The sequence below is a fragment of the Bradyrhizobium sp. SYSU BS000235 genome, from assembly GCF_049747295.1.
Classification (GTDB): Bacteria; Pseudomonadota; Alphaproteobacteria; order Rhizobiales; family Xanthobacteraceae; genus Afipia.
On the sequence record NZ_JBMHJM010000001.1, the window covers coordinates 5180812 to 5234774 of the forward strand.

At 59.9% G+C, this 53963-nt stretch carries 62 protein-coding genes (1 of these 62 running past the window's edge); 41 read left to right on the top strand and 21 right to left on the bottom strand.

What is annotated here, in order from left to right; all coding sequences use genetic code 11:
- Positions 1 to 97 carry the 5' end (the start) of an outer membrane protein gene (locus ACP0KA_RS24395; protein ID WP_424631284.1) on the bottom strand. The gene continues 623 nt to the left of window position 1, outside the view, so the window shows 97 of its 720 coding nt (coding positions 1-97); the start codon lies at positions 95 to 97; the stop codon falls past the left edge of the window.
- Positions 98 to 574: 477 nt separating this feature from the next.
- Between ACP0KA_RS24395 and ACP0KA_RS24400 the strand changes: the two genes are divergently transcribed.
- Positions 575 to 1057, top strand: a complete 483-nt coding sequence (locus ACP0KA_RS24400; protein ID WP_424631285.1) for a single-stranded DNA-binding protein — start codon at positions 575 to 577, stop codon at positions 1055 to 1057.
- Between the two features lie 134 nt (positions 1058 to 1191).
- Here ACP0KA_RS24400 and ACP0KA_RS24405 read toward each other — a convergent pair whose 3' ends face one another.
- Both ACP0KA_RS24405 and ACP0KA_RS24410 read right to left on the bottom strand, forming a co-directional pair.
- Positions 1192 to 1536: a hypothetical protein gene (locus tag ACP0KA_RS24405; protein ID WP_424631286.1), complete on the bottom strand. Its 345-nt coding sequence runs from the start codon at positions 1534 to 1536 to the stop codon at positions 1192 to 1194.
- Positions 1537 to 1695: 159 nt separating this feature from the next.
- On the bottom strand, positions 1696 to 2322 hold the full coding sequence (locus tag ACP0KA_RS24410; protein WP_424631287.1) for a MarC family protein: 627 nt from the start codon (positions 2320 to 2322) through the stop codon (positions 1696 to 1698).
- Positions 2323 to 2567: 245 nt separating this feature from the next.
- On the opposite strand from ACP0KA_RS24410, the gene gyrA reads away from it, so the two are divergent.
- Complete coding sequence (gene gyrA / locus ACP0KA_RS24415) at positions 2568 to 5288, top strand: DNA gyrase subunit A (RefSeq protein WP_424631288.1); 2721 nt, start codon at positions 2568 to 2570, stop codon at positions 5286 to 5288.
- 30 nt (positions 5289 to 5318) lie between these two features.
- On the opposite strand, the gene ACP0KA_RS24420 is transcribed toward gyrA, so the two are convergent.
- Positions 5319 to 5579: a hypothetical protein gene (locus ACP0KA_RS24420; protein ID WP_424631289.1), complete on the bottom strand. Its 261-nt coding sequence runs from the start codon at positions 5577 to 5579 to the stop codon at positions 5319 to 5321.
- Positions 5580 to 5743: 164 nt separating this feature from the next.
- Here ACP0KA_RS24420 and coaD point away from each other — a divergent pair, with 164 nt between their 5' ends.
- The 6 genes from coaD to tgt all read left to right on the top strand — a co-directional run bounded on the left by coaD (position 5744) and on the right by tgt (position 10036).
- Complete coding sequence (coaD, locus tag ACP0KA_RS24425; RefSeq protein WP_424631290.1) at positions 5744 to 6241, top strand: pantetheine-phosphate adenylyltransferase; 498 nt, start codon at positions 5744 to 5746, stop codon at positions 6239 to 6241.
- A gap of 27 nt (positions 6242 to 6268) precedes the next feature.
- The gene (locus tag ACP0KA_RS24430) at positions 6269 to 6811 is read left to right on the top strand and encodes a peptidylprolyl isomerase (RefSeq protein WP_424631291.1); all 543 of its coding nucleotides are present in this window, start codon (positions 6269 to 6271) and stop codon (positions 6809 to 6811) included.
- A 30-nt stretch (positions 6812 to 6841) separates the two neighbouring features.
- Positions 6842 to 7294, top strand: a complete 453-nt coding sequence (locus ACP0KA_RS24435; RefSeq protein ID WP_424631292.1) for a hypothetical protein — start codon at positions 6842 to 6844, stop codon at positions 7292 to 7294.
- Positions 7267 to 7737, top strand: a complete 471-nt coding sequence (locus ACP0KA_RS24440) for a peptidylprolyl isomerase (protein WP_424631293.1) — start codon at positions 7267 to 7269, stop codon at positions 7735 to 7737. Before ACP0KA_RS24435 ends, ACP0KA_RS24440 begins: the two co-directional genes overlap by 28 nt.
- A 68-nt stretch (positions 7738 to 7805) precedes the next feature.
- Positions 7806 to 8882 (top strand): tRNA preQ1(34) S-adenosylmethionine ribosyltransferase-isomerase QueA, encoded by a 1077-nt coding sequence (gene queA / locus ACP0KA_RS24445; RefSeq protein ID WP_424631294.1) that lies wholly within the window; start codon positions 7806 to 7808, stop codon positions 8880 to 8882.
- 14 nt (positions 8883 to 8896) lie between these two features.
- Complete coding sequence (gene tgt, locus ACP0KA_RS24450; RefSeq protein ID WP_424631706.1) at positions 8897 to 10036, top strand: tRNA guanosine(34) transglycosylase Tgt; 1140 nt, start codon at positions 8897 to 8899, stop codon at positions 10034 to 10036.
- 105 nt (positions 10037 to 10141) lie between these two features.
- Here tgt and ACP0KA_RS24455 read toward each other — a convergent pair whose 3' ends face one another.
- Positions 10142 to 10360 carry a hypothetical protein gene (locus tag ACP0KA_RS24455; RefSeq protein ID WP_424631295.1) on the bottom strand — a complete coding sequence of 73 codons (219 nt, stop codon included), beginning with the start codon at positions 10358 to 10360 and terminating at the stop codon, positions 10142 to 10144.
- Between the two features lie 233 nt (positions 10361 to 10593).
- Between ACP0KA_RS24455 and cysK the strand changes: the two genes are divergently transcribed.
- Together cysK and ACP0KA_RS24465 are read left to right on the top strand one after the other, a co-directional pair.
- Complete coding sequence (gene cysK, locus ACP0KA_RS24460; RefSeq protein ID WP_424631296.1) at positions 10594 to 11571, top strand: cysteine synthase A; 978 nt, start codon at positions 10594 to 10596, stop codon at positions 11569 to 11571.
- 16 nt (positions 11572 to 11587) lie between these two features.
- Positions 11588 to 11833 (top strand): BrnA antitoxin family protein, encoded by a 246-nt coding sequence (locus ACP0KA_RS24465; protein ID WP_424631297.1) that lies wholly within the window; start codon positions 11588 to 11590, stop codon positions 11831 to 11833.
- Here ACP0KA_RS24465 and ACP0KA_RS24470 read toward each other — a convergent pair whose 3' ends face one another.
- Entirely contained in the window at positions 11834 to 12760 is a 927-nt protein-coding gene (locus tag ACP0KA_RS24470; RefSeq protein ID WP_424631298.1) for a glycine/sarcosine/betaine reductase selenoprotein B family protein, read from the bottom strand.
- A 114-nt stretch (positions 12761 to 12874) separates the two neighbouring features.
- On the opposite strand from ACP0KA_RS24470, the gene ACP0KA_RS24475 reads away from it, so the two are divergent.
- From ACP0KA_RS24475 to ACP0KA_RS24520, 10 genes are all read left to right on the top strand, one after another.
- A complete protein-coding gene (locus tag ACP0KA_RS24475; RefSeq protein ID WP_424631299.1) occupies positions 12875 to 13090 on the top strand; it encodes a hypothetical protein in 216 nt (71 codons plus the stop codon).
- Between the two features lie 510 nt (positions 13091 to 13600).
- Positions 13601 to 15349: an arylsulfatase gene (locus ACP0KA_RS24480; RefSeq protein WP_424631707.1), complete on the top strand. Its 1749-nt coding sequence runs from the start codon at positions 13601 to 13603 to the stop codon at positions 15347 to 15349.
- A 268-nt stretch (positions 15350 to 15617) separates the two neighbouring features.
- Positions 15618 to 16679, top strand: a complete 1062-nt coding sequence (locus tag ACP0KA_RS24485; protein ID WP_424631300.1) for an SDR family oxidoreductase — start codon at positions 15618 to 15620, stop codon at positions 16677 to 16679.
- A gap of 136 nt (positions 16680 to 16815) precedes the next feature.
- Positions 16816 to 17733: a LysR family transcriptional regulator gene (locus ACP0KA_RS24490; protein ID WP_424631301.1), complete on the top strand. Its 918-nt coding sequence runs from the start codon at positions 16816 to 16818 to the stop codon at positions 17731 to 17733.
- 167 nt (positions 17734 to 17900) lie between these two features.
- Positions 17901 to 18671, top strand: a complete 771-nt coding sequence (locus ACP0KA_RS24495; RefSeq protein WP_424631302.1) for an enoyl-CoA hydratase/isomerase family protein — start codon at positions 17901 to 17903, stop codon at positions 18669 to 18671.
- 107 nt (positions 18672 to 18778) lie between these two features.
- Positions 18779 to 20179, top strand: a complete 1401-nt coding sequence (locus tag ACP0KA_RS24500) for an FAD-dependent oxidoreductase (protein WP_424631303.1) — start codon at positions 18779 to 18781, stop codon at positions 20177 to 20179.
- Positions 20180 to 20296: 117 nt separating this feature from the next.
- Entirely contained in the window at positions 20297 to 20551 is a 255-nt protein-coding gene (locus tag ACP0KA_RS24505) for a DUF2171 domain-containing protein (RefSeq protein ID WP_424631304.1), read from the top strand.
- 229 nt (positions 20552 to 20780) lie between these two features.
- Positions 20781 to 22364: a tetratricopeptide repeat protein gene (locus tag ACP0KA_RS24510; protein ID WP_424631305.1), complete on the top strand. Its 1584-nt coding sequence runs from the start codon at positions 20781 to 20783 to the stop codon at positions 22362 to 22364.
- 24 nt (positions 22365 to 22388) lie between these two features.
- Positions 22389 to 22961 (top strand): hypothetical protein, encoded by a 573-nt coding sequence (locus tag ACP0KA_RS24515; RefSeq protein ID WP_424631306.1) that lies wholly within the window; start codon positions 22389 to 22391, stop codon positions 22959 to 22961.
- Between the two features lie 147 nt (positions 22962 to 23108).
- On the top strand, positions 23109 to 23303 hold the full coding sequence (locus tag ACP0KA_RS24520) for a hypothetical protein (protein WP_424631307.1): 195 nt from the start codon (positions 23109 to 23111) through the stop codon (positions 23301 to 23303).
- A 20-nt stretch (positions 23304 to 23323) separates the two neighbouring features.
- On the opposite strand, the gene ACP0KA_RS24525 is transcribed toward ACP0KA_RS24520, so the two are convergent.
- Positions 23324 to 23542 (bottom strand): hypothetical protein, encoded by a 219-nt coding sequence (locus tag ACP0KA_RS24525; RefSeq protein WP_424631308.1) that lies wholly within the window; start codon positions 23540 to 23542, stop codon positions 23324 to 23326.
- Positions 23543 to 23971: 429 nt separating this feature from the next.
- Between ACP0KA_RS24525 and ACP0KA_RS24530 the strand changes: the two genes are divergently transcribed.
- Entirely contained in the window at positions 23972 to 25297 is a 1326-nt protein-coding gene (locus ACP0KA_RS24530; RefSeq protein WP_424631309.1) for a TAXI family TRAP transporter solute-binding subunit, read from the top strand.
- Between the two features lie 98 nt (positions 25298 to 25395).
- Positions 25396 to 27327, top strand: a complete 1932-nt coding sequence (locus ACP0KA_RS24535) for an ABC transporter ATP-binding protein/permease (RefSeq protein ID WP_424631310.1) — start codon at positions 25396 to 25398, stop codon at positions 27325 to 27327.
- A 31-nt stretch (positions 27328 to 27358) separates the two neighbouring features.
- Here the strand turns inward: ACP0KA_RS24535 and ACP0KA_RS24540 are convergent, their stop codons facing one another.
- The 3 genes from ACP0KA_RS24540 to ACP0KA_RS24550 form a co-directional block, all read right to left on the bottom strand.
- A complete protein-coding gene (locus tag ACP0KA_RS24540) occupies positions 27359 to 27676 on the bottom strand; it encodes a DUF1476 domain-containing protein (protein WP_424631311.1) in 318 nt (105 codons plus the stop codon).
- A 196-nt stretch (positions 27677 to 27872) separates the two neighbouring features.
- Positions 27873 to 28685 carry an RMD1 family protein gene (locus tag ACP0KA_RS24545; RefSeq protein ID WP_424631312.1) on the bottom strand — a complete coding sequence of 271 codons (813 nt, stop codon included), beginning with the start codon at positions 28683 to 28685 and terminating at the stop codon, positions 27873 to 27875.
- 96 nt (positions 28686 to 28781) lie between these two features.
- Positions 28782 to 29000: a DUF6894 family protein gene (locus ACP0KA_RS24550; RefSeq protein WP_424631313.1), complete on the bottom strand. Its 219-nt coding sequence runs from the start codon at positions 28998 to 29000 to the stop codon at positions 28782 to 28784.
- A 300-nt stretch (positions 29001 to 29300) separates the two neighbouring features.
- Here ACP0KA_RS24550 and ACP0KA_RS24555 point away from each other — a divergent pair, with 300 nt between their 5' ends.
- The 3 genes from ACP0KA_RS24555 to ACP0KA_RS24565 all read left to right on the top strand — a co-directional run bounded on the left by ACP0KA_RS24555 (position 29301) and on the right by ACP0KA_RS24565 (position 30360).
- Positions 29301 to 29723, top strand: coding sequence for a PRC-barrel domain-containing protein (locus ACP0KA_RS24555; RefSeq protein ID WP_424631314.1), 423 nt, complete (start codon positions 29301 to 29303; stop codon positions 29721 to 29723).
- 132 nt (positions 29724 to 29855) lie between these two features.
- Positions 29856 to 30008, top strand: a complete 153-nt coding sequence (locus ACP0KA_RS24560; protein WP_424631315.1) for a hypothetical protein — start codon at positions 29856 to 29858, stop codon at positions 30006 to 30008.
- Positions 30009 to 30150: 142 nt separating this feature from the next.
- Positions 30151 to 30360, top strand: a complete 210-nt coding sequence (locus tag ACP0KA_RS24565) for a hypothetical protein (protein WP_424631316.1) — start codon at positions 30151 to 30153, stop codon at positions 30358 to 30360.
- 67 nt (positions 30361 to 30427) lie between these two features.
- On the opposite strand, the gene ACP0KA_RS24570 is transcribed toward ACP0KA_RS24565, so the two are convergent.
- The 5 genes from ACP0KA_RS24570 to ACP0KA_RS24590 all read right to left on the bottom strand — a co-directional run bounded on the left by ACP0KA_RS24570 (position 30428) and on the right by ACP0KA_RS24590 (position 31991).
- On the bottom strand, positions 30428 to 30787 hold the full coding sequence (locus ACP0KA_RS24570) for a PRC-barrel domain-containing protein (protein ID WP_424631317.1): 360 nt from the start codon (positions 30785 to 30787) through the stop codon (positions 30428 to 30430).
- A gap of 97 nt (positions 30788 to 30884) precedes the next feature.
- Complete coding sequence (locus ACP0KA_RS24575) at positions 30885 to 31223, bottom strand: hypothetical protein (RefSeq protein ID WP_424631318.1); 339 nt, start codon at positions 31221 to 31223, stop codon at positions 30885 to 30887.
- A gap of 11 nt (positions 31224 to 31234) precedes the next feature.
- On the bottom strand, positions 31235 to 31465 hold the full coding sequence (locus ACP0KA_RS24580) for a hypothetical protein (RefSeq protein ID WP_424631319.1): 231 nt from the start codon (positions 31463 to 31465) through the stop codon (positions 31235 to 31237).
- Positions 31466 to 31509: 44 nt separating this feature from the next.
- Positions 31510 to 31677 (bottom strand): hypothetical protein, encoded by a 168-nt coding sequence (locus tag ACP0KA_RS24585; RefSeq protein ID WP_424631320.1) that lies wholly within the window; start codon positions 31675 to 31677, stop codon positions 31510 to 31512.
- 50 nt (positions 31678 to 31727) lie between these two features.
- A complete protein-coding gene (locus tag ACP0KA_RS24590) occupies positions 31728 to 31991 on the bottom strand; it encodes a hypothetical protein (protein WP_424631321.1) in 264 nt (87 codons plus the stop codon).
- Positions 31992 to 32440: 449 nt separating this feature from the next.
- Here ACP0KA_RS24590 and ACP0KA_RS24595 point away from each other — a divergent pair, with 449 nt between their 5' ends.
- Complete coding sequence (locus ACP0KA_RS24595; protein ID WP_424631322.1) at positions 32441 to 33562, top strand: HPP family protein; 1122 nt, start codon at positions 32441 to 32443, stop codon at positions 33560 to 33562.
- Positions 33563 to 33629: 67 nt separating this feature from the next.
- On the opposite strand, the gene ACP0KA_RS24600 is transcribed toward ACP0KA_RS24595, so the two are convergent.
- From ACP0KA_RS24600 to ACP0KA_RS24615, 4 genes are all read right to left on the bottom strand, one after another.
- Positions 33630 to 35822 carry a molybdopterin cofactor-binding domain-containing protein gene (locus ACP0KA_RS24600; protein ID WP_424631323.1) on the bottom strand — a complete coding sequence of 731 codons (2193 nt, stop codon included), beginning with the start codon at positions 35820 to 35822 and terminating at the stop codon, positions 33630 to 33632.
- 2 nt (positions 35823 to 35824) lie between these two features.
- Positions 35825 to 36295, bottom strand: a complete 471-nt coding sequence (locus tag ACP0KA_RS24605; RefSeq protein ID WP_424631324.1) for a (2Fe-2S)-binding protein — start codon at positions 36293 to 36295, stop codon at positions 35825 to 35827.
- Between the two features lie 270 nt (positions 36296 to 36565).
- Positions 36566 to 37525 carry a S1C family serine protease gene (locus ACP0KA_RS24610; RefSeq protein WP_424631325.1) on the bottom strand — a complete coding sequence of 320 codons (960 nt, stop codon included), beginning with the start codon at positions 37523 to 37525 and terminating at the stop codon, positions 36566 to 36568.
- 226 nt (positions 37526 to 37751) lie between these two features.
- Entirely contained in the window at positions 37752 to 39386 is a 1635-nt protein-coding gene (locus ACP0KA_RS24615) for an acetolactate synthase large subunit (protein ID WP_424631326.1), read from the bottom strand.
- Between the two features lie 294 nt (positions 39387 to 39680).
- Between ACP0KA_RS24615 and ACP0KA_RS24620 the strand changes: the two genes are divergently transcribed.
- Both ACP0KA_RS24620 and ACP0KA_RS24625 read left to right on the top strand, forming a co-directional pair.
- Positions 39681 to 40280, top strand: coding sequence for a biliverdin-producing heme oxygenase (locus tag ACP0KA_RS24620; protein ID WP_424631327.1), 600 nt, complete (start codon positions 39681 to 39683; stop codon positions 40278 to 40280).
- Entirely contained in the window at positions 40277 to 42823 is a 2547-nt protein-coding gene (locus ACP0KA_RS24625) for an HWE histidine kinase domain-containing protein (protein WP_424631328.1), read from the top strand. The genes ACP0KA_RS24620 and ACP0KA_RS24625 overlap by 4 nt, the downstream gene beginning before the upstream one ends.
- A 74-nt stretch (positions 42824 to 42897) precedes the next feature.
- On the opposite strand, the gene ACP0KA_RS24630 is transcribed toward ACP0KA_RS24625, so the two are convergent.
- Both ACP0KA_RS24630 and ACP0KA_RS24635 read right to left on the bottom strand, forming a co-directional pair.
- A complete protein-coding gene (locus ACP0KA_RS24630; RefSeq protein ID WP_424631329.1) occupies positions 42898 to 43149 on the bottom strand; it encodes a hypothetical protein in 252 nt (83 codons plus the stop codon).
- A gap of 162 nt (positions 43150 to 43311) precedes the next feature.
- Positions 43312 to 44103 carry a DeoR/GlpR family DNA-binding transcription regulator gene (locus ACP0KA_RS24635; protein WP_424631330.1) on the bottom strand — a complete coding sequence of 264 codons (792 nt, stop codon included), beginning with the start codon at positions 44101 to 44103 and terminating at the stop codon, positions 43312 to 43314.
- Positions 44104 to 44401: 298 nt separating this feature from the next.
- Between ACP0KA_RS24635 and ACP0KA_RS24640 the strand changes: the two genes are divergently transcribed.
- From ACP0KA_RS24640 to ACP0KA_RS24700, 13 genes are all read left to right on the top strand, one after another.
- On the top strand, positions 44402 to 45418 hold the full coding sequence (locus ACP0KA_RS24640) for an ABC transporter ATP-binding protein (RefSeq protein ID WP_424631331.1): 1017 nt from the start codon (positions 44402 to 44404) through the stop codon (positions 45416 to 45418).
- A 37-nt stretch (positions 45419 to 45455) separates the two neighbouring features.
- Entirely contained in the window at positions 45456 to 46733 is a 1278-nt protein-coding gene (locus ACP0KA_RS24645) for an ABC transporter substrate-binding protein (protein ID WP_424631332.1), read from the top strand.
- 48 nt (positions 46734 to 46781) lie between these two features.
- Positions 46782 to 47702 (top strand): carbohydrate ABC transporter permease, encoded by a 921-nt coding sequence (locus ACP0KA_RS24650; protein ID WP_424631333.1) that lies wholly within the window; start codon positions 46782 to 46784, stop codon positions 47700 to 47702.
- Positions 47699 to 48508, top strand: a complete 810-nt coding sequence (locus ACP0KA_RS24655) for a carbohydrate ABC transporter permease (protein ID WP_424631334.1) — start codon at positions 47699 to 47701, stop codon at positions 48506 to 48508. Before ACP0KA_RS24650 ends, ACP0KA_RS24655 begins: the two co-directional genes overlap by 4 nt.
- Complete coding sequence (locus ACP0KA_RS24660) at positions 48508 to 49347, top strand: endonuclease/exonuclease/phosphatase family protein (protein WP_424631335.1); 840 nt, start codon at positions 48508 to 48510, stop codon at positions 49345 to 49347. The genes ACP0KA_RS24655 and ACP0KA_RS24660 overlap by 1 nt, the downstream gene beginning before the upstream one ends.
- 69 nt (positions 49348 to 49416) lie before the next feature.
- On the top strand, positions 49417 to 49758 hold the full coding sequence (locus ACP0KA_RS24665) for an autotransporter outer membrane beta-barrel domain-containing protein (protein WP_424631336.1): 342 nt from the start codon (positions 49417 to 49419) through the stop codon (positions 49756 to 49758).
- 216 nt (positions 49759 to 49974) lie between these two features.
- The gene (locus ACP0KA_RS24670) at positions 49975 to 51237 is read left to right on the top strand and encodes a hypothetical protein (RefSeq protein WP_424631337.1); all 1263 of its coding nucleotides are present in this window, start codon (positions 49975 to 49977) and stop codon (positions 51235 to 51237) included.
- A 6-nt stretch (positions 51238 to 51243) separates the two neighbouring features.
- Positions 51244 to 51498: a hypothetical protein gene (locus tag ACP0KA_RS24675; RefSeq protein ID WP_424631338.1), complete on the top strand. Its 255-nt coding sequence runs from the start codon at positions 51244 to 51246 to the stop codon at positions 51496 to 51498.
- Entirely contained in the window at positions 51495 to 52088 is a 594-nt protein-coding gene (locus ACP0KA_RS24680; protein ID WP_424631339.1) for a hypothetical protein, read from the top strand. Before ACP0KA_RS24675 ends, ACP0KA_RS24680 begins: the two co-directional genes overlap by 4 nt.
- Positions 52085 to 52279 (top strand): hypothetical protein, encoded by a 195-nt coding sequence (locus ACP0KA_RS24685; RefSeq protein WP_424631340.1) that lies wholly within the window; start codon positions 52085 to 52087, stop codon positions 52277 to 52279. Before ACP0KA_RS24680 ends, ACP0KA_RS24685 begins: the two co-directional genes overlap by 4 nt.
- A gap of 270 nt (positions 52280 to 52549) precedes the next feature.
- Positions 52550 to 52738 (top strand): hypothetical protein, encoded by a 189-nt coding sequence (locus ACP0KA_RS24690; RefSeq protein WP_424631708.1) that lies wholly within the window; start codon positions 52550 to 52552, stop codon positions 52736 to 52738.
- A 271-nt stretch (positions 52739 to 53009) separates the two neighbouring features.
- The gene (locus tag ACP0KA_RS24695) at positions 53010 to 53417 is read left to right on the top strand and encodes a DUF5413 family protein (RefSeq protein WP_424631341.1); all 408 of its coding nucleotides are present in this window, start codon (positions 53010 to 53012) and stop codon (positions 53415 to 53417) included.
- Positions 53418 to 53539: 122 nt separating this feature from the next.
- Positions 53540 to 53836, top strand: coding sequence for a hypothetical protein (locus tag ACP0KA_RS24700; protein WP_424631709.1), 297 nt, complete (start codon positions 53540 to 53542; stop codon positions 53834 to 53836).
- Positions 53837 to 53963 lie beyond the last annotated feature (127 nt).

Here is a 53963-nt window from a genome sequence, read left to right on the forward strand (position 1 = left end):
GAGCCTTGGTGTAGGTGCGGGCTGGCAGGTCAGCAGCGACCGCCGATGCGGTACCGAGAGCAAAAATTGCTACGGTGCCGAGCAGAAACTTCTTCATTTCAATTCTCCAGTTGTGCCTGCTTCATTTGCCTGAAGCAGTTTTTATCGAAAGCGAACGCAGTGGCATTGCGATTCCATGAAGGGAATATACCGGGTTCTTCCGAAAATGCCGTCTCCGAAAAGCAACACTCGATGAGGAAGTCATTCCTTCTAAGATAAGGAATTGTTTGGAACTTTTCGACTTCGCCTTCCACGTTTCGATCACGTTTTCGACATATTCCGGAGCCGGATTCATAAAATTGTCAGATATTCAATGGGTTCCGTTTGAGGTAAGGACTTGCAGTGGAACAAATAGAGTACATAATGTGTTGACAGGGCATCCGACTCAGCTGGATGCGGTGGATAACCGCACGGGAAGCGTCGTCGAGAGAGCCAGAACGTATAGGGTCACCCGAGAAACGGTGCGCGGCATTTAAGGCCGGCGTCCGACGGCATAAGTAGAGGCGCATTGGAGCGCCAGAGTGGAGATGTGATCATGGCGGGAAGCGTCAATAAAGTTATCCTGGTTGGCAACCTTGGCGCCGATCCTGAAATTAAGCGCACGCAGGATGGGCGGCCTATCGCCAACCTGAGCATTGCGACGTCGGAAACCTGGCGGGACCGGGCCACCGGCGAGCGTAAGGAGAAGACGGAATGGCACCGGGTGGTGATCTTCAGTGAAGGTCTCTGCAAGATCGCGGAGCAGTATTTAAAGAAGGGTGCCAAGGTTTACCTGGAAGGTCAGCTGCAGACCCGCAAGTGGCAGGACAAGGACGGCAAGGACCGCTACTCAACGGAAGTCGTTCTTCAGAACTTCAATTCGAACCTGACTATGCTCGATGGGCGCAGCGGTGGCGGCTCGTTGGGGCCTGATGACGGCGGCGGCGATTTCGGATCTTCGGGACCGCGTTCGGCACCTCCGCGCCGTGTCCCGGCTGGTGGCCGCAACGACGACATGAACGACGACATTCCGTTCTGATTTTCAGGATCGAACATGACGACGGGTGCCTCAAGCAAAGAGGCACCCGTTTTTATGTCTGGTGAGAAGGCGTGGCTTCAGGGCTGAATACGCGGCGACCTTCCGCCGGACGTTGTCTGCAAGAACGGCCTCAACTACGCCGTCTTGGTGAACATCGTCAGCATACCCTTCTCGTCAATGTTGATCGCGACAACCTGAGCCGACGTGACACCCTTGGCCTTCAGCGCCGATGAAATCGTAGGTGACGCGTCAATTGACGTTCGCAGCGACTGTAGATCCTGCTCACTCGTACGCGACACGAGCTCATCGACCTGTTTGCGGACGTCCGGCGACAAGTCCTTGACGTCCACGACCTGGACGCTGCGAATTGTCGGCTGGGATTGTGTTTGAGACTGCGCAGGAGGCTGTTTAGCAGGGGCTTGCGCCAGCGCTGGTACTCCGAGAACAAGCAATGCGCCGGTGGCTACTGTTGTCAGCATTCGCATGATCGATACCTTTCTAGATCGGGGTACGGAACACGCCTGTTATCGTCGAAAGGTGGTGAGGGCCTGAAATTGATGCGGTCATTCGATGAAACAGATGTGATCACAATGTGCACATCTTCGTCGATCTCGAGGCGCAGCCGGATGGAGCAAGCCCTAGCTTTGGCCAAATGCAGTGCGGGCTCCGTCGATCACAAACTGCACGGCCAATGCTGCGAGCACCACGCCCAGCAGGCGCGAGAGCACGACATTTCCGGTAACTCCGAGCAGCTTCGCCACGCGACCTGCGAAGGCAAAAGCGGCCGCACATAGCGCGGCTACGACAGCAATGATCGCAATCAAAGCGGTCAAGGTCACAGGATCGCTTCCTGTCCGTCCCGCCAACAGCAGCGTGGCGGTGATCGCACCCGGGCCCGCGATCAACGGAGTCGCAACCGGGAATGCGGCGATGTCGCGGACTTTTTCTTCGATGGCCTGTTCCGCTTCGCGCACTTCGCGGGCCGGGCGCGTACCCAGCACCATTTCAAAGGCGACCACGAACAGCAGAATGCCTCCCGAGATCCGGAAGGCGGGGAGGCCGATGCCAAGGCGATCGAGCAGCCAGTTCCCGATCAACGCGGTTCCCGCGAGGATGAGGGAGGCGATGACGGCTGCACGTAAGCCGACACCTTTGCGGGCCGCGTCCGGAAGTCCATGGGTCGCGGACAGGAAGGCAGGTACGATCCCGACCGGATCAACGACCACGATCAAGGTCACAAAGGCAGTCAAAGCATAGTCGAGCACAGCGATACCTGGCCGTTTCGGGAGCCGCTTTGGACGCGGCGGCGAACTATACCGCAAGACCAAGAATCACGCGTCAAACACGTATTTCATCGCTGTCGGAAAAGCCGCGTTGATGAGTGTTTTTCGCCGTCGTAACTCGCTGAAAGTGTGGCGTTTTTCTGGTCGTTTTTGTGCGCTGCTGCGATTGGCTTTAGCGCGTGAATTCGCCTATATAACAGTGACACTTCGTATTCAGGATTCGCATTTTGGCTGACCCGCAAGATCCGCCGTCCGGTCCCCCCGAGACGAACGATATCCGTCCCGTTTCCATCACGGATGAGATGAAACGCTCCTACCTCGATTACGCGATGAGCGTGATCGTGGCGCGTGCGCTGCCGGATGCGCGTGACGGCCTGAAGCCGGTTCATCGCCGCATTCTCTATGCGATGTATGAGAACGGCTTTGAGTGGAATAAGCCGTACCGCAAGTCCGCCCGAACTGTCGGCGACGTGATCGGTAAATACCATCCGCACGGCGACCAGTCGGTCTACGACGCGATGGTGCGCATGGCGCAGGACTTCTCCATGCGCGTGCCGTTGATCGACGGGCAGGGCAACTTCGGCTCCGTCGACGGCGATATGGCAGCGGCCATGCGATACACCGAAGCGCGCCTGCAAAAGGTGGCGCATTCGCTGCTCGACGACATCGACAAGGACACCGTCGATTTCCAGCCGAACTACGACAGCTCCGAGCGCGAACCGAAGGTTCTGCCGGCGAAGTTCCCGAACCTGCTGGTCAACGGCGCAGGCGGCATCGCGGTCGGCATGGCGACCAACATCCCGCCGCATAACCTTGGTGAAGTGATTGATGCCTGTATCGCGCTGATCAATGACCCGGCGCTGAGCATCGATGATCTGATCAACATCGTCCCGGGACCGGATTTCCCCACCGGCGGCATCATCCTCGGCCGTCAGGGCATACGCTCCGCCTATCATCTGGGCCGCGGCTCCATCATGATGCGCGGCAAGGTGACGATCGAGACGATCCGCAAGGACCGTGAAGCGATCGTCGTCTCTGAAATTCCATATCAGGTGAACAAGGCCAGCATGGTCGAGCGCATCGCCGAGTTGGTGCGCGAAAAGAAGATCGAAGGCATTTCGGACCTGCGCGACGAATCCGATCGCGAGGGTTATCGCGTGGTGGTCGAACTGAAGCGTGACGCGGTTCCGGATGTGGTGCTGAATCAGCTCTACAAGTTCACGCCGCTGCAGACGAGCTTCGGTGCCAATATGGTGGCGCTGGACGCCGGCCGTCCGCTGGTGATGAACCTGAAGGATCTGTTGACGATCTTCGTTACGTTCCGCGAAAACGTGGTTTCGCGACGGACCAAGTTCCTGCTCAACAAAGCGCGTGATCGCGCGCACATTTTGGTCGGTTTAGCGATTGCGGTTGCCAATATCGACGAAGTCATTCGTGTGATCCGTACGTCGCCCGATCCAGCGACCGCGCGCGATACCCTGATGTCGCGCGACTGGCCCGCCAAGGACGTCGCGACCATGATCACGCTGATCGACGATCCGCGGCACACGCTGGCCTCCGACGGCACCGCACGGCTGTCGCTGGAGCAGGCAAAGGCGATTCTCGATCTGCGCCTGCAGCGCCTTACCGCCCTGGGTCGTGAAGAAATCTCCGACGAACTCGACAAGCTTGCCGCTGAGATTGCCGACTACCTCGACATTCTGCGTTCGCGTGCGCGCATCCAGGGAATCGTCAAGGACGAGCTCACCGCTGTGAAGGATGAGTTCGCCACGCCACGCCGTACCGTCATTATCGAGCAGGAAGGCGAGGTCGAGGACGAAGACCTGATCCAGCGCGAGGATATGGTGGTGACCGTGTCGCACGCCGGCTATGTGAAGCGTGTGCCGCTCTCCACCTATCGCTCGCAGAAGCGCGGCGGCAAGGGCCGCTCCGGCATGCAGACGCGCGACGAGGATTTCGTCAGCCGCCTGTTCGTCGCTTCGACCCACACGCCGGTGCTGTTCTTCTCGTCACGTGGCCAGGTCTACAAGGAAAAGGTCTGGCGTCTGCCAGTAGCCGCCCCGAATTCGCGCGGCAAGGCGTTGATCAACATCCTGCCACTGGAGCAGGGTGAGCGCATCACCACCATCATGCCGTTGCCGGAAGATGAATCGTCGTGGGGCAACCTCGACGTGATGTTCGCCACCACTGGCGGCAACGTCCGGCGCAACAAGCTGTCCGATTTCGTCGACGTGCGTCGCTCCGGCATTATCGCCATGAAGCTGGACGAGGGCGAGGCCATCGTTGACGTGCAGATCGCCACCGAAAATGACGATGTGCTGCTGACTGCCGGTGGCGGGCAATGCATCCGCTTCCCGGTCACGGATGTGCGCGTGTTCACCGGCCGCACCTCGATGGGCGTCCGCGGCATTGCGCTGACCGAAGGCGACAAGCTGATCTCGCTTACGATTCTACGTCACATGGACGTCAATGCGGATGAACGTGCCGCCTATCTGCGCCGTGCCAGCGCAGTGCGTCGTGGCGGCGTGGAAGAAGAGGCGGCTCCGGATCAGGAGGAAGCCTCCGGCGCGATCGAACTCGGCGAGCAGCGCTATGTCGAGATGTCGGCTGCCGAGCAGTTCGTGCTGACCGTCAGCGAGAACGGTTACGGAAAGCGCTCGTCGTCCTACGAATACCGTACCACCGGCCGTGGCGGCAAAGGCATCGTCGCGATGTCTGTCAATGACCGCAACGGCAAGCTGGTGGCATCCTTCCCGGTTGAAGACAGTGACCAGATCATGCTGGTGACCGACAAGGGTCAGCTTATCCGTTGCCCGGTCGAGGACATCCGCATTGCCGGTCGCTCAACGCAGGGCGTGATCGTGTTCGATACCGCCGATGATGAGCATGTCGTATCGGTCGAACACATTACGGAAGAGACTGAGAACGGAAACGGGAACGGCGGCTGATCCGCCGTTCTACGGTCGCAGGCTTGGGTCCTAGCGGCGATCCGTGGTGATCACACGTACAGGTTGGATCGGCGCCTTATCGCTTCCGCGCAGGCAGGCGGCATCGATGTTCGGCCACGCTTGATTGGCGCAACGCGCGTCCACGGCGGCGATCTTGGCGGCCGGTGGTTCGGCGGTCTTGGCGATGGTGGTGGTCTGACTTGCTTCCACCTCAGGAGCCAAGCCTGGAGAAAAGGTGATAGCTGCTCCAATGGCTGCCGCGGCAGCGATCGCCGAAAGCGTCTTGATCATGGTTGTGTCCCTGTCGATGCCGGCCTTGCTGGCCTGCTTGGCAAGGAGACGCCGAAGCGGGGCAAAAGGTTCACAAATTCCTAAAAATATAACCGCATGGCTTTGCCGGTCTGACCGGAACTCTGCGCGCTTGCGGGCGTTCGCGGGGCAGGGTAGGACGGAGCATGTCCCGAGTTGCATTTTATCCGGGGTCGTTCGATCCCGTCACCAATGGTCATCTGGATGTGGTGCGGCAGGCCTGTGGCCTGGTGGATCGCCTGGTCGTGGCCATCGGCATTCACCCAGGCAAAGCGCCGCTCTTCTCGACAGAGGAACGGCTTGAGATGGTGATGGAGGTGTTTGCACCCATCGCCGCCAAAGTCGGCTGCAAGATCGAGTGCGTAACCTTCGGTGACCTCACCGTCACCGCCGCCCAGCGCGTCGGCGCGACCGTTTTGATCCGCGGGCTGCGCGACGGCACCGACCTGGATTACGAAATGCAGATCGCGGGCATGAACCAGACGATGGTGCCCGAGGTCCAAACGGTTTTCATCCCGGCCTCCGCCACCGTCCGCCCGATCACCGCCACACTGGTACGGCAGATCGCCGGCATGGGCGGCGACGTGTCTCCCTTTGTGCCCAAGGCCGTCGCGACGCGGCTCAAGACCAAATTCGCTGGCTAATTCGTCTTCCTTCAATCCGGAGTTTCCATGATCCGCATCCTCGCTGTTTTCGCGGCCCTCGTTCTTGCTGCGCCCGCGTTCGCGCAGAAGCTGCCTGCCGGTCTCGACAAGGACAACGCTATCGTGATCGACACCACCAAGGGCCGCGTCATCATCAAGCTGCGTCCCGACCTTGCTCCAAAGCATGCCGAGCGCATCAAGCAACTTGCGCGCGACGGCTACTACAACAACGTGCCGTTCCATCGCGTGATCGAAGGTTTCATGGCGCAGACCGGCGACGGGCAGCGCTTTAACGGAACGGGTGGTTCCAAGTACCCGAACCTGCAGGCCGAATTCTCCAATGTGCCGTTCAAGCGCGGCATTGTCGGCATGGCCCGCGCTGGCGACCCTAATTCGGCCAACTCGCAGTTCTTTATTATGTTTGCTGACGGCTCGTTCCTGAACGGCAAGTACACCGTGGTCGGCGAGGTCGTCTCCGGCATGGACGTCGTCGACAAGATCAAGCGCGGCGAGCCTGTTCAAGACCCGGACAAGATGGTGAAGGTGCAGGTCGCGTCCGACATCAAATAAAACAGGACCAGCACCATTTACGAGGTGACGATGCTGCGAAGCCGAAGTTTAGTTGCTTTCGCGGCATTGCTCGCCATATCGGTCCTGACGCCAACGCCTCTCGTGCAGGTGCACGCCGAGGAAGCCCAGGCCAATACCCTTCAGGAGATTTTCGCGAAGCTGAAGCAGTGCTGGAAGCCTCCCAGATTGCCGCGGTCGCATCCGGGGATGCAGGTAACCGTGCTGGTAAGCTTCACGCGCAATGGGGAAATCCTCGGTCACCCGCGGATTACCTATGAATCTCCGACTGCCACTGACGACGACCGGCTCCAGTACCGGATCGCCGTGATGAACACACTGCAGGCCTGCACGCCGATGCCTTTTACGGACAGTCTCGGCAATGCAGTGGCTGGACGCCCATTCACCGTGCGGTTTGACGACCGCAGACGTAAACCCAAACCGACAGAGAGACAGGCATGGCTGAAACCACTGAAAATACTTTGATCCTCGACACCACCCAAGGGCCCGTGACCATCGAAATGCGTCCGGACCTTGCGCCCGGCCATGTTGCCCGCATCAAGGAACTGGTGCGCGAAGGCTTCTACGACGGCATCGTGTTCCACCGCGTCATCGATGGCTTCATGGCGCAGACCGGTTGCCCGCAGGGCACCGGCACGGGCGGTTCGGGACAGAAGCTGAAGGCTGAGTTCAACGAGGAGCCGCACGTGCGTGGCACCACCTCAATGGCCCGTGCTGCCAACCCGGATTCCGGCGACAGCCAATTCTTCATCTGCTTTGACGATGCCCGCTTCCTCGACCGTCAGTACACGGTCTGGGGCAAGGTGATCGACGGCATGGAGAACGTCGACAAGATCAAGCGCGGCGAGCCGGTCCAGAACCCGGACAAGATCGTCAAGGCCTATATGGCTGCTGACGAAGCCGCTTAATCGATATACTAATCACTATTCGATCATGGATGGCCGGGCATGTCCCGGCCATCGACATTTGAGCTTCCATGCGTACCGACCTGTTCGATTTCGACCTGCCCGAAACCAGCATTGCGCTGCGGCCCGCGAGTCCGCGCGATACTGCGCGTATGCTCGTGGTACGCCCGGGGCAAGGACTGCAGGACATGACGGTCCGCAATCTCGCGGAGTTGCTCGCGCCCGGCGATCAGCTTGTGGTGAACGACACCAAGGTGATCCCGGCGCAACTCTCGGGCCGGCGGATCGGCCGCGAGACCGAGCCGAAGATCGAAGCGACACTGATCAAGCGCCTCGATGGATCGCGATGGCAAGCGCTGATGAAGCCGGCGCGGAAGCTGTCGGTTGGTGACGTCGTGCGGTTCGGCAATGAGGGGCGCGTCTGCCTGCTCGGCAATCTCGACGCACAGGTCGAGGACAAGGGAGAGAACGGCGAAATCGTGCTGTCGTTTTCGTTCCACGGTCCGGTGCTGGATCAGGCGATTGAGGACGTCGGCACTCCGCCATTGCCGCCCTACATCGCGTCGCGCCGGACGCCCGATGAGCGCGATACGAGCGATTACCAAACCATGTTTGCTGTGAACGTGGGCGCCGTTGCGGCGCCCACCGCCGGTTTGCATTTCACGCCCGATCTTGAAGCCGCGCTCAAGGCGCGTGGCGTTGGTCTCAACCGCGTCACGCTGCATGTCGGTGCGGGCACTTTCCTGCCGGTGAAGGCCGACGACACGGCTGAGCATCGCATGCATGCGGAGTGGGGCACGGTCTCCGCCGAGACCGCGGACGCGCTGAACGCAGCCCGCGCGAAAGGCGGGCGCATCGTCGCGGTCGGCTCGACCTCGCTGCGTTTGATCGAGAGCGCTGCCGCCGAGGACGGCACCATTCGGCCTTTCTCGGACGACACCGCGATCTTCATCACGCCAGGCTATCGCTTCAAGGCGGTCGACGTGATGATGACGAATTTCCATCTACCGCGCTCGACGCTGTTCATGCTGGTGTCGGCCTTCAGCGGGCTCGACACCATGCAGCAGGCTTACGCCCATGCGATTGCCAACGGCTATCGCTTTTATTCCTATGGCGATGCGTGCCTGTTGTTTCGCGCGCCGACCTGACCGATAACGCGCGGATGACAGTCGCCAATCATTTCAAACTCTTGGGCCGGGACGGCGAAGCGCGCACCGGCGAGCTGACGACGCCGCACGGCATTGTGCGCACGCCTGCCTTCATGCCTGTTGGCACGGCCGGTGCGATGAAGGGCATTCATTGGCGCGATATCCGCGACACCGGGGCCGATATCGTTCTCGGCAACACCTATCACCTGATGCTCCGGCCGACCGCAGAGCGCATTGCCGCGCTGGGCGGGCTGCAGAAATTCACCACCTGGAATGGCCCGATGCTGACCGACTCCGGCGGCTTCCAGGTGATGTCGCTCGCCAAGCTGCGCAAGGTGACCGAGCAGGCGGTGACGTTCAGCTCGCACATCGACGGCGCGAAAATCGAGCTTTCGCCGGAGCGGGCCATTGAGGTGCAGCGGCTGCTTGGCTCCGACATCGCCATGCAGCTCGACGAGTGCGTCCGGTTGCCTGCCGAGCGAGCGGACATCGAGCGCGCCATGCATCTGTCGCTGCGCTGGGCAGAGCGCTGCAAGCGCGCCTTTGAGACTGCGCCGGATGGCTACATGTTGTTCGGCATCGGGCAGGGTGGTGACGTTCCCGATCTGCGGCGTGAAAGCGCCCGCGCACTGATCGATATGGGTTTTCACGGCTATGCCATCGGCGGACTTGCAGTCGGCGAACCGCAGGAGGTCATGTTGGCGATGATCGAGGAGGTCGCGCCGATCCTGCCGCAGGACCGTCCGCGCTACCTGATGGGCGTGGGCACGCCGGATGACCTGCTGGAAGCGGTAGCGCGCGGCATCGACATGTTCGATTGCGTTATGCCGACGCGCAACGGCCGTCACGGCCACGTCTTTACGCGCCACGGTGTTATCAACCTGCGCAATGCCCGGCACGCCAATGATCCGCGTCCGCTCGACGAACAGAGCACTTGGCCTGCTACGCGAAGTTATTCGCGCGCCTATTTGCACCACCTCGTAAAATCAGAAGAGACGCTCGGTGCGATGCTGCTTTCCGAGGTCAATATCGCCTATTACCAGCATCTGATGCAGGGCAGCCGCGCCGCCATCGCCGCCGGCAAATTCGACGACTTCCGTGCCAGCACCCGCGAGGGATGGGCGCGTGGGGACATTGCGCCCATCACTCAATAGGTGCGGTGCGATATTACTTCTGAAGAAGTTTATCCATCGTGTGAGCAAAAGACGTCAGCGCACATGAACAGCTGATGTTTTGGATGATCTCGGCTGCGTGCGATTTCAATTGCAGGCGAAAGGTTTCGTTGCCGGATGCTTGGTAACGAAACCGCAGCCGCAGGTATCGCAGGTCCAGAGGTAGCTCACTTCGTTGTCAGCGAGCAGGGCTGAAGCTTCCGCTGCGACCAGGGTATCCGAGCAAATCACGCAAATGGGCTTTTCGCTCGCACGCAGTGACATCACAGGCGCATTGGTCGACAGAACTTCAGCGATTGCTGACATCGTGACCCCCCTTTGAGTATCGGAGACAGGCGGTACGATACGCGAGAAGTTTGAACATGTGGCAACACAAATACGTTCCTTTTGAGATACTTCCTGTGATGTTTTTGTTTTGCAGTGCAATGGCTTCACTGCGCTGTGATTGCCTCTTGCATGAAGGTACCGACGCATCTTAATGGCGGAAGTCGTTCGTTTCGCGCGGCTTTACCCTCGCGCATAGCTCCCGGAGAATTGCCATGGACACACGCTCGGGCACTGACGCTGTGCACACCCCTGGCCGCGACCGCGTCTACGACAGCATTGTCGATGCATTCGGTGATACGCCGGTCGTTCGTCTTCGCAGGCTCCCGGAGCAGCGCGGTGTCAAAGCGACAATTCTCGCCAAACTGGAATATTTCAATCCGGCGGCCAGCGTGAAGGATCGCATCGGTGCGGCGATGATCGTCGCCATGGAAAAGGCCGGAGTGATCAATCCGGACACCGTGCTGATCGAACCGACGTCCGGCAATACCGGTATTGCACTGGCGTACGTTGCGGCGTCGCGCGGCTACCGGCTCAAGCTCGTCATGCCGGAATCGATGTCGATCGAGCGGCGCAAGATGCTGGCATTCCTCGGTGCCGAGATCATCCTCACGCCGGCGTCGCAGGGCATGAAGGGAGCGATCGCCACCGCAGAGGACTTGATCCGCAATACGCCGAACTCCGTGATGCCGCAGCAGTTCAAGAACCTTGCGAACCCCGAGGTGCATCGCCGCACCACTGCTGAAGAAATCTGGAACGACACCGGAGGCAATCTCGATATCTTCGTGGCGGGGGTCGGTACCGGCGGCACCATCACCGGCGTCGGGCAGGTGCTGAAGCCGCGCAAGCCATCGCTGCGGATCGTCGCCGTGGAGCCAGAGGAAAGCGCGGTGCTGTCCGGTGGCCAGCATTCGCCCCACAAGATCCAGGGTCTTGGTGCGGGTTTTGTCCCGGATATCCTGGACCGTTCAGTGATTGATGAGATTGTGACGGTAAATAGCGCCACGGCCATCGAAACGTCGCGGCAGTTGGCACGCCTCGAGGGCATTCCTGGCGGCATTTCGTCCGGCGCGGCCATTGCGGCTGCGCTCGAACTCGGCAAGCGGCCGGAGAATGCCGGCAAGGTCATCCTTACGGTCGTGCCGTCGTTTGCGGAGCGTTATCTCTCGACCGCCTTATTTGAAGGAATTTGATCCAAGGAATCTGATGATGGCATCACCTCCACGCCGGCCCCGCACACTCAGCGACGCAAAGACGGAAGCCGAAGCTGCGTTCAAGTCGATCACGGCCAAGAAGGCCGAGCCTGTTCCGCAAAAAACAGCCGTTCCCGGCGTCAAGGAACTGGTCTCGCTGCGGATCGATCAGGACGTGCTTGAACGCTTCCAGGAAGATGGACCCGGTTGGCAGGACCGCATCAATGCGGCCCTGCGCAAGGCAGCTGGTTTAACAGACTAATCAGGCCACGCGGTTGGCGCGGGCGGCTTCCTTCTGGGCGTCGAAATCCCGGCGGCGACGGGCCAGTTCTTCCGGCGCCATCCGGTCGACGTTGTTGTAATCGAGCTTCCATGACGCATCGTCGCTCCAGCGCAGCGGCGACTGCACCGTGGTCCGCGCGGCGGGCGCGCTTTCCAGCACCTTCAGTGCCAGCTCAAACGTCAAAGCCTGCGACGCCACGTCATGAGGCTTGCCTGCTGAGTTGCCCAACGGAAAGTCGCTGAACAGGAAGCGTGGGGCGCCGGCGTGCTCGACGATGTCCTTGGCGCAACCCATCACCACCGTGGAGATGCCGTTGGCCTCCAGGTGACGCGCGACCAGTGCCGTTGTCTGGTGGCACACGGGGCAGTTCGGCACGAGCACTGCGGCATCGACACCGTCCGCCTTGCAACGCGCAAGAATTTCCGGTGCGTCGGTCTCGACGGTCACGCGATGGCTGCGGTTGGTCGGCGCCCCGAAGAAGCGCGGCGCGACCGAGCCGACGCGGCCTTCGCGGGCGAGGCGATGCAACTGCGGCAGCGGAAACCATGTGCCGATGTCGGTCGCCGTCGTGTGCGTGCGATCATAGGCGATGTGGGAGATGCGCAGGTCATGCTGCTGCGCGGTGTCGCCATCATAGACCTCATAGAATTTCGCGCTGCCATTATAGGGCGCGCCCGGGCCCTGATCGCCCTTGGTGGGGTCGAAGCGGGCAGCTGTGGTGATGATAGCAACACGGGATTGCGCGAGCGGCTTCTTCAGCGGCTGGAATGGCACATCGATATTGTGGGCCCAGCGATAAGGGGTGTCGTAGCCAATGGCGAGATAGTAATTGCGCGTCCGCTGCATATACGGGATCGGCACGTCGTAGTCCGCCACGTGGACTTCATGCGCAGGTCCATCCGTCATCGCGTCTCTCCCGGTATTTTTCTAATAGTCGAAGTATCAGATGCTCTTCACCTCGGCCACATTCAATGAATAATGGCAGGGCTGATCTGCGCCGCTGGGAGGAAAGCTGAGGCCATGGCACCAAGAAAGCAAAGCGGGCCGGGGACGGGAGCCCGAAGTGCAAAGTCCAAGGTCAAAACGACGGCACCCAAACGAAGGCCTGCCGCGGACCCCACGCGCGATGCGCCGTTTCGCATCGATATCGCAAACGATGGCGATATCGCCTCGGTCCGCCACGATCTCTCCGAGGACGAAATCAAGGAGCAGGCGGATCGGGAAAAGCGGAAATAAGGCCCGGTCAGGTTGTGCATCAATACGTAAGCATCCGTGACTGAATGATTGCCTCGACGGTCTGTCACACAACACGTTACCGTTCAAAAACCTTGTCAATGTTCGCTGTCTGACCTAGCGTTATTGCGCTTCGGGTAGCTGCTAAAAACGTAAGCGTTTCCTTCGTGCAATGCGGTTTTCGCAGAAAGAAGGTGACCATGCAGCAGCTCTTACTTTAACCGAATAAGCGCGCCCGCGTCGCTGGCGGGCCTGCCGCGTTCCAATTGCAGGGATCGCGGCTCCACGAGATCAACGCTCATTGAAGCACAAGCACTCGCGCGGCATCGCATGGCGGGTGGTTGGTGGCTTGCGTGATCTGTCCCGAGGGGCGGATCGAAGCGGTGTGCCGGAGGCGTTGTTCTCTTATCGCCAGCAACGGTGGGGCGTCGTTCATGCCTGCATCCAGGCGAGGCGGCCACCAACAAATCACATGACGTGCGGTGCATTTAATGCAGAAAGGGACGTGCCATGATGAACAAGCATCCGCCGGAATCTGCTTCTTATGACGATGTGCGGCAGTCAGACGGCAGTGGGTTGAAACGCCGCGATCTGTTGCTGAGCGGCAGCTCGCTTGCTGCAGCGTCGGCACTCTCGGCATTGGGATTGACGAGTTCTGCCCAGGCGCAGCCAAGACCACCACAACCAATTCCGGCGCAGCCGGCACAAGCGCAGCCGGCGCCATCACCGTCCGGTCAACGTCCGAATATCGTCGTCATCATGGGGGACGACATCGGGATCTGGAATATCGGTGCCTATCACCGCGGCATGATGGCGGGACGAACGCCGAACCTCGACAAGATCGCTGCCGAGGGAATGCTCTTTACCGATTACTACGCGGAAGCAAGCTGCACGGCGGGCCGCGCCAACTTCATCACCGGCGAGTTGCCGATCCGCACCGGCATGACGACAGTCGGACAGGCCGGAGCGGCCATCGGCATACCGGCGGAAGCGGTAACGATTGCCACTGCACTGAAAGGCATGGGCTACGCCACCGGCCAGTTCGGCAAGAATCATCTTGGCGACAAGAATGAGTTTTTGCCGACGGTGCACGGCTTCGACGAATTCTTTGGTTATTTGTATCACCTCGATGCGATGGAAGACCCCGCCCATCCTGGTTATCCGCAGGAGCTGCTGAACGTCGTCGGCCCGCGCAACATGGTTCACTCATGGGCGACCAATGTGGATGATCCCACCGACGACCCGCGCTGGGGGAAGGTCGGCAAGCAAAGAATAGAAGACGCAGGAACGCTCTATCCCAAGCGGATGGAAACCGTGGACGATGAAATCCGCGATCTCGCGCTCAACTTCATCGAGAGAGCCAAGGCCGACAACAAGCCGTTCTTCCTGTGGCTCAATCCGACCCGCATGCACATCGTGACTCACCTGTCGCCTAGGTATCAGGGGATGCGCAACTCGAAAAACGGCTGGACGATTCACGAAGCCGGCATGGCGCAGCTCGACGACGACATCGGCATCGTGATGCAGAAGCTGAAGGACATGGGGGTCGATGACAACACGATCGTCATCTTCACCACTGACAACGGCACCGAGGTGTTTACCTGGCCGGACGGCGGTCAGACGCCGTTCGCGCAGAGCAAGGGCACCGTGATGGAAGGCGGTTTCCGCGCCCCGGCCATGATCCGCTGGCCCGGCAAAGTGCCGGCGGGCAAGGTGGAGAACGGCATTATCTCCGGGCTCGACTGGTTCCCGACGTTGCTTGCGGCTGCCGGTAATCCCAACATTGTCGAGGAGTTGAAGAAGGGCAAACACATCGTCGACCGCACCTACAAGGTTCACCTGGACGGCTATAACCAGATGGACATGATCACCGGCAAAGGGCCGTCCAACCGGCACGAGATCTGGTATTTCGGCGAGAGCGAACTCGGTGCCGTGCGCATCGACGACTTCAAATATCGTTTCATCGACCAACCCAAAGGGTGGGTTGGTGACAAGACCAAACCCGACATACCCTACTTGATCAACCTGCGCCTCGATCCGTTCGAGCGCACGGGCTGGCCCGACAACGGCACCAAAGAAGGAGCGCAACAGTACTTCGACTGGTTCAAGTACGAATTCTGGCGCTTCGTCTTCGTTCAGCAGCAGGTGGAGAAGTTGGCGCAAACGGCGGTCGAATTCCCGCCGATGCAGAAGGGTGCGAGCTTCAACCTCGAGTCGGTGAAAGAGAAAATCGCCGCGTCACGGGCCGCAATCGCCAAGTAGCAATCGCCAAGTGAAGCAGCGATCCATGATCGTTATGACGGGCGCCCGAAGAGGCGCCCGTTTGGCGAACCAAGCGCGGTCACACTCTCGCCGGCCTCTGACCTCCAGCGGGCCGAGCGGGCGGGCGTTCTCGTGACCTGCCACATGCTCTCCGTGGACCAGCGAACTTGGTTTCATGGTTACCCCCCGGTGCCTATGTCATTTATCGGTGCCTTCTCGAACACGACACATTTCGGACCTACCTCGGGAGCGTCGAGCAGGAGTGATCATGTCGAATAAAGCATTGGTAGTAGGTGCGAGCGGGATTGTCGGCAGCGCGACGGGCGCGCTCCTCAACGAGAACAACTGGCAGGTGTGGGGACTCGCGCGCAAGCCGGTGAAACAAGACGGCGTCACACCGGTTGCGGCTGACCTGCTTGATCCGGCTTCGCTTGGATCTGCGCTAAGCAGCCTCGCGCCTTCTCATGTTTTCATCTCCACATGGCTGCGGCAGGCAACGGAGGCGGAAAACATCCGCGTCAACGCGGCAATGGTGCGCAATCTTCTCGACGCGGTCCGAGGCTCGAAATCCGTGCGCAACGTCGCGCTTGTGACCGGCCTCAAGCATTATCTCGGGCCGTTCGAGGCGTATGGCAAAGGGGCTTTGCCGCAGACGCCGTTCCGGGAGGAGCAGGGCCGTCTCGATATCGACAACTTTTACTACGCACAGGAAGACGAGGTCTTTGCGGCTGCAAAGCGCGACGGCTTTACCTGGAGCGTCCATCGTCCGCATACCATCATTGGCGAAGCGGTCGGCAACGCCATGAACATGGGCACCACGCTTGCCGTCTATGCCTCGATCTGCAAGGAAACAGGACGCCCATTCCGCTTTCCGGGATCCGAGGCGCAATGGACCAGCCTCACCGACATGACGGATGCCAAGCTGCTCGCGCGTCACCTGCTCTGGGCGGCGACCACGCCTGCAGCGGCCAATCAGGATTTCAACGTCGTTAACGGCGACGTCTTCCGTTGGAAATGGATGTGGGGACGCATCGCCGGTTGGTTCGGCATCGAGGCGGCGCCATTCGATGGCGTGGTTCGTCCGCTCGAACAGCAGATGGCTGACGATGCCGCGGTCTGGCGTGACATTGCGGAACGTCACAAGCTCGCCGAGCCGCAGATCGACCGATTGATTTCACCGTGGCACACCGACGCCGACCTCGGCCGTCCCATCGAAGTGGTGACGGACATGTCGAAAAGCCGGAAGCTCGGATTTTCGGTCTATCAGCCGACAGATGAGGCTTTCTTTGCGTTGTTCGAGAAATTGCGCCGGGACCGGCTGATCCCTTAAGCCGCCGTTCCTGAGAACAGCATCGAAACCGCCCATCCTGTTGACCGGCCTGCCGTTCCTCCAAGAGGTGCTTGCACACCCTTGTCGCGTCGATAATAGGAGTGTGTTGCATATTCGGCCGAAGGAGAAGGAAGGCGTGGACAGACTGACAGCGATGGAGACCTTCGTCAGGGTCGTTGAAAGCGGCTCGTTCTCGGAGGCCGCGCGTCAGCTTCACGTGGGCCAGCCCGCGGTCTCCAAGGCGATTGCTCAGCTTGAGGATTCGCTCGGCGTCAAACTGCTGTTTCGGTCCACGCGCGGATTGGTGCCGACGGAAGCGGGCTCGAGTTTTTACAAAGGCGCCAAGCGCTCCATCGAGGAGGTGGATGACACCTTTGTTGCTGCCCGCGGTGCCGGCACCGGTCTGTCTGGACGACTGCGCGTCGGCGCAGCAACCACGTTCGCGAGCCTGCATCTTATTCCGTATCTCGGTGCTTTTCTTGCGGCCCATCCCAACGTCGATCTTGAATTCGTACTCGACGACCAGCGCGTTGATTTGATCGAGGCGGGAATCGACATCGCGCTGCGGATGGGGGATCTCGCGGACTCGAGCCTGACGGCGCGGCGGATCGGTCAGGGGCGTCGTATCGTCGTGGGTGCGCCCGGCTATTTTGCCAAAGCGGGCGTGCCGAAATTGCCTGCCGAACTGACAACGCATCAGGCGATCATCCATGCACGTACGTCCGGCGGCGATGTCTGGATGTTTTGCAAGGACGGTGTGGAAGTATCGGTCACGGTGCGAGGGCGCCTTCGCATCTCGGCCGCGCAAGGCATTCGCACAGCGGTGCTTGCCGATATGGGGCTCGCGGTCGCCTCGGAATGGATGTTCGCTCCTGAGCTTGCCAGCGGCAAGGTGAAGGAGGTGCTCTGCGATTGGGCGATGAATCCCATCGATGTCTGGGCGGTGTTTCCTACCGGCCGCGTTGCGAGCGCCAAGGCGCGCGCCTTTGCCGATTTCGTCGAGGCCCTGTTGGCCTCGCAGGCTGATTGCAAAGCCATCGCCCATTCAGGTTGAAGTTGCATCACTAATGTATACGGACGGGCGTTTCATGCCGCACGTCAAGCACAATCGTGACACTATTCCCTGCAGGAATAACCTTTAGTCGCTTCAGTGCGCTACCAATGGATTTCGCCTCCCTCGATAAGCTCTTTGCGTCACACGCGTGTCCAATGGAGCATTTCATGAGCCGGTTCGCCGACTATCAGAACAGATTTCCGAACGCGCGCCTGGTTCGTTCTGACAGCGGCGTCGTAGAGGTGACCTTCCACACTGAAGGCGGCACGCTGGTCTTCAATGGCCACTCCCATGAACAGTTTGTCGACCTCTTCCATGAGATTGCATCGGATCCCGATACACGCGTGGTTATTCTCACGGGAAGCGGAGAGGCTTTCATGGAATCGATCAGCCCTGAAGGCTTCGATTTCTTTACACCGCGCGGGTACGACAAGATTTATCGCGAGGGCAGGAAAGTCCTCATGAATATCCTCGATATCGAGGTGCCGCTGATCACTGCATTGAACGGGCCCGTGCGGCTGCATTCAGAATATGTGTTGTTGTCGGACATCGTGCTGGCAACGCCTTCGACCGTGTTTCAGGACAAGCCGCATTTCGAGTTTGGCATCGTGCCCGGCGACGGCGTCAATCTGCTCTGGCCGGAAGTGATTGGAAGCGTGCGCGGACGCTACTTCCTGTTGACGCGTCAGGAATTGGATGCAGATACGGCCCAGGACTGGGGTGCGGTCAACGAGGTCGTTTCGCCTGAGAAATTGCTGCCACGTGCCCGCGAGATTGCGGAAAGTCTCGCCAAATTGCCGCCGCTGACAGCCCGTTACACGCGCATCGCGCTCATACAGAAGCTGCGCCGCATTATCGATGAAGGCGTGGGCTACAGCCTCGCGCTCGAAGGGATTAGTGCCGCCGATGTCGCGCTTTCCATGGCCGCTAAAGGCTGATTGCAAGAGGCAGTGTCTCGTGAATGGCGGCGGAATGCGGGGCCACGTTCAGCGGTCATGCTCACTGAGGCCCCGTCTCACTATTCAAAACTTCCGAGGAACAAGACATGGCGCAGACCGAAGAATTTGACACTCTGATCCTTGGCAGCGGCCAAGGCGGCAAGCTGCTCGCGTGGCATCTGGCCCGCTCGGGACAGCGCGTTGCGGTCGTCGAGCGTCAATGGGTCGGCGGCGCCTGTCCCGCGGTCGCGTGCCTGCCCAGCAAGAACGTCCTGTGGGGTGCGCGGGTAGCGCATCTGACGCACCATGCCGCGACGTTTGGCACGATGACCAGCGCCGTGAAGACCGACATGCGGAAGGTCCGGGGTCGTAAGCAGGAGATGATCGATCGCGAAATCGCATTTCATCTTAACGCCTACAAGACGAGCGGCGCCGAATTGATCATGGGCACCGGATCTTTCGTCGCGCCGAAGACGATCGACGTGCAACTGAATGATGGCGGCAAGCGCGTGGTCAGCGGCAAGCAGGTGGCCATCAACGTCGGCTCGCATGCCGCCATCCCGAATATTCCCGGTCTGGACACCGTCCGTGCCATCACGCACATCGAGGCGCTTGAGCTGGATCATCTGCCGGAGCACCTCGTTGTGCTCGGCGGTGGCTACGTCGGCATCGAGATGGCGCAGGCTTTTCGCCGCTTCGGCAGCCGGGTCACGATCATCGAGCCGGGCAAGCAACTCATGGGTCGCGAGGACGCTGATGCGGCCGAAGAGATGCAGCGCATCCTGACCGCTGAAGGCATTCAGCTTGTGCTGGGAGCGTTGCCGATCAAGGTGAGCGGTGAGTGGGGCAAGAGCGTTGCCGTCACGGTGACAACGGAAGCCGGCGAGCAGACGATCGAAGGCAGCGATCTTCTTGTTGCAGTTGGGCGGATTCCCAACACTGCCGATCTCGGACTGGAGAAGACCGGCGTTGAACGCGATGCACGCGGCTTTATCAGTGTCAACGCGCGGCTGGAGACAAGCACTCCCGGCATCTGGGCGATCGGCGAATGCGCCGGCAGCCCGCAATTTACCCATGTGTCCGTCGACGATTTCAGAATTGTCAGGGACAATATGGCGGGTGGCAACCGCCGGACGGATGAACGGCTCGTTCCCTATGTGATGTTCACCGACCCACCGCTGGCCCACATCGGCCTGAGCGAAACCGAGGCTTTGCGCCAGAGCATCCCGGTGCGTGTGGCGAAGCTGCCGATGAGCAATGTGCTGCGTACCGAAGCCACGGACGAAACCGATGGCTTCATGAAAGCACTGGTCGCCGCAGATGACGACCAGATCCTTGGTTTCACCATGATCGGCTCAGAGGCAGGGGAGGTGATGGCCGTGATTCAGACGGCAATGCTGGCAGGACTTCCATACACCCGGCTTCGCGAAGCCGCGATCTCTCACCTCACGATCGCGGAGGGGCTCGGCCCGTTGCTGGGGAACGTGCCGCCGCGATCCGCGTCATAATCATGCGCCACGAGCATCGTTAAGCTCGGGCTGCCGCCGCAATGATGGGCCATCTGGACCGGAGTTGAGGGGCGCCGCGGACGTCTAAGCGCCAACACTTGTAGCAAGGAGAGACAGATGAGCGACAGTCGGATCAAGGAACATATGGAAGTGATCGGAGCGGATGGCGTTCACGTCGGCACTGTCGATCGGGTCGAGAAAAACAGGATCAAGCTGACGAAGGCGGATAGCGGCGAGGGAAGTCACAAGGGCCATCATCACTATATCGATCTCGGTCTGGTCGCAGATGTCGAAGGGCAGAAGGTGCGCCTCTCGGCAAATGCCGCCGTGGCGGTGACGTTTGAAGACGAAGCATCGGGCAAGTCGGTCTGATTCACGCTTGCAGGAAACGTCCGGCCGTCATCGAAGGCGGCCGGATTTATCGTGCATGCGTGTATGCGCAGGAGAAGCGCACTTTACGGTTGTTGACGCAGCCGCCGGCAATCCGGCAGTGCCTCTGACCCAACGCTGACAAAGAGGTGCGTTGAGCCACGCACCTCAAGCGCTTACTATTCCGACAGATGTGAAGGGAGATTTGCCACAATCGGTCAGGGAGGACGTCATGCGTGCACCGCTATTCGCGTTCACTCTTACAGCTCTTGTAACGCTCGGACCTGCTTACCCTGCTTTTGCGCAGGACAATTCCGAACAAAAACTAGGCACGGTCCATTTCGCGACGTCCTGCAACGAGACGGCGCAACGGCGTTTCGATCGCGCCATGCGATACCAGCATTCGTTCTGGTACAGCGCATCGAGCGAGATCTATCAGGAAACACTCAAAGCCGATCCGGAATGCGCCATTGCCTATTGGGGGATTGCGTTGTCGTTGCTCAGCAATCCGCATATCGCTGTGCCTGCACCCAATCTTCCGCTGGGACTTGCTGCGATCGAGAAGGCCCAGGCGCTTGGCGCGAAAACACAACGCGAGCGCGACTATATCGATGCGCTCGCGGTGATGTATCGCGATTACGACAAGACCTCTCATCAGGCGCGGGTTCAGGCCTATCTGCAGAAGATGGCGGATCTGGCCGCACGCTATCCGGACGATGACGAAGCTCAGATCTTCTATGCAATTACGCTGAATGTCGCCGCACCTGCGACGGATAAGACCTACGCCAATCAATTGAAAGGCGCGGCCATCCTCGAGCCGATCTTCGAGCGGCAGCCTCAGCATCCGGGCGTCGCTCACTACCTGATTCATCTGTACGATTATCCGCCGGTTGCAGCACGAGGCCTGCCGGCCGCGCTTCGTTACGCCAAGGTGGCGCCGAATGCGCCCCACGCGCAGCATATGCCGTCGCATATTTTCACGCGTGTCGGCTACTGGAAGGAGTCGATCGCCGCGAACAATGCATCGGTGGACGCGGCCAAAGCGAGCAAGGAAACCGGCGATCAGCTCCATGGCCAGGACTATATGGTTTATGCCTACCTGCAGCTCGGACAGGACAAGGAAGCCCGCGACATCGTCGATGCAGTTGAAGCCACGCAGTTCGGGCCTGATGCGTTTGCAGCCGCGTACGCTCACGCCGCATCGCCTGCGCGTTATGCGATGGAGCGTGAGGACTGGAAAGGCGCGGCCAATCTCGCCATCCAGTCGAGCAAGTTTCCGCATGTGATGGCGGTGACCTATTTTGCCCGTGCGATCGGCGCTGCACGCTCGGGCGACACCGACTCCGCCAAGAGCGATGCGGACAAACTTGCTGCACTTCGTGACAATTTGCGTGAAGCAAAGAACGATTATTGGGCCGGCCAGGTCGATGTTCAGGAGCAGGCGGCCCAGGCCTGGATCCTCTACGCCGAAGGCAAATACGAAGACGCATTGAAGGCGATGAGCCTGGCCGCCGATGCTGAGGACAAGACCGAGAAGTCGCCCGTCACGCCGGGGCCTTTGATGCCGGCTCGCGAGCTTTACGGCGTCATGTTGCTCGATCGCGGCATGGCGAACGAGGCGCTCGCCGCGTTCGAAGCGACGATGTCGAAGGAACCGAACCGTTACAACGCCTATGTTGGCGCGGCAAAGGCCGCACAGGCGATCGGCGATAGCGGTAAAGCAAAGACCGCGTACGAGAGGCTGATTTCAACCACCGGAGCGACGTCTGAGAGATCGACGCTTGGGGAGGCCAAGGCGTTCGTGGCGAAGAATTAGCCGCGTTTCCAGGGCGGTGCTGTGATGAAGAAAGCCATCGCGACGGCTGCGATCTGCGGCCTGTCGATCGGAGGTGCCGCCGGGGCGTTCGGGCATCTGGCGTGGCCGCTATTGCCGAAGAGTGATGTGTTGCGTTCCATCCCTGAACACCCGGTCTGGACAGAAGTGGAGTGGCCCTTCGCAATGGACGAGTGGGGCAGAGGCAAGGCCTTTCGTTGCGCAGCCGCCCACTGCGGGAGGGAGGTTAATCTCTACATTCGCGCCAAGATAGGCTTTTGCAATTGCACGACTGGCGTGTCCGATGACGATGAGCTCCATCGCCTGAGTGATTTCCGGTTGATGGGTGATAAGCCGGTGGCGCTCGGATCCGGTCATCCGATCAATGTCCGTTGGATGAAGGGCCGCAGCCGGGCCTACACGACTGGCGACCGCTCACATAGCGCCGCGCTGGCAATTGCCTTCAATGATCGTTGTGACGCTGTGGTGGCGACAGTCGTAACCGCCCATGACCGAGCTAATGTCATTGAACCGAGCGCAATCGCGTTCCTCAATGGCGATAAGATCATTCAATGGGCGACGGTCACACTCGGTCTGTGAAGGTCGCTGTAAGAACGATAAGCGCGGACCTGGGTCCTTTTCACATCTGTTCATCCATGGTGCTTTCCCCGACCGATGACACGAAAACGCCGCGCTTACAGACGAGGTTCCGCAAACGTTTTGTGACACGTATTGGGGGACGAGCGAATGCGTAAGAAGCATCTCGAGGTTTACCGCGCGGCGCTGAAGCTGGCGGGTTCGGGCAACGTGCGCGACTGGAAGGGCATCCAGGAAAAGCTCGTAGACGGTGGATATCCTCGCGCTCCCGAATTTCTCGACAGCCAGAAGATACGCGCCATTCTTGACATGCGCTGCGACGAAGTTCGCAAAATCGGAAATTAGTTCAGGCAGGGCGGCTCAGCTCAGGCGGCCTTGCCGGATGCAAGGATCGACAATGCCGAATTCCTCAAGCGTTCGATATCCCGTTCACCAGCGGCAGCAAGCGAGAGAATGTGCTCGGCCATTTGGAGTGCGGACACTGATGCCGCATTGAGGAAGAGCGGGTGTGTCAGCACCTGATCGAGCACGTGCCGTAATGTCGCGAGGGTTGCGGCATCATAGGCGACTTTGACGTCCGTCATGTTGATCTCCGTTCAGCATTCCAGATTTCAAACGCAAAGCAGAGTCCAGTTCGGGCAAGCAAAAATGGCCGCTGACGCGGCCAAGTTGTGCGAGTACCTATGCTGATGGCTGGATGGCCATCACGTCCAGTACATTAAATGCGGTGTCTGACGAATTTATTACATTTAAATTGATTTAATATGGTTTAATTACGGTTGGCGCTAGCGAGCGGGCCAAGCCGCTCTGATCGCACTTCAGCATAACTGCGGCGCACCATTCTGGCGCGGCTGCTGCGGTGAGGGGGCTGATTTGATCGCTTGTTGGCAGGTGTGGCGCGGCCGGTTCTCATGGCCCGTATCTTCATGCTAGCCTCGCTGAGGCTGAGCTTTTGGACCGGGCACGTGCTGCCGGACTAAGGATGTTTCCCGGTTGACCTTGGGGGACGTAACGTGAATTCGATCAGGCTGCCGACCTGGGCTCGTTTCGTGTTGGTCATCGGCGTGATCTTGATCGCTGCCGGCGCAGGACTTGTGAGCTATCGCTGGTACACGCGCCCAACGACACTGAGTATCGCGGTTGGCTCCCTCGACGGCGAGGCGAGCAGGGTGATGACGGCTATTGCCGGTCGCCTCACATCAATGTCCGCTCCGGTTCGTCTGCGCGTCGTGGAGGTGCCCAGTTCGCTTGCTGCGGCAGAGGCCTTCTCATCCAACAAAACCGATCTCGCGGTTGTTCGTGGCGACGTCGGGGATCTGTCGCAGGCGCAGACCGTGGCCGTCGTCGCGCATGCTGTCGTCTTGATCATCGCTCCTCCCGGGTCACCAGTGAGCTCGATTGAGGGGCTAAAGCGCAGGACAGTCGGGGTGGTCGGCGGCGAGATGAACCAGCGCGTCGTCGACGTGCTGAAGTCGGAATACGATCTCGGCAGCAAGGTTACGTTCAAGAACCTGGCCCCGCCGGATACGCGGCGGGCGCTGGAATCGAAAGAGGTCAACGCGATCATGATCGTGGTGCCTCTGACGGAGAAATACCTTGCGCTGGTGCGCGGCCTTTTTTCCCAGAATGCAAAGACGCCGCCGGTTCTGATCCCGATTGAATCAGCAGGCGCGATTGCGGAAACGCAACATGCCTACGAGAGTTTCGACGTTCCCAAAGGCACGCTGCGTGGTGCGCCCCCCGTTCCGGACGACGATCTGACGACGCTTCGCACAACGTTTTATCTTGTTGCTCATAAGAAGCTCGACTCTGATCTGATTGCCGACTTCACCAAGTCGCTGATGAGCGCGAAGCGCGATTTGATGGGCGAGCTTCCGATCCTGGCCCAGGTGGCTGCAGCCGATACGGATCCTGGCGCCTATCTCCCCGTGCATCCAGGCGCGGCGGAATATTACAACGGCACTCAACAGAGCTTCATGGACAAGTGGAGCAACGTCATTTTCCTGACGCCGATGGCGCTTGGTGCGCTTGCCTCGATACTTGCCGCGGCGTGGAAATTTCTCGAAATCGCGAAACCGAAGCCGGATGTACCGGCGCTCGATGCGCTTTACGCGTTGGGGCGCAGAATCCGCAAGGCTGACAATGAAGCCGCACTTCAGGGCATCGAAGATGAGATCGATGACATCCTCGGTGCCCAACGAGCGAAAGCCGCCAGCAGCGAAGCGGATCCAACGGAGGTCGCAACACTGAATGTTACGGCGCATCGGTTGCAGAATTTGATCCATGATCGGCGTGCTGCTTTGCGGGCGCGGCCGGCGCGCGGAGCAGCTGCAAGCTAAAGGCGAAGTGATGCCGGCCCTCGACCCGACCAAGGGAATTTGCAGTCGATAAGTTCCAATGGATTGGAACCCGCGCGGCTTGTTCCTGTTATCGCGGTATGAAAGCCAAGGAAATTCAAGACGTTGTTTCCGAAGACGGAAATCCCGTCGAACCGCCGCCGCCCGAGGTTGTCGAGCCGGAACTATCTGCAGAAGAAGCCGAGGACTTGCGCAAGCGCTACCTGCTGAAGCGCTTCTGGATCAGTGCGCGCGGCTTCTGGGGCGTGGATGGCGGCAGATTTGCCTGGGTGGCCACGGGCGGACTGCTGCTGTTGGTGCTGCTTGCCGTTGGTTTTCAGTACAGCATCAATGTCTGGAATCGCGCCATCTTCGACAATTTCCAGAAGAAGGACTCCGCCGCCGTGATGTGGCTGGCGGGAATTTTCTTTCCGCTGGCCATTGGCAGCGTTGTCGTGGGTGTGCTGCAGGTGTTCACGCGCATGCGCATTCAACGGCTGTGGCGGCAGTGGCTGACCAACGCGATCGTCACGCGGTGGCTGACCAATGGCCGCTACTATCAGCTCAATCTCGTCCAGGGCGACCACACCAATCCCGAATATCGCATTGCCGAGGATTTGCGGGTTGCGACCGAAGCCCCGGTGGATTTTGTCACCGGTATCGTCTCGGCGTTTCTATCGGCGACAACATTCATCGTCGTGCTGTGGACGATCGGCGGCGCATTGACGCTCTCATTCGGCGGCACATCCGTCACCATTCCGGGCTTTCTGGTGGTGGCCGCCGTGATCTATGCTGCCATCGCTAGCACCGCGATGATGATCATCGGCCGGCGCTTCGTTGCGATTTCGGAAAGCAAAAATCAGACAGAGGCAGAGTTTCGCTACACGTTGATGCGTGTCCGCGAGAACGGCGAGAGTATCGCATTGCTCGGAGGCGAGGACGAGGAGCGTGCCGGCATCGATGGATCGTTCGGGAAAGTTCTCAAGCAATGGGCGCTGCTGTGCGGGCAGCACATGCGCACCACAGTTGTCTCGCAAGGATCGAGCATCATCGCGCCGGTCATTCCAATCCTGCTCTGCGCACCGAAGTTTCTCGACGGCAGCATGTCGCTCGGCGAGGTGATGCAGGCGGCGTCGGCCTTTACCATCGTTCAACAGGCGTTCGGCTGGCTGGTGGACAATTACCCGCGCCTTGCGGAATGGAATGCCGGAGCGCGGCGGATCGCATCATTGATGATGTCGCTGGACGGGCTGGAGCGGGCCGAAACCGGCGAAGGACACAACCGCATCGACCGTGGCGAAACCGATGGCGAGGCCATGATGCAGCTCAACGATCTCTCCGTGACGCTGAATGACGGGACCGCCGTTGTCGGCGAGACGGAGGTTACCATCGCGCCGGGCGAGCGGGTGCTGGTCTCCGGCAAATCCGGCAGCGGCAAGAGCACGCTGGTTCGTGCGATCGCGGGCCTGTGGCCTTGGGGCAATGGCAGGGTCTTGTTTCATCGCGACCGCCGTCTGTTCATGCTGCCGCAGAAATCCTACGTCCCGTCGGGGACCTTGCGGCGCGCCGCGGCGTATCCGGGAGCGGCGGACGACTGGACCGAAGAACAGATCGGCGAGGCGCTCGACAAGGTCGGCCTCGGGCACCTCAAGGAAAAGATCGAGGAGGAGGCGCCGTGGGATCAGACATTGTCCGGTGGCGAGAAGCAGAGGCTGGCATTTGCCCGTCTGCTGCTGCACAACCCCGACATCGTCGTGCTGGACGAGGCGACATCGGCCCTCGATGACGCAAGCCAGGACAAGATGATGAAACTGGTCAATGAGGAGTTGAAGAACGCCACCGTGCTGAGCGTCGCGCACCGGCCGGAGCTCGAAGCGTTTCATAGCCGCAAGATCATGTTGGAGCGGCGCAAGGGCGGAGCGAAACTTGTCAGCGATATCGAGTTGATCCCCCATAAAGGCCGGCGCAAGCTGCTCGGGCGCTGGCTTCGCCGCCAAAGCCCCACAATTGCGAAGACGCAGAGCAAAGCGTAATGCGGTCTTCACCCGTGCTATCGGCTCTTGATCAGAGGCCGGCTCTGATCTGCTGGATGGCGGCAAGCAGAAATTCATCAATCTTCTGCTGAATCAATTCCTCAGCGACGCCTTTATCGGCGAGGTCGCGCGAGAGCTTTTGAAGAACGGCCCCTTCGCCGGGAGCAGCCACGTCGACCGTGACAATCTCCTTCGCATAAGCAACCGCGGATTCGCCGCTCAGTCCCAATTGCTCGGCGGCCCACATGCCGAGAAGCCTGTTGCACCTCGCCGTCGCCTTGAACTGCAATTCCTGGTCGATCACGAACTTCTGTTCGAAGGCATGCTCGCGGTCATCGAAGGTGGTCATGGTGGGCGTCCTCGCAGACGAATACATTCTTTGGACAGCGGTGGACAGCAACGGAAAAGCCTCCGCTGTCCTTGAAATTGACGGCGCCGGTGGCGTTTTTCAAGGCAGGCGTTCAAAATTCCGACGTCGTGGCGGTGCAGCGTCATATGGCCGTATCGGCCGAGGCGCGCATTGAATGATATGCGGTCTCGATTGTTCAATGGCTGATACGCGGCCAGAAGATCTGGAGCAGGGTGATCACGATTTCAGAGGCGATCAGCAGAACGATAATCACTTCAAGGCGCAGCGAGCGGCGCGTATCGATGAAGTCCGCCAGCGTATTGGCGGTTTTTGCGACGAGTTCGACCTTGCGATTGAGGGTATCGAGACGTTCTTGAAGTTCATACTCATCTTCAAGGCGAGCATAGAGCCGCTCCAGATCCGGGCGTTCCCAAAGGACGTCCGGCTTCTCCGCGACCGCGACGCGTCCCGAGACGCGATTTTGGACCAGCAGGGAGTTTCCGATCAGCCGAAGGATCGACCTGCGGTCACGGCTGGTTCTGCCCTGTGCCGCCAACTCTTGCGCGAACGGTTCGAGGACTTCAAAGACCTTGGCAACATCTCGTTCGTCGTGAGCCAGCGTGACGCTCTTGGACAAAACATCGGCGATCAAAAGAAAGCGGTCGAGCGACATTCGCGCCAACTGGATTGGACCGCCGATCGGGATCTTGTCCTCTTTTTCAGGGGACAATTCCACCACCGCAAATTCATCTTCGACCGGTGTAAATTTTCCCACGATGCGCGGTGTGAGGCGCTCCAGCAGGGCTGCGTCTTCTGCAGGCGACAGGCCCATGGTAACGACCACGCCGTATCGGAACAGCACCACAATGCCGTCCGGGCTCTCGCGAACGGTCAGCGGGGCCGGGGAGAGGACTTCTCCACCGTATCCGACCGTGTTGATGCGATCGCCTACATGAAACGCGCGGACCACACAACGCGGGGTCGCAAATGAAAAGGCTGTCTCTTTCATCGCAGGCACGCCTTCCGCTGCGGATGACACGCATCATCGCAACCGGGCTGCGCCCTTGCAATGGGTCAGAAGTGGTTAGAGGGACGCGAAGCGGAGTCAGTGGAGGACGTTGTTCAGCTCAGCCCGATAAACTTCCTCGCCTTGATCGTCTTTCACGCGGACCATATAGCCTTCACGCGCGAGTTCTGGCTCAGCCATCGACAGTTCTGCGGCAAGCTTGTCGGCGAATTCGGTAGCCGCAACCGCATCCTCGAATTCATGATCAGCGGCTTCAGTGACGAGGCCGGTTCCAATCAGGTCAAAGTGGAAGATCATCGGCATTTCTCCATAAATTAAAACCCTGCCAGCTTTGAAGTAACTGACAGGGCTTTTGAGCTTTCATCTTCGGCGGGATCTCTCCTTCCTCAGTTTATCGCTCGAAGCCAGAACGTCCATTCGTCGGATTGGTTGCAAGGTTTCGAATAATTTTGCTCCGCAAGCCTGCACACGTAACGACTCGAACAGAGGTACGAAGAGGTCAGCAGGTTCCTGCTCATGGTGTGCACATGGATTTAGACAAGGAACAGACGGATGTGTCGTCTGTTGTTGAAGCATCTACTCAACAGGAGACATCAAATGCGTGCTTTAACTGCAGCTCTTCTCGTTTGCGTCATTGCTTCACCTGCCGCAATCGCGCAGACACCTGCGAATACACCGTCAGCGGCCGCGGCTCCTATCACAGCTGCCGGCAAGTGGAGAGCGTCGAAAGTGATCGGCGTGAATGTCTATAACGAGCAAAACGAGAAGATCGGCAGTATCAACGAGGTCATTATTGATTCGGCCGGTCGCGTCGACGGCGCCGTGATCGGCGTTGGCGGCTTTCTCGGCATGGGTGAGCACAACATCATCGTTGCGATGGACAAGCTGAAGTTCTCGAACGAGGCGGGCAAGACGACGACTGGCTCGACATCTTCGGGCAGCAAGCAATGGTACCCGGACCGCGCGGTGTTGAATGCAAATAAGGATCAGCTCAAGGCCCTGCCGGAATTCAAATACTAACCTGGATCGTACAATCACCAGAAAGGTCTCGAGAGATGCCTTTCTGGTGTGGAATGTGGCATCTATGACAAATCGTGGCCGCATTCGGAACAAAGTCGTGGGGTTCGCTTTCTCCATTGAGGAGACCACCCCATGGACAACGGATCCTTCAGGGTGGCCGTGCTCGCGACAGTTAGCGTCGCCGCTCTACTCATCATGTGGCTATCGCAGCCGAAAGAAACGCTGAGCACGCCCATTCTTCATGATGCGAGTGAACAGCCGATTACGATCGGACGATTGCGGTAATGAGCGAAGGGTTAGGCTGAGTCTCGCGGTGGATGCGAGGACATAATCCTTTTGGGGTATGTTCAAAAGTCTCAAAAGTCCCCGCGATGGATTAGCCGACTCACCCCTGCTTGTTAAGCTTCCTCTCACAGGGGAGGCGAACATGCAGCACGACAAAAAGACCGTTGCCGCCATTCGCGCGGCATTTGCCGATATTTGCCGAAGTCTTCCGAACGAACATCAAGCGACTCGCGATTATGTTGCATCGCGAATCCTCAAATCCGCCAGCGAGGGCGAACTCACCCTTGATGGTCTTAAGCTGGCGGGCAACATTGCGGTTCTGGAATTATACGCCGGGACAGCTCGGATTTGAGAAACAGCTGAATTTGAGTTTGCTCAGCGGCATAGAACGTTCACGCTGCTAAGCGACGCGTACGTCGCTACATCACGACGCCATAGTAGTCGTTGACGCCCTTCCTGCGATCGACGCTGGCCCAGTCCCATTCACTGTCGTCGGCGTATCTTGGCGCTCGCTCAAATCGATCGATGGGGATCAGCGTCTGGTATCCGCCCAGTTCGACATTGTATTTGAGTGACGACCACGGCAGCGGATAGTGGTCATCGCCGAAGCCGAGGAATCCGCCGAAACTCAGGACGGCAAAGGATACCCGTCCTGTTGTCTTTTCAATCATGACGCGCTCGATGGATCCGATCTTCTCGCCATCGGCCCCATAAACTGCGGTGCCCTCAACCTTATCGCTTCCAATCAATGTCGAAGTTTCACGTGCCTCATTAATCATTATCGCCTCCAAATGTTTGCCTCGAGGGACCAACAAAAGGCGGCCGCGCACGTTCCTCGCACATAGCAGCCGATTTGACGCATGGAATAGCCACGCATCATTTTGTCTTTGTTTTCGGCAGGGGTGTGGATTTGAAGATCACGTCGCCGATGACGTGAGCATTTGTGTCGTCGAATGATTCCGCAGAAAACAGCTCGACATTCTTCCAGTCGCGCCCGAACGGGTCGTAGCTGGCGGCGAGCTGTCTTGCTTCGGCTTCCGTTTCAGCCGCAACAAGTGCGATCTGCCGATAGGATGAGGTGAGATCGTTTCCAATCGGGACAAGGCGAATCAACCGCTTTGTCTCGGCAACCTGATGTGGAACGGTCGGTGCGAGTTCTAGAATATCGGTGGATGTCGCTTCGGGTTTTGGCGCACGGGTGCGAGCCTTCGCCATGACGTCTGCGGTCAGCTTTCCCGCGGCTTGTGGTCCGGCCCGATGCGGGGCCGGCGAAGGCCCTCCGGCAACGGAGGCTGATCGCCGCGCATCGGATGAGGCACGGAGGCCAGCGACGGGGCGTCATAAGGCGGATCAGGTTGGGGCATCCCCAACTCGTTCGCAGGCTCATAGGCGCCGCCCCGGCTGTCCCGAAGGTCGGTCCGTGACTGGTTTTCGGGCTTTGGCTTTTGATTGATCATAAGCTCTCCAGTTCAGTCGATGGGAGAGGGAAGGTCGCTGCTGATCAGCGTTCGCTCGGATTGGTATTCGGAACGAACGGCACAATCACGCGAACGGGCACCTGATTGGCGGCGATCGAGGACTTCGGAGCAATGGAAGAGGCCGGCTCAAACAGCGAAATGACGGCTAGAAATCCCGCGCTGATGAGCGTGACCACGGAAAGCAGAAGCATATCGTAGTGCCGTTCCATGAACGAGAAACGTCCGGGAACGGCGTTGGTTCCTACTGCAGGGTCAGCTGCTTGGGCAGAACCATGACGATATCGACGGGGCGCTTCAGGATACGCGACGCGATCGCCGCAATATGCGTCGCATATTTTTCCTCAAGCTCTGTGGCGAGGTCTTCGTCAAGCGCCAGAACATAGAGGATGTCGCCATCCACTTCAGCAAACTCCACACCCAGGAACAAGCGGTCGAACTCCTCCGCGCCCACGGTGAGCGCCATGCGGGCCATGATGGCCTGTTCCTGAACGAGAGAGAGATTCATATTGTTGACCGTATCGACAGTGTGATGATCGGTAGATAGCGGCGCGAAGCTTCAGAACAAGAGGGTAACGGTTCAATTGGACGGAAAAATCGAGAGCATCTCTCCCGAAACTTGTGGTCCATCGCGACATTCGACGCCACTCATTTGCGATGATTCGTGCGCTCCTTGCCCGGGTCATCAAACGTGAAAAGACTCTCGCAAGAGGGTCGCACAAAGCCGTGGAGGCCGGCATGTCGCTGCGAGGGCCTTCGCCTCCAGCCGATGGTATGGAGGAGTATTTTTGCCTAAGAACGCCGCGATCTTTGGTGGGATATCGATCCGATATTTCGGGACAATCGCCGGAATATATCGTATCGCGATGCGCCATCCCGTCATGAGCGGGCGGCGACCTCTGCGCGACTGGTGTCGTGGGCATTGCCCCTTCACCGGAATCTTCCGGGAATCCCACGTTGACGAACAGGCATGGCGACGCTGATGAGCGTTCGCGAACTCGATCACCCTCCAAATTTTTCGTTCCAATCCTGGCAGGCGCCACGCTCCGCGATCGCATCCTGGCGTGCATGGGCGCGCTGGTCGGTATCGGACTGACAGGTGTCTTGTGCGCGATCGGCTACGGCCGCGGCTTTGATGTCCCTTTGCTGGTTGCGCCTATGGGGGCGTCGGCCGTCCTGTTGTTTGCCGTGCCGGCGAGCCCGTTGGCGCAGCCGTGGTCGATCATCGGCGGTAACACGATATCCGCTTTGGTGGGGATTGCTGTGAGCCGGTTGATCCACGATCCGGTCGTCGCAACCGGGGTAGCCGTCGGCCTTGCAATCGCGGCGATGTCGCTGGCGCGCTGCCTGCATCCGCCGGGTGGCGCCGCGGCGCTCACCGCAGTGCTCGGCGGGCCTGCCGTGGCTTCTGCCGGCTTTATGTTTGCGTTCGTTCCTGTTGCTGTGAACTGCATCGTGCTGGTGGCGCTGGGCTGGCTTTTCCATCGGCTATCCCGTCACACCTATCCCCACCGTCATGTGCCGGTTGTGGTCAATCCCCATGGGACCTCGGACATTCCCGCGCAGATGCGGCTGGGATTTCGAGAAGAGGATGTCGATGGCGCGCTTGAGGATCTGGGTGAGACCTTCGATATCGATCGTGAGGATCTGAACCGGCTGCTCCACCGTGTGGAATTGCGCAGCCTGGAGTGCTCGCATGGTCCGTTTCGTGTGTCGGATATCATGTCGCGGGATGTCATCTGCATCGACGAGAATGCCGACGTGCCGGCCGCGCGCAAATTGCTTCTCGATCACGAAGTGCGGTCGTTGCCGGTGCTCGATGAGGCGGACCGCCTGATTGGATCGCTCGGGCTTCGCGAGTTGTCACAGCCCGGAATTCGCATTCGCGATTTGATGTCCAAAGCCCGGACTGCGACACCGGATACCCCGGCCTCGCAGTTGATTGAACCGTTGACCGACGGCCGGACGCATGCGGTCACGGTTGTCGATGACGGTCGGCGGGTGATCGGTATCGTCACGCAGACCGATCTGCTCGCCTCGGTCTTACGGTCGCCGGAACGGCCGGCCTTGAACAGCTGATTTGGCAACAGTCAGGAAGATTGACGTGTGCCCGCCACGGGGCGGGCACACGATATTCATCTCAGGCCTACTTTGAGGCGAGAGCCGTTGTATCGACCGGCATCTTGCGCATACGCTTGCCGGTTGCGGCGAACACCGCATTGCCGACCGCGGGAACGATGCAGGACGTGCCGGTTTCACCCATGCCGCCCGGGGCTTGTGCGCCCTGGATGATATGAACGTCGACGGCTGGTGCTTCATTGATCCGCAGCGCCTGATAGGTGTCGAAATTGGATTGCTCAACGCGGCCGTCCTTCAAGGTGATCTCGCCATAGAGCGCCGCCGTGACGCCGTACATGACAGCACCCTGAACCTGTGCCCGCACGGTATCAGGATTAACCACCGGACCGCAGTCCACCGCGCACGTGACACGATGGACGCGGACGGTGCCGTCCTTTGCGACTTCGACTTCGGCAACCTGCGCCATGAACGAGCCGAACACGGCCTGAACCGCGACGCCGCGTCCACGTCCTTTCGGGAGCGGCGTGCCCCAGCCGGCCTTGTCGGCTGCGAGCGAGAGCACCGCCTTGGCGCGGGGATTGTCGCCAAGCAGGGCGAGGCGATACGCAACCGGGTCTATCTTCGCCGCGTGAGCGAGTTCGTCCATGAAGGTCTCGACAACGAAGATGTTGTGCGACGGACCGACGCTGCGCCAGAACGCGGTCGGAATGCCCGGCGGCTCGACGCGGGTGTATTCCAGCCGCTTGTTCGGGAACATGTAGGGCGGATGCACCGCGCCGTCGATGGTCTCCGGATCGAGCCCGTCCTTGAACAATGGTGGCGCCCAGCGGGCGAGGATGGATGAACCCGCGAAGCGATGATTCCACGCCACCGGCATGCCGGACGCATCGAGACCTGCCGACAGCCGGTCGAAGAACATCGGCCGGTACATGTCGTGCTGGATGTCTTCCTCACGGGTCCAGACCACCTTGACCGGACCTTTGACGTGCTTTGCGATCTCGACCGCGCGGGCCACCCCATCAACTTCCAGCCGCCGTCCGAAGCCGCCGCCGATGAGATGGTTGTGCACCATCACCTTGTCGAGCGGCAGCCCAGTGACCTTCGCAGCGACAGCCTGCGCCCGGGCGAGAACCTGCGTGCCAAGCCAGACCTCACAGCTATCCTCGCGCACATGGACGGTGCAGTTCATTGGCTCCATTGTGGTGTGGGCGAGGAAGGGGACGTGATAGGTCGCTTCCACCTTGGTTGTCGCGCCCTGCAACGCCTTGACGACATCGCCGACATTGTCGGCTACGACGCCGGGAGACAGCGTTTTCTGTTCGAGTTCGTGCAGCACATCTCCGGTGGAGAGTTTGGCGTGGGGGCCATCATCCCAAGTGATGACGAGGGCCGCCAAGCCTTTCTTGGCCGCGCCCATGTGGTCGGCGACCACGGCGACCGCGTCGTCGAGCTGCACGATCTGACGCACGCCTTTGACAGCTTTCGAGGCCTTGTCGTCGACGCTCTTGATCCGTCCGCCGAACACCGGTGATTGCGCCAATGTCGCGATCTTGAGCTCCGGCAGCTTCACGTCGATGCCATAGACCGCGGTGCCATTGACTTTGGCCGGCGTGTCGAGCCGCTTCGCCGGCGTCCCGATCAGCTTGAACTCCTTGGCCTCTTTGAGTGTGACTTTCTCGGGCACGCTGATCTGGGCGGCGTCGGCTGCCAGTTCGCCATAGCTGGCACGACGGTTTGAAGCCGTGTTCAGCACGGCCCCTTTTTCCGCGCGGCATGTAGAGGGATCGACACCCCAGCGTTTCGCTGCGGCCGCGATCAGCATGTTGCGTGCGGCTGCACCGGCCTGACGCATGGGCTGCCATGCGGCGCGGATTGCGGTTGAATTGCCGGTGGCCTGAAGGCCGCCGAGCGCGGGATTGCCGTAGAGCTTTTCGTTGGGCGGTGCGTGCTCGAACTGCACTTGCGACAGCTCGACTTCGAGCTCTTCCGCGATCAGCATCGAGACGGCCGTGTAGATGCCCTGGCCCATCTCGGTGTAGGGCATGATGAGGGTAATACGGCCGTCGCCACCAATCCGGATAAAGGCATTCGGTGCGAATGCATCTGCTGCCGCCTCGGCTTTGCCGGCGAACGGAAGATTCATTCCAAGCAGCAGACCGCCGCCGATCGCAGCGCTTGCCTGCAGGAAGTTGCGGCGGGAAAGGCTGGTTGCCTCCGGCGCACCATCGATCTCGCGGAGGTTCAGACGATCGAGGATCATGATCAGCCTCCCTGACGCTGAGATTGCGCTGCGAACTTGATCGCCTCGCGAATGCGAACGTACGTGCCGCACCGGCAGATGTTGCCTGACATTGCGTCATCGATGTCTTGATCCGAAGGATTCTTGTTGCCGGCGATCAGCGCGGTGGCCGACATAATTTGTCCTGACTGGCAGTAGCCGCACTGGACCACTTCCTGATCAAGCCATGCTTTCTGAATCGCTGCGCCTGCCGGTGTCTTGCCGATGGCTTCGATGGTGGTGATTTCGGATGTGCCGATGCTGTCGATGGTCGTAATGCAGGAACGGGTCGGGGTGCCGTCGATATGCACGGTGCAGGCACCGCAGAGCGCCTGGCCGCAACCGAATTTCGTGCCGGTCATTCCGAGCACGTCGCGGATGACCCAAAGAAGAGGGGTGTCGTCGTCGACGTCGACCGTGTGATTGACGCCATTCATTTTGATGGTGGTGGCCATATGCCTTTGGGCTCCGTGCGCTGCCGCCGACGCGGCGCTCTTTGGACTTTGCAGAAGCTGCATCTTGCGGACACAGTACTCTGCAAATTACCGCTGCGGACCTGACCGGTGGACGACAAATGGCCCTCGTTTTCGGACGTAAATCCGGACGATCCAGTCCTGGCGCTGCGAATGCACCGAAGCCATGATTGAACGCGACAAAAAAAGAGCCCGGCGCGGATAATCGCGCCGGGCTCCATGGTGGTGAGCGCAATGCGTCCTGTGGAGGGATCAGGCGCGTGCTGCCGGCACCACTGTTCTTGTCTCGACCTTGCCTGCAAGCGAATAGATCTGCAGCTCGGTGTCGTGGCCGATCTTGTCGCCATCCATCAGCCGAACGATGTCGTCGACACCGCCGACCGGTTTACCGTTGATGGCGAGAACGAAATCTCCCTCCTTCAATCCGCCGCGGTCCGCCGGTCCTCCAGGTTCGACACGACGCACACGAACCGACGTTAACTGTCGCGTGCCGGCCTGCAGCGCGATCCTGCGCGGCAGTTCGATGGTGTCGCCCGCGATGCCGATGAAGGCGCGGCGGACATGGCCGTAACGCAGGATTTCCGAGATCACGAAGTTCGCGGTATTGGACGCGATCGCGAACGCGATGCTTTGCGCACCGTGAATAACGGCCGTGTTCACGCCGATCACTTCGCCGCTCGATGAAATCAGCGGTCCGCCGGAATTGCCCGGATTGAGTGCCGCATCCGTCTGGATGACGTCGTCCATCAGCCGTCCGCTCTGAGCGCGCATGGTACGACCGAGGGCCGAGATAATGCCGGCCGTCACCGTCCACTCGAAACCGAGCGGGTTGCCGATGGCGATCGCGATGTGACCTCTGCGCAAACGCTTGGAGTCGCCGAGCTTGGCCCATGCGCCGACGCTCGAATTCGCGCGGATCAGCGCGATATCGGTGTCGACGTCGCGGCCCAGCACGCGGCCTTCCGTCACGAAGCCGTCCGGCGTCGTGATGCGAACGCCATGCGCGTCGCCGACGACGTGATTGTTGGTGACGATCAGTCCGTCCGGAGAAACGGCAAAGCCCGAGCCGTGGCCTGCGCGCGCACCGAGCTGTTCGATCCGGCTGACTGCGGGGCCGACCTGATCGACCGCGCTGGCAATGGCTTGCGAATAGGCATCCGTCAGTGCGCCGTCGTCAATGATCGGCGCGATATTCCTGTCAATGTATCCCATGATGTTGACCCTCCAACAGCGCGACAAGCGGCTCTGCTGCTACCACCCGACGGTCAAGAACCGGCTTATGGAAGTAGGGCGCTTGGCGCTGTTGCCAAATCAAATGGAGAGACTTTGGCGATTTTCAAGCATTTGCATGGACCCCGCTAAGTGACGGGCAGGCATGCGCATTTGTCCGCATATCAAGAAACGTGTGCCGACAATCGCTGCTTGCAACGACTTTACGTCACGCGTTCTGCTCGCGCAGTTCGTTCACCAGCACACGGACATTCTCCGAATAGTCCACCGGCACGCTGACGAGATGCACGCCGCCGCCGGCAAAGGCGGCTTCGAGCACCGGAGCGAGATCGTTGGCGCCTTCCACCCGGCTACCCTTGAGGCCATAGGCGTTGGCATAGGTGACGAAGTTGGGGTTATTGAAGGTGAGGCCGAAGTCGGCGTAGCCATCCACCGCCTGCTTCCAGCGGATCATGCCGTAGGCGTTGTCCTGCAGGATCAGCACCACCAGATTGAGCTTGAGGCGTGCCGCGGTTTCCAGCTCCTGCGAGTTCATCATGAAGCCGCCGTCACCGCACACAGCCAGCACGCGACGGTCCGGATAAAGCAGGGCAGCCATCGTGGCGGACGGCAGACCCGCACCCATGGTGGCGAGCGCATTGTCGAGCAGCAGCGTGTTGGCGACTCGGGTGCGGTAGTTGCGCGCGAACCAGATTTTATACATGCCGTTGTCGAGGCAGACGATACCGTCTTCCGGCATCACCTGACGCACATCGTGGACCACCCGCTGCGGCGTCAGCGGATAGCGGCTTTCCTCCGCGCGGTCCGCGATGTGGGAGAGGATCTCTTCGCGCAAGCCCAGCAGCGCGCCGGCATTCGGCAGTTTGCCTTCTAGACGGTCCGCCAGCAGCGTCAGGCTCGGCCCGACATCGCCCACAAGCTCCGCATTCGGAAAGAAGACTTCCTCCACGGTCGCCGGAAGGTAGCCCACGTGCAGCACGCTCGGACCTTTCGGTCCCATAAAGAACGGCGGCTTCTCCACGGTGTCATGACCGATGGAGATGATCAGATCGGCGCGGTCGATTGCACGGTGAACATAATCTCGTTCGGACAGCGCGGCGGTCCCCATGTAGAGTCCCGAGCCGCCTGACACCGCTCCCTTGCCCATCTGGGTATTGAAGAACGGTATCTGCAGTCGCCTCACGAAATCCGACAGCGCGTCGGCCAAACGCGGACGGCTGGCAGCGGCGCCCAGCATGATCAGCGGCCGCTCGGCTTTCAGGATGAGTTCAGCCGCGCGGTCCAGCGCCTCGCGTGGCGCAACGGGAGGATCGATGGGGTGGGGTGGCACCACTGAACCACCGGTGGCGCTTTCGCCTGCGATGTCTTCGGGCAGTTCGAGCAGCACGGGACCGGGCCGCTCCTGCTGCGCGATGCGGAATGCCTCGCGGACGATCGTTGGAATGCTGCTGGCGGAAACGATCTGGCGCGCCATCTTGGTCAGCGGGGTCATGGTCGAGACCATGTCCACGATCTGAAAGCGCGCCTGCTTGCGGCTCAGGATGCCTTTCTGGCCGGTGATCATGATCATGGGCATTGCGCCGAGCAGGGCGTAGGCCGCCCCGGTCGTGAAATTCAGGGCGCCGGGTCCGAGGGTCGAGAGGCAGACGCCGGGCTTGCCGGTGAGCCGTCCATGGGTTGCCGCCATGAATGCGGCGGCTTGTTCGTGACGTGTCACCACCAGATGGATGGATGAGCGCCGCAACGCCTCGACGACATCGAGGTTCTCTTCGCCCGGGACGCCGAAGATCTGTTTGACGCCTTCGTTTTCCAGTGCAGATACAAGCAGTTCAGCGCCATTCATGACGATACTCCTTAGGCTCGTTCAGCCCGGACGTCCTCGATGCCGGATCGTCTCTCGCAATCCATCAGACAGCATAATGAGGGCCGCCGACAAGCTCACCTATACTTGGCGCCACTGACGGATTTCGACGGGAGCAATGCGGATAGAACTGAGCAAGACGCTCACGTATCAATGGAAGTTATTCAGACTACAGAATGATGTGGCGTCATTTTTGAGGTGGCATGGAACCAATTGTTACGTTTGTCATTATCATTCGTTGGTTACTTCCTGCCCCGATTTCTGAGGCTCCTTCGCATGCATGCTCTGATCGATTTGTCCGGCTCCCGCAATGACCCGGGACGACGGACGGGACGCGTTGATTTGCGTGTCCGGCTGAAGGAGGCGACAGCGGAAGCGCATCGTCAACTCGACCGGAGCCTGTTGGCCTTCGACCTCAGGACCGTGGCCGGATACCGCCGTTTTCTTGAGGCCAATGCCGGAGCCCTCCTGCCGCTCGAAGCTGCGCTCGTCGAATCCGGTGTGGATGAGATCGTTGCGGACTGGTCCCGCCGGTCTCGGACCGATGCCATTTTGGACGATCTGACCCGGATCGACGGGAAACTCCATCTGATGCCTGCACCAGCGTCGCTGAGCCACAGCAGGTTGCTGGGCGTGATGTATGTCCTGGAAGGCTCGCGGCTCGGTGCCCGCTTTCTGCTGAAGCTCGTTGCACGATCCGCCGACCCGGCAATGACGGGCGCGACCGCCTATCTCAGCCATGGATCGGCAGAACCGCTTTGGGAGCGATTCCTCCTGCTGCTTGCCCATGAGGCACCTCGCGTGGAGGAAGAGGAGGTTGTCGCCGGGGCCCGTACCGCATTCGGCCTGTTCAGCATGGCGGCGGCAGGCGCATGAATCGCGAAGTCGACCTGACCAACTGCGATCGCGAACCGATTCATATTCCGGGCAGCATCCAGCCGTTCGGATTTCTGATCGCGCTTTTGTCCGATTTCTCGATCTGCATCGCATCCGAGAATGTGCAGCAATATCTCGGCATCGAGTGCGCCGATCTGTTGCAGCGGCCGGTTGCCGGCGTGCTGTCCGAGACTGCGGTCAAGACGATCCGCGGCCGTGTCGACTATCTGACCGGTCCGGACGCCGTTGAACGCGTGTTCGGGGTGCAGTTGCAGGCTGATGGCCCGCTTTTCGACCTCGCGATTCACTTCTCGGGCGCCTATCTGATCATCGAGGCGGAGCCGAGCGTCATCGAGACGGACGTGAATTCGGGGGAACTCGTGCGGCTTATGCTCGGCCGTGTCCGCAAGACCCGAACCCTCACCGAACTGGCTCAGGAGTCGGCACGTCAGTTGCGGATCCTGACCGGCTTTGACCGGGTCATGGTCTATCGTTTTCATCCTGACGGGTCCGGCGAAGTGATTGCCGAAGCCGCGTCATCGGGATTGGAATCCTTTCTCGGATTGCATTATCCGGCCTCTGACATTCCGAAGCAGGCGCGGCTACTCTACCAGCGCAACTGGTTGCGTATCATTGCCGACGTGAACGAGACGCCGGCCACTCTGCTGTCCTCAGCCAGCCACAGCGCGGGGCTGCTCGATTTGTCGATGAGTGTCCTGCGCTCGGTCTCGCCGATCCACATCGAGTATCTGCGCAACATGGGCGTTGGTGCGTCGATGTCGGTCTCCATCCTGCGCGACGGCAAGCTGTGGGGCCTGTTCGCATGCCATCATTATTCCGCCCGGCACCTGTCGTTTGAACGTCGAACCGCCGCCGAGCTGTTCGGCCAGATGGTGTCGTGGATCGTTGAAGGCCGCGAGCGGGAGGACGATGTCGCCTACGAGGCCAAGGCGCATCGGATCCAGGAGCGCCTGATGGAGACGGCCGCCACCCACGCCCACAGCAAGCGTGCCGTGATCGACTTCATTCCGGACTACCGGCGGATGATCGCGTGCGACGGCGTCGCGGTGTGGTCGGAGGGCGAGGTGACGCTCAACGGTGAAACACCGACCGAGAAAGAGGTGAGGGATCTGGTTGATTTCATCAACCGCACATCACCCGGGCGGATCTTTGCAACATCCGAGATTGCCAAGGTATATGCGGCGGGAGAGTCTTATCGTGACCGCGCTGCGGGATTCCTCGCCATCCCCATCTCGCGCATGCCGCGCGATTGCCTGATCTTCTTCCGTCGTGAGATCTTGCGTTCGGTCAACTGGGCCGGCGATCCGAACAAACCTTATCTCGAAGGACCGAATGGCCCGCGCCTGACGCCGCGCAAGAGTTTCGAGCTTTGGCAACAGGTGGTCCGTGGCCAGTCCAAGCCGTGGTCGTCCGCCGACCTTCATATCGCGGAAGGCCTGCGTATCACACTGCTCGAAGTGATCCTGCAACTGGCCGACCTCGCCGCGCGGGAGCGCCAGGGCGCTCAGGAACGCCAGGAACTGATGATCGCGGAGCTCAATCACCGCGTCCGCAACATCCTTAGTCTGGTCCGCGGACTGGTCGCGCAGGGCAAGGACTCAGCGACCGGCATTGAGGAATTCACCTCGGTGTTGGGTGGGCGCATCCAGGCGCTGGCCCGCGCCCACGACCAAATCACCAATCTCAACTGGGCGCCGGTGGCGTTGAAGGCGCTCGTCGAGTCCGAGGCTGGCGCTTATCTCGGCTCCCGCGCCGATCGCATTCAGATGGATGGCCCTGACGTTGCGCTTGATCCCAAGGCGTTCGCGACCCTCGCCCTGGTCGTCCATGAGATGATGACCAACTCGGCCAAGTATGGCGCATTGGCGGATTCCGTCGGTCAGGTGCAAATCGTGTGGAAGGTCGATCAGGGATCGGGACTGGTGATCGACTGGAAAGAAAAGGGCGGTCCTCCGGTGCAGCCGCCATCGCGCCGCGGTTTCGGCACCACGATCATCGAGCGCTCAATTCCTTTCGACCTCAAGGGTGACGCCGAAATCCGCTTCGATCTATTGGGAGTTCAGGCGCGATTTGTCATTCCGGCAAATTTCGTCGAGATGATGCCGACCCTCGCCAACGCACCGGGCCGTATTGAAATGAAGGAGGAGGCCGCGCCACGGCTCTCCGATACGGCGCTCATCGTCGAAGACAACCTCATCATCGCCATGAGTGCCGAAGTCATCCTGCTGGAGCTTGGCGCGCGTCATGTCGATACAGTCGCCTCCGTGACCGAGGCCCTCAAATCGATCGAGCGGGCACGGCCAAACTTCGCGTTACTCGATCTCAATCTCGGCAGCGAGAGCAGCATCCCCGTCGGGAACAAGCTTTTCGAGCTCGGGGTGCCGTTCATTTTTGCGACGGGCTATGGCGAGCGCGCACCGATACCGGAAGAACTCGGGTCGGTTCCGGTGATCCAAAAGCCCTACACCCGTGAGGTCGTGGAGAATGCGCTTGGCCGGTTGATCAAACTGCCGTCGACATAGCAATCCGCTCGCTAAGAAGCAGCCCGTCACTCAGCGAGCGGAGCGTAAGGTCGAGGAACAGGATGCGTGAACGGCTAGCGGGTTATATCTTGCTTGTTGCCGCCGTCGTCGCCGCCATTGCCGAACCCATTGTTGCCGTTCTTTTCTTTGCCATTACCCTTACCGTAATTGCCGCCCGAGGTGGCGACGGCCGTTGAATTCAGCGATGTCGACAGCAGGAGCGTAATAGCAGGCGGCGTGACAACGGCGAACTTGCCGCATGCGGCCAGGAATTTGCGGCGGTCTTCGTCCGCCTGATGGAGATGGTTGTGCTCGTTCTCTGGCATCGCACCCTCCTTGGAATTCACTCCTGGCAGCTTTGATAACCCCAAAGCGTAGCAGAACGATCCGTTCCTTCGATAACCCGAACGGCTTATCTGAGGGCATGAATATGAGGACCATGACACGCGGCTTGGACGAAGCGCTCCGGTCATTGCAACCGTTCAAGCTCAGGCGATCGCGGTGCCTTGTTCGCCCGCTATATGGATACTGCCGGTATATTGCTCGGCAATGGATCGATAATCGTCCGGTACCGGCTTGTCCGTGAAGAGGTAATGGCAGTCGTTCAGATGTCCGGCCCGCACGGTTGCGTTACGGCCGAACTTGCTGGCGTCCGCGACGAGGAGGGCGGTTCGGCAGTTGGCAACGATCGCTTGTCGCGCCTGGACCTCGCCCGAGTAGAAGTCCAGCAGTGTGCCATCGTCATCGATGCCGCCAACGCCGAAGATTCCGAAATCCGCCTTGAAGCGGGAAAAGAAATTCACGGCGGTGTCGCCGATGATATCCCGGTCGAACGGACGCAGGGTGCCGCCGGCGATGGTGATTTCCACATCAGGGTTGCGCGCGAATGCCGCCGCAACATTGAGATTGTTGGTAATCACACGAAGATCCCTGCGGCCCGCGAGCGCCTGCGCGACGTATTCGGGCGTGGTGCCGAGGCCGATCATCAGCGACGCACCACCTTCGGGAATGAACTCGGAGACGGCGATCGCAATGCGCCGTTTCGCTTCAGGGTTCAAACCCTGACGGCTGCCGTAGGCAAGATTCTGATCTTGCACCGGAAGGCTGACGCCGCCGTGCACGCGACGCAGCAACCCCTGATCGCACAGTTGGTTGACCATCCGGCGAATGGTCTGAGGCGTCACCTCGAAATGCCCGGCCAGATGATCGATCGAGGCGAAGCTTTCTTCGCGCACGATCTCCAATATTCGGGCCTGCCTTTTGGTGATGATTTTCAGCATTCGGTCCCGCTGTCACAAAACCTTATCATTCGAACACTAAATGTGCATTTTATATTTCATTCGATCAAGCGATATGTTCATATGAACATCTGGAGGAAAGTAAAACGCGGCGGCGATAACAAAAGCAAAGGCCTGCCGATGCCGGAGGACTGGACGTGGGATGTTCTACGTCTGTGTCATCGTCCGGCATTCGTTGACCGCAAATCATGTCAACCGGGAATGAGCTTAGAAATTAGAGTGCTGCCGCGGGACTGCGGGTGCACTGGCCGCATGCGGATTCACTGAACAGGTCCAAGTCATGTCTGCAATTACGCTTGATCATGTGTCGAAGAATTGGGGCGAGATGCGCGCCGTCAACGGCGTGAGCCTCACGGCAGACGAGGGATCGTTGCTTGTTCTGCTGGGTCCCTCGGGCTGCGGGAAGTCGACAACATTGCGGCTGATTGCAGGGCTCGACCAGGCAGACTCCGGCACAATCACAATCGGCGGCACCGACGTGACGCATCTTTCGCCGGCACAGCGGAAGATCGCCATGGTGTTTCAATCCTACGCGCTGTTTCCACATCTCAGTGTCGCGGAAAACATTGTGTTCGGCCTGCGCGTGCGGCGCGTCTCACGCGCCGACCGTGACGCGCGGCTGAAGCGCGTTGCCGATATCGTCGGTCTCTCTCATCTTCTCGAGCGAAAGCCGTCGCAATTGTCCGGCGGCCAGCGCCAGCGCGTTGCGCTTGGACGTGCGATTATTGCCGAAGCGCGTGTGTGTTTGATGGACGAACCGCTGTCCAATCTCGATGCGAAGTTGCGTCACGAAATGCGCACGGAAATCCGATCGATCCAGCAGCGTCTCGGCATGACGATGATTTACGTCACGCACGATCAGACCGAAGCGATGACGATGGCGGATCGTGTCGTGTTGATGCGCGATGGCGGCATCGAACAGAACGGCACGCCGGAAGAACTCTACAATCGCCCGGCAACTGCTTACACCGCGAGCTTCATCGGCACGCCGCCGATGAATCTGATCGCGCGCGGCGAAATGTTGCTCGGCGTGAGGCCAGAACATCTTCGCATGGTGTCGCAAGGTGGTCATCCAGCGCGCGTAAAGGCTGTCGAACATCTCGGTGCTGACAGCATCATTCTCTGCGACATGGAAGGCCAGCCCGTGTCCGTTCGTCAGGACGGATTCAGCAAGTGCTCTCCAGGCGACGATATCCAACTGGCCTGGGATGCTGGTTCTGAACATCAGTTCGACAAGACTTCAGGTCGCCGGCTTGAGACAGCTGTCAGTGAGATGAAACGTGCTGTGTCCGGATGACACGGCACGAGGCGTTTGATTTTTGGAGGAGAGAGGAATGAAGATCTTTAAACGCACAGCGGTGATGGCTGCGGCCTTCGCTGCGCTGATGTTGAACGGGCGGCCTGCCGCCGCTGTTGACCTCACGATGTACTATCCCGTGGCCGTCGGCGGCCCCGTGACCAAGATCATCGACGACATGGTGGCACGGTTCGAAAAGGAAAACGCGGACATCAAGGTGACCGCGGTCTATGCCGGCAACTACACCGACACCATGACCAAGGCGATGACGGCAATGAAGGGCGGCCAGCCGCCGCAGCTTTCAGTGCTGCTATCCACCGACGTCTTCACGCTGATGGACGAAAACGCCATCGTGCCGATGGATGATCTCGTCACCGACAAGGCGTGGTTCAAGGAATTCTACCCTGCGTTCATGGCGAACGGACAAATCGATGGCAAGACCTGGAGCATTCCGTTCCAGCGCTCGACCATCGTGCTGTACTGGAACAAGGACGCATTCAAGGAAGCCGGTCTCGATCCGGAGAAGGCACCTGCGACCTGGGACGAAATGGCCGAGATGGGCAAGAAGCTCATCAAGAAGGATGCATCCGGCAACACCACGCGCTGGGGCGTTGAAATCCCGACCACGGGTTACGGCTACTGGATGCTTGGAGCGCTTGCCATCGAGAATGGCCAGAAGCTGATGAACGAGCAGGGCAACCAGGTTTACCTCACCGCGCCGAAGACTGTCGCCGCGCTGGACTATTGGGTCGATCTCTCACGCAAGTACAACGTCATGCCGACCGGCAGCATCGACTGGGCGACGCTGCGCACCGACTTCCTCGAAGGCAAGACGGCGATGATGTGGCACACCACGGGCAACCTCACCGCGGTGAAGGATGGCGCCAAGTTCAAGTTCGGCGTTGCTATGCTGCCGGCCAAGGAGCGTCGCGGTTCGCCGACCGGCGGCGGCAGCTTCTACGTCTTCAAGAACGCATCGCCCGAGCAGCGGAAAGCCGCTGTGAAGTTCATCCAGTGGATGACCGCTCCTGAGCGTGCAGCCGAGTGGAGCATTAAGACCGGTTACGTCGCGGTGTCGCCTGCGGCTTACAAGACGCCTGTGATGACCGAATATGCCAAGGGCTTCCCTCAGGCGACGGTCGCGCGTGACCAGCTCGAACATGCGGTGCCGGAACTGTCGGTTCACGAGAACGGTCGCATCTACAAGTTCGTCAATGACGCTGTGCAGGCAGCGGTCACTGGAACGCAGAACCCGCAGGAGGCCCTGACGGGCGCCCAGCAGCAGGCTGACCGTGTTCTGAAGGCCTACAAGTAAGAGAAAATGCCGGGTGGCGGTTCGCCGCCATCCGGCTCACTTTGAGCAATGACCGATTCAGCCGCCATAGTCACAGACGTCAAACGCCCGCCGAGGTCGCATGCGTGGTGGAATGCCGTGAATGCGTGGCTGCTGCTGTTGCCGGCCGCAGTCCTGCTCGTCGCCTTTACACATTATCCGATCTTGGCGACCATCCGGCACACCTTCTTCCTTACGCGCCGTAATGGCACCGAAGTGTTCGTCGGTCTCGACAACTATCAATCGATGATGTCGGACCCGATCTTCTGGAAGGCGCTGATCAACAATTTCTGGTTCGCGCTCGGCACCATTCCAACATCCATCGCGTTGGCGTTGCTGATGGCGCTCTGGGTCAATCGCAACATGCGCGGCCGCACATTCCTGCGGCTGGCGTTCTTTACGCCGACGGTGCTGCCGATGATCGCGGTGGCAAATATCTGGCTGTTCTTCTATACGCCCGACTACGGTTTGCTTGATCAGTTGCGCGGGCTGTTCGGTCTCGGCGGCTGGAATTGGCTCGGCTCGCCATCCACCGTGATGGGATGCCTGATCGTGATGGTGATCTGGAAAGAAGCCGGCTTCTTCATGATCTTCTATCTCGCGGCGCTTCAGCAGTTGTCGCCGGATCTGGAGGAGGCGGCTGCCGTTGAAGGCGCAAGCCGCTGGTACACGTTCCGGCGCATTACTTTTCCGTTGCTGATGCCGACCACGTTATTTGTCGCGATCAACGCGGTGATCAACTCGTTCAAGCTGGTCGATCATCTGGTGATCATGACCAAGGGCGGGCCGAACAACGCGAGCACGCTTCTTCTCTATTACATCTACGAAGTCGCATTTACGTTCCAGGACTCGACCTATGCCGCGACGCTGACCGTTGTTTTGATCGCTCTCCTGAGCGCTTTGGCGCTGATCAAGTTTGGCTACCTTGACCGCAGGGTGCATTACCAATGAATGGCCGCACGCATCCGCTTGAAGTCATCGCGGCGTGGGCGCTCGCGCTGCTTTGGCTCGTGCCGCTGGCGTATTCGTTCTGGAGCGCGCTGCATCCGGCGGCTTATGCCACATCGTTCAGCCTGTCTGCGCCGTGGACGCTTGAGAATTTCGTGCGCGCCTGGCAGCAGGCGCCGTTCGGGCGCTATTATCTCAACACGATCGTGCTGGTCGTTTTGATCCTGGTCGGACAGCTGATCCTGTCGACGCTGGCCGCTTACGCTTTCGCGCGCTTCAAGTTCAAAGGCAGCGGCATCGCGTTTGCGCTGGTGCTGCTGCAGTTGATGATCATGCCTGATGTTTTGATCGTCGAGAACTATCGCATGATCGGCAAGCTCGGCTTGCTCGATACAATTCCGGCGATCGCATTGCCGTATCTGGCGAGTGCCTTCGGCATCTTCCTGTTGCGCCAGACGTTCAAGGGCGTGCCGAACGAGTTGGTGGAAGCTGCGCGCGTCGAAGGGGCAGGGCCGTTGCAGATCCTCTGGCGGGTGTATGTGCCATTGGCGCGGCCGACCTACATCGCCTTCGGCCTTGTGTCAGTCAGCTATCATTGGAATAACTTCCTCTGGCCGCTCATCGTCACGAATTCGGTGGAGAGCCGCCCGTTGACGGTCGGGCTTGCGGTGTTCGGTGCGCCGGAGACCGGTGTTGACTGGTCCGTGATCACCGCGGCGACTGTGATGACCATGGCGCCGTTGCTGATCGCGTTCCTGCTATTCCAGCGGCAATTTGTTCAGTCCTTCATGCGCGCGGGCATCCGGTAATGCGGCTCATCACCTGGAATATCCAATGCGGGAAGGGCTGCAACGGCAAGACTGACCTGGCGCGTATCGTGCGCGAAGCCAAGGCGATGGGCGATGCCGATGTCTATTGTTTTCAGGAAGTCTCAAACAACTTCATGAAGCTCGACGATGGTGCAGGACAGGACGCCATTTTGGCTGCGCTGCTTCCGAGCCATACGCCGATTTTCAGACCTGCCATCGAGACGATCGACAGGACGGGCCAGAGTCACGGATTTGGCAACATGACGTTGTCGCGCCTGCCGATCAGGCAGGTCGCCAATCATTTGCTGCCCTGGCCGGAAGCCGGCGCGACGCGCAGCATGCGGCGTCAGGCGCTGGATGTGACGGTTCAGACAGCGTTCGGTTCCTTGCGGGTGGTGAACACGCATCTGGAATTTCATTCGGTTGCACAGCGTGAAGCGCAGATCCAGCGTCTGCTCGACTTGCAGGAAGAGGCATCCACCGGGGCGATGGCGGCGAAGGCGCTCCATGAAGAGCCCTATACAAGTCAGACGCTAGCCGGATCGAGCCTGCTCTGCGGCGACTTCAATTTGGATGTCTCTGATCCGCAACATGCGCTGATCCATCAATCCCAACGATCAGGACTTAACTACCGTGATGCGTGGACGCTTCGTCATCCTGACGGGCGGCGGGCGCCGACCTGCGGAATTCACGACCGCGCGCAATGGCCGGATGGCGCCGACTGTCGCGACTTCATCTTCGTGACGGAAGATTTGAGCGAGCGCATCGTGCGCGTCGAGGTCAATGAGACGACCGACGCGTCGGATCATCAGCCCGTGCTCATCGAATTGGCGGATTGAGAATCTACCTGCCTTACGACCGCTTGTGTTTAACCGCTCCGGCCCGGACGCCTAACACCGGTCCATTCCTTGCTGACCAGCCCCAGTTCGGTGATCGACACGGCTTTCACGACGTTGGGCCTGCGCGCATCAAACAGCTTCATGCTCGGCGCAATGGTGATCACGGCCAAGGGCTCGCTGGGCTGGCGTCATGCATTTGGCGACACAATCCCGGTTGCGACCCTGGCGTTCGCGGGCGGCAATGCATTCAACATCGCAGGCGTGCCGATTGCGAAGGATGCTGCGGTGGTCGACGCCGGGCTCGACTTTCATCTCTCCGCCAGCGCCGTGCTGGGCCTGTCATATGGCGGTCAATTCGGCGGGCACGTCACCGATCAGACCGTCCGCGCCAACTTCAGCGCGAAGTTCTGACCGGAACAGATCGCGTACTGCGTCAGAGTCGGACGGGAAAGAGCGCGATGGGTAAAGCTCACAATGTGATCGGTTTGGCGAGCCTGCGGTTGGGCTAGGCTTATATATCTGTCGACACCGGGAATACCGTGAAAACGCACGCTGCGTTCGTTGCGGCGTGCGTGCTGCGCATTAGGTTCGTTGCTGATTTGCATGACGCAACGAAAGAAGGCGCACATGAATGACACACAAGCGGACACGGCAAACGTAACGGCCGCGTCTGAACCGCTCACCGGACGCGCGGCCGAATGGGCCGCCGCCGGGTTCAAGGCGATGCCGGAGGGTAAGCCACGGGACAACGAAGAGACCAGCAGCGATGTCGCTTCGCTTCGTGAAGCAGGTCAACGCATTGCACAGTCGTCCCAACAACCGATCACGCGTGCCTATCTGGACGCCGAGGGAAATCCGGCGGATCCAAATGAAGCCATCACCCTCAAGCGGGCGGCACGCGATTACAACAACACCGTCAAGGCCGATACTCTCATCCGTGAAGCTCATGCCGCTAATGTGGTGGCGGCGGAGGTAGATGCGGCGCGCTATGTGGCGCTGTCGGCCAACGCCAACAATGCACAGGTCTACGGAATTGATCTCCCCGAGCTGACCCAGCGCATCGAGAGTGTGCAGGCACAACACGGCGAGACAACTCCTGACACGAAGCAGGCAGAGACCCAAAACGGCGATGCCGCCCAGGAGACATCCTCCAGCGGCGAACTCGATCCCGAGCTTGAGAAAGCGTTACGGCACCCGCAGGTGCGCCAGGCCATCGAACAGCAATTGGGCGAGGCCGAGCATACGCGGAGATCCTATGCGGATGCCATCGGCGCGACGATGGATGTCGTCAAGGCTGCCTTCTTCAACCAATTCCCTGAACTTGCGGGCTTGACCGAGGTGCAGATCCCCACAGCCTTGCAACACCTGTCGCAGACGGCGCCGGAAAAATTCGCGCGCATTCGCGGCACGCTGACTCAGCTTGAACAACTTGGCGCGGCGCAGCTTCAGGAGAAGCAGGCCCAGGCGATGCAAGCCCGCGAAAGCTTCAAGGCCTACGCCAAAAACGAAGATGCGCGCTTTGACGCGCTCGTTGCCGGTCAATCAAAGCAGAGTCTGCGCGAAGCCGCCACCGAGATCGTGGCGGCGGCGGCGGAATACGGCATCGACCGGGCACAGCTGATGCACCTTTTCGACAACGAGCCGATCATGCGCAACGCAGCGTTTCAGAAAATGATGCATGACGCGGCGAAATATCGCCTGGCGCAGAAGGCTGTCCCAAAAGCGGTGCCGAAAGCCGTTCCACACGTGCAAAAGCCCGGCGTCTCGCGACCCGCCGAACCTCGCGGAAGCGAGGACGTGCGCGCGTTCGCCGCGAAGTTCGCAAGCAACCCAAGCGTGAAGAATGCTGCAGCACTTTACGCCGCCAAGCAGCGTATGAATGAGAGGTGACGGATCATGACGGATGAACGCGACTATCTGGAGCGCACCGACTCCATTTGGCAAAAAGCCGGTGGAGAAGCCGCAAGCCTCGATGAACTTGCCAATGCTTTTGCACTGTATGGACCCGAGAAGCGTATCGCGGCGCTGGACCAGTTCGACGCCGAACTGTCAGGCGGGCGGTCGGGCAGCCTGCGCCGGCATCACGAACTCCATTCGCTGCGCCGGAAAATGGGCGGCATTCACAGCGCATTGATGAAGGCGAACCGGTGAGCAATTCGGGCAACCCCGTCGTGAAAGCGCTGGCGAGCGCGCAGCAAGAGACGTGGAATCAGAACGAAGCAGCGGTCGAGCGCGCTGTCTCGGACATCCTGCATCCGGTGTTTCCTTCCGTACGATCGGATGAGGACAGTGTGACCCCCGTGATCAGCGCGTTCGCGGCCTGGTGCGAGATGATGAATGTCCGCTCCTGTCCTGCCCGGCCGGCGGTGCTCGCCGCCTTCGTGGTCGACTTGTCCGCAAGCATGCCCGCAGCCGACTTGATGAAGGCCGTGATGGACATTGCCGATTGGCACCTGCTGTACGGGCTGGCTAATCCCGCCGCGACGCCGATCGTGCTGGCTGCATTGAATGAAATCGCAGCGGTCGAGGCTCCGCGTTCCTGGCCGAAAAAAGAGAAGCATCGCTTCCACGCGCTGCCACACGATCTGCAAGTCTACATCGCGAAACGCGAGAAGGAGCGGGACCTCGTTTTGCGTCGTGCACAAAACGCAGCAGCTGGAAGCAGACGAAAACACGCTGATGATCCCGCGCACACGTCAACGGACGTCACAGCCGACGCAGCATTAACGGAGACCACATGAAACAGTCGTTGCAGGACCGTATCAACGCCATCCGCGCCGAGGTCGATGCGCTCATCGACAAGAAGGTGGCCAAAGCCGCCAAAGCGTCACCCGGAATTCCGGCGGGTGTCCTGCGCAATCTCATCACCAACCGCGCCCCGGAATGCCAGTGCCGGCAATATGCCGTGCTGGAGGAGCGGGAGGTGATTTGAGGAGGCGGGCGCTTAGCCAATCCGCAATAAGCCCTGAGAAGGTCCTGCGAGATCACCTTGAGCAGCGGGTGCGGTCCGGAGTTTCCCGCGACCGGATAGTTCGGCCCCAAGCGCCCGCGCGAGATACGCTCCGCTGCAGCGCACAACAATTGCATGACCGCGAGTTGACGGAATCGTAACGCTGTGGATGTTTGCTTCCGCTGAGGAGCGCAGATGCTGTCTTTGAAGACCTACTTTGAGAAGCACTTCGAGAACGTCCGGCTGGTCCGGATGAGCGATGGAAGCTACCGGCTGATTCGCGACCTTGGCCTGGTGAAAGGTGGAAAGGGGCTGCGCTGCCACGAGCCGTTGCTCACCTTCAAGCTTCACTTCAAGCCGATCAAAATCCATGTCCCGCTGTCGGAACTTATCAGTGAAATCTCGGCGCAGATGAAGTCGCAACCTGCTGTTGTGCGCTGATCGACCCTCGACACCCTTTGACAATCCGTCAGGACCACTTACCTTACCAGCATCGTCAACAACGAAAGGAGGTGGTCCAGTGTCTCAATCCAAGCGCTGTCACCTCGCTGAGGCCGCCCGCTAAGCTGTCAAAGCTTCGGACAGGGCGGTCTTTCCGCCTGGTTCAGCGAGATTAAGGGAGGGGCGCGTTCGGGCTTTCCAGACGCGCCCTTTTCTTTACAGTTCGGCCGACATCTCGTGTGGTGGTTCAGAAGTTCGCCCGGGAGGCATGATGCGGCGATATGTAATTTTCATCTTGCTGGGTCCGTTCATCGGCGGATTTCTGCTGCTGGTCGCATCCTCCGTCACGTCCGGCTTCTGGCAGCCGCCGGTCAGCGAAGAACTGGGCAAGCTGTTCAAGGTGTTCTTCCTTGCTCTGCCGTATTCTTACCTGTTCGGATTCATCCCAGCGGCCATGACCGGGGCCGTTGACGACATCCTGTTTCACATCAAATCGATCGGCCCCAACCTGCGGCTTCTGCTGACCGGCGCGTTCGCCTTTGTAGCGACGCTCATTCTCTACGGCACAATGGAAGGCGAAAGCGGCCTTCTGCATAACATTCTGTATGGGGTCGTCGGGTTTGTGCCGGCGACGTTGTCGTCCTGGCTGTCACGTTCGAAACCAATGGCGACAACCTAGCGGCCTGTTGAAAAACTCACATCGCCACGCATTTTTACTGTTCGTCGACCCTAATCCTGCCTCAAGGGCCGACTGGAGTGGAGCACCGTGGAACAGCAAGCGGGTGGGGGCGTTGCTTGCCGATGCAAAAACAACAAGTTGCCGGTTCGGTTAAACCCAAGCATGGTCAAAAGAAGCGCCATACCGGGCGGGTGATCGTCGCGGCGATGGTCGCTGCTCTCGCTATCCTTGGCGTGACTTTCTATTTTGTGCTGCCGGAGCAGGCGCCTCTCTCTCAGGAAACGCAGGCCTGTGCGGCCAAGCTGTACTCGCCATACAATCCCAGCAGCCTTGAGCAGTGTATGGCCGTCTGTCAGGTGTGCGGCAAAGGCGTCAAAACCACTTGCTCGACATCCTGTAAGCTGAAAGGGGCTCACTGAACCACGACGGCGCTGCTCGTGTTGCAGTGTTCTGTCAGTCCCGTCTTAAACGGTGTGGCTTTAGCAGTGGCTGCTTCGAGGATTTTCCAGGCCGTCCGCGAACGGGCTCGGCTTCGGTGGCGCGCTT

What these genes read in the sequence shown, in the direction of transcription:
- ACP0KA_RS24695 (WP_424631341.1), top strand. Translation starts at nt 53,010, where the DNA reads ATGCGGCGATATGTAATTTTCATCTTGCTGGGTCCGTTCATCGGCGGA.
- ACP0KA_RS24500 (WP_424631303.1), top strand. Translation starts at nt 18,779, where the DNA reads ATGGCGCAGACCGAAGAATTTGACACTCTGATCCTTGGCAGCGGCCAA.
- ACP0KA_RS24570 (WP_424631317.1), bottom strand. Translation starts at nt 30,787, where the DNA reads ATGATTAATGAGGCACGTGAAACTTCGACATTGATTGGAAGCGATAAG.
- ACP0KA_RS24480 (WP_424631707.1), top strand. Translation starts at nt 13,601, where the DNA reads ATGAACAAGCATCCGCCGGAATCTGCTTCTTATGACGATGTGCGGCAG.
- queA (WP_424631294.1), top strand. Translation starts at nt 7,806, where the DNA reads ATGCGTACCGACCTGTTCGATTTCGACCTGCCCGAAACCAGCATTGCG.
- ACP0KA_RS24430 (WP_424631291.1), top strand. Translation starts at nt 6,269, where the DNA reads ATGATCCGCATCCTCGCTGTTTTCGCGGCCCTCGTTCTTGCTGCGCCC.
- ACP0KA_RS24470 (WP_424631298.1), bottom strand. Translation starts at nt 12,760, where the DNA reads ATGACGGATGGACCTGCGCATGAAGTCCACGTGGCGGACTACGACGTG.
- ACP0KA_RS24620 (WP_424631327.1), top strand. Translation starts at nt 39,681, where the DNA reads ATGCATGCTCTGATCGATTTGTCCGGCTCCCGCAATGACCCGGGACGA.
- ACP0KA_RS24685 (WP_424631340.1), top strand. Translation starts at nt 52,085, where the DNA reads ATGAAACAGTCGTTGCAGGACCGTATCAACGCCATCCGCGCCGAGGTC.
- ACP0KA_RS24560 (WP_424631315.1), top strand. Translation starts at nt 29,856, where the DNA reads ATGGACAACGGATCCTTCAGGGTGGCCGTGCTCGCGACAGTTAGCGTC.
- ACP0KA_RS24435 (WP_424631292.1), top strand. Translation starts at nt 6,842, where the DNA reads ATGCTGCGAAGCCGAAGTTTAGTTGCTTTCGCGGCATTGCTCGCCATA.
- ACP0KA_RS24515 (WP_424631306.1), top strand. Translation starts at nt 22,389, where the DNA reads ATGAAGAAAGCCATCGCGACGGCTGCGATCTGCGGCCTGTCGATCGGA.
- ACP0KA_RS24580 (WP_424631319.1), bottom strand. Translation starts at nt 31,465, where the DNA reads ATGATCAATCAAAAGCCAAAGCCCGAAAACCAGTCACGGACCGACCTT.
- ACP0KA_RS24610 (WP_424631325.1), bottom strand. Translation starts at nt 37,525, where the DNA reads ATGGGATACATTGACAGGAATATCGCGCCGATCATTGACGACGGCGCA.
- ACP0KA_RS24690 (WP_424631708.1), top strand. Translation starts at nt 52,550, where the DNA reads ATGAGCGATGGAAGCTACCGGCTGATTCGCGACCTTGGCCTGGTGAAA.
- ACP0KA_RS24645 (WP_424631332.1), top strand. Translation starts at nt 45,456, where the DNA reads ATGAAGATCTTTAAACGCACAGCGGTGATGGCTGCGGCCTTCGCTGCG.
- ACP0KA_RS24700 (WP_424631709.1), top strand. Translation starts at nt 53,540, where the DNA reads ATGCAAAAACAACAAGTTGCCGGTTCGGTTAAACCCAAGCATGGTCAA.
- ACP0KA_RS24565 (WP_424631316.1), top strand. Translation starts at nt 30,151, where the DNA reads ATGCAGCACGACAAAAAGACCGTTGCCGCCATTCGCGCGGCATTTGCC.
- ACP0KA_RS24660 (WP_424631335.1), top strand. Translation starts at nt 48,508, where the DNA reads ATGCGGCTCATCACCTGGAATATCCAATGCGGGAAGGGCTGCAACGGC.
- ACP0KA_RS24630 (WP_424631329.1), bottom strand. Translation starts at nt 43,149, where the DNA reads ATGCCAGAGAACGAGCACAACCATCTCCATCAGGCGGACGAAGACCGC.
- ACP0KA_RS24525 (WP_424631308.1), bottom strand. Translation starts at nt 23,542, where the DNA reads ATGACGGACGTCAAAGTCGCCTATGATGCCGCAACCCTCGCGACATTA.
- ACP0KA_RS24625 (WP_424631328.1), top strand. Translation starts at nt 40,277, where the DNA reads ATGAATCGCGAAGTCGACCTGACCAACTGCGATCGCGAACCGATTCAT.
- ACP0KA_RS24545 (WP_424631312.1), bottom strand. Translation starts at nt 28,685, where the DNA reads ATGAAAGAGACAGCCTTTTCATTTGCGACCCCGCGTTGTGTGGTCCGC.
- tgt (WP_424631706.1), top strand. Translation starts at nt 8,897, where the DNA reads ATGACAGTCGCCAATCATTTCAAACTCTTGGGCCGGGACGGCGAAGCG.
- ACP0KA_RS24465 (WP_424631297.1), top strand. Translation starts at nt 11,588, where the DNA reads ATGGCATCACCTCCACGCCGGCCCCGCACACTCAGCGACGCAAAGACG.
- ACP0KA_RS24650 (WP_424631333.1), top strand. Translation starts at nt 46,782, where the DNA reads ATGACCGATTCAGCCGCCATAGTCACAGACGTCAAACGCCCGCCGAGG.
- ACP0KA_RS24485 (WP_424631300.1), top strand. Translation starts at nt 15,618, where the DNA reads ATGTCGAATAAAGCATTGGTAGTAGGTGCGAGCGGGATTGTCGGCAGC.
- cysK (WP_424631296.1), top strand. Translation starts at nt 10,594, where the DNA reads ATGGACACACGCTCGGGCACTGACGCTGTGCACACCCCTGGCCGCGAC.
- ACP0KA_RS24510 (WP_424631305.1), top strand. Translation starts at nt 20,781, where the DNA reads ATGCGTGCACCGCTATTCGCGTTCACTCTTACAGCTCTTGTAACGCTC.
- ACP0KA_RS24575 (WP_424631318.1), bottom strand. Translation starts at nt 31,223, where the DNA reads ATGGCGAAGGCTCGCACCCGTGCGCCAAAACCCGAAGCGACATCCACC.
- ACP0KA_RS24615 (WP_424631326.1), bottom strand. Translation starts at nt 39,386, where the DNA reads ATGAATGGCGCTGAACTGCTTGTATCTGCACTGGAAAACGAAGGCGTC.
- ACP0KA_RS24635 (WP_424631330.1), bottom strand. Translation starts at nt 44,103, where the DNA reads ATGCTGAAAATCATCACCAAAAGGCAGGCCCGAATATTGGAGATCGTG.
- ACP0KA_RS24405 (WP_424631286.1), bottom strand. Translation starts at nt 1,536, where the DNA reads ATGCTGACAACAGTAGCCACCGGCGCATTGCTTGTTCTCGGAGTACCA.
- ACP0KA_RS24590 (WP_424631321.1), bottom strand. Translation starts at nt 31,991, where the DNA reads ATGAATCTCTCTCTCGTTCAGGAACAGGCCATCATGGCCCGCATGGCG.
- ACP0KA_RS24520 (WP_424631307.1), top strand. Translation starts at nt 23,109, where the DNA reads ATGCGTAAGAAGCATCTCGAGGTTTACCGCGCGGCGCTGAAGCTGGCG.
- ACP0KA_RS24455 (WP_424631295.1), bottom strand. Translation starts at nt 10,360, where the DNA reads ATGTCAGCAATCGCTGAAGTTCTGTCGACCAATGCGCCTGTGATGTCA.
- ACP0KA_RS24605 (WP_424631324.1), bottom strand. Translation starts at nt 36,295, where the DNA reads ATGGCCACCACCATCAAAATGAATGGCGTCAATCACACGGTCGACGTC.
- ACP0KA_RS24400 (WP_424631285.1), top strand. Translation starts at nt 575, where the DNA reads ATGGCGGGAAGCGTCAATAAAGTTATCCTGGTTGGCAACCTTGGCGCC.
- ACP0KA_RS24670 (WP_424631337.1), top strand. Translation starts at nt 49,975, where the DNA reads ATGAATGACACACAAGCGGACACGGCAAACGTAACGGCCGCGTCTGAA.
- coaD (WP_424631290.1), top strand. Translation starts at nt 5,744, where the DNA reads ATGTCCCGAGTTGCATTTTATCCGGGGTCGTTCGATCCCGTCACCAAT.
- ACP0KA_RS24555 (WP_424631314.1), top strand. Translation starts at nt 29,301, where the DNA reads ATGCGTGCTTTAACTGCAGCTCTTCTCGTTTGCGTCATTGCTTCACCT.
- ACP0KA_RS24585 (WP_424631320.1), bottom strand. Translation starts at nt 31,677, where the DNA reads ATGCTTCTGCTTTCCGTGGTCACGCTCATCAGCGCGGGATTTCTAGCC.
- ACP0KA_RS24675 (WP_424631338.1), top strand. Translation starts at nt 51,244, where the DNA reads ATGACGGATGAACGCGACTATCTGGAGCGCACCGACTCCATTTGGCAA.
- ACP0KA_RS24440 (WP_424631293.1), top strand. Translation starts at nt 7,267, where the DNA reads ATGGCTGAAACCACTGAAAATACTTTGATCCTCGACACCACCCAAGGG.
- ACP0KA_RS24495 (WP_424631302.1), top strand. Translation starts at nt 17,901, where the DNA reads ATGAGCCGGTTCGCCGACTATCAGAACAGATTTCCGAACGCGCGCCTG.
- ACP0KA_RS24655 (WP_424631334.1), top strand. Translation starts at nt 47,699, where the DNA reads ATGAATGGCCGCACGCATCCGCTTGAAGTCATCGCGGCGTGGGCGCTC.
- ACP0KA_RS24420 (WP_424631289.1), bottom strand. Translation starts at nt 5,579, where the DNA reads ATGATCAAGACGCTTTCGGCGATCGCTGCCGCGGCAGCCATTGGAGCA.
- ACP0KA_RS24535 (WP_424631310.1), top strand. Translation starts at nt 25,396, where the DNA reads ATGAAAGCCAAGGAAATTCAAGACGTTGTTTCCGAAGACGGAAATCCC.
- ACP0KA_RS24475 (WP_424631299.1), top strand. Translation starts at nt 12,875, where the DNA reads ATGGCACCAAGAAAGCAAAGCGGGCCGGGGACGGGAGCCCGAAGTGCA.
- ACP0KA_RS24640 (WP_424631331.1), top strand. Translation starts at nt 44,402, where the DNA reads ATGTCTGCAATTACGCTTGATCATGTGTCGAAGAATTGGGGCGAGATG.
- ACP0KA_RS24540 (WP_424631311.1), bottom strand. Translation starts at nt 27,676, where the DNA reads ATGACCACCTTCGATGACCGCGAGCATGCCTTCGAACAGAAGTTCGTG.
- ACP0KA_RS24600 (WP_424631323.1), bottom strand. Translation starts at nt 35,822, where the DNA reads ATGATCCTCGATCGTCTGAACCTCCGCGAGATCGATGGTGCGCCGGAG.
- ACP0KA_RS24505 (WP_424631304.1), top strand. Translation starts at nt 20,297, where the DNA reads ATGAGCGACAGTCGGATCAAGGAACATATGGAAGTGATCGGAGCGGAT.
- ACP0KA_RS24550 (WP_424631313.1), bottom strand. Translation starts at nt 29,000, where the DNA reads ATGATCTTCCACTTTGACCTGATTGGAACCGGCCTCGTCACTGAAGCC.